The organism is Neisseria sp. P0019.S002, assembly GCF_051957155.1.
Classification (GTDB): domain Bacteria; phylum Pseudomonadota; class Gammaproteobacteria; order Burkholderiales; family Neisseriaceae; genus Neisseria; species Neisseria perflava.
In genome coordinates, this window is record NZ_JBQCWS010000002.1 from 286,697 (window position 1) to 342,892 (window position 56,196).

Genomic DNA, 56,196 nt, shown 5'->3' on the forward strand with positions numbered 1-56,196 from the left:
GGTTTTCGTACAATGTTTTCAGACGGCCTGATGCAGTCGGAATGGGTTTGTTGTTTTGGAAATCAGCGGGCTTCTTTGGCCGCTTCCTGCTCGGCTTTGTAGCGGCGCAGAAATTCGATGGCGGCGGCTTTTTCAGCCTCGTTGCCGTATTTGGCATCACGTTGGGCGCGGCGCAGTTCAGCGCGTTCTTTGGCTTCTTCGATTTGGCGCGCTTTGAAGTCTTCTCGGTTGTCGGAGGAGATGAGTTTGTCCTGCTGCGATTGCGCTTTGGCCATGGCTTTGGCAATCAAATCCATGGGGTTGAATGCGGCGCTTGGCGCGGCTGTTTGGGTTTGTGCCTGTGCGGCCTGTTTGACTTTGACGGCGGCTTCGCGTTGCGCCAGCAGGGCTTTGCGTTCGGCATCGTCGCGCTGTTTGCGTGCGGTATGGCGTTCAAAACGGCTTTGAGCATGTTCGGCGGCAGCAAAGCGCGGTTCGGTAGAGGTGCTGAAACGGCGTGCGGACGGCAGGAAGGGCTGCGATACGGGAACCATGTCGATGCAGTCGACGGGACAGGGGGTAACGCACAAGCCGCAGCCGGTGCATTCGTCGCTGATGACGGTGTGCATCAGTTTGGATGCGCCCATAATGGCATCGACAGGGCAGGCGCGGATGCATGCGGTACAGCCGATGCAGACGGCTTCGTCAATCAGGGCTACGGCTTTGATTTGTGTTTTTGCAGGCGCGAGGTATGGCTTGCCCAATAGGTCGGCAATGTCTTTCATGACGGTTTCCCCACCCGGCGCGCACAGGTTTACCGGCGCTTCTCCTGCCGACAGGGCGCGCGCATAGGGTAAGCAGCCTTCATAGCCGCACTCACGGCATTGGGTTTGCGGCAACAGGCGGCTGATGCTTTGGATGGGAATGGTCATCATGGATAGTCAAAATCGAAAAGGCGCATTATATCAGATTGTTGCGTTTATTTTGGCGAAACCCGCTTTGCTTATTTTAGTGAAACTCTTTACGCACGTTTTAGCGAAACCCGCTACACTCGTTTTCAGACGGCCTGAGTCGGGTTTGCGTTATAATTTTGAAATGGATTTATCGGATGATTAGAAATGACGGCTATACTTTGCCCCTGTCAGTCGGGGCGTGTTTATGCGGAATGTTGCGCACCGTTTCATGCGCGTGAGGCGGCGGCTTCGACGGCGGAAGAGTTGATGCGTTCGCGTTACAGTGCGTATGTTTTGCAGGAAATCGACTATATCGTGGACACGACTGTCCCTGCGCAGCAGAATTTGTTGGATAAACAGGATTTGGCGTCATGGAGTAGGCAGACGCAGTGGTCGGGATTGAAGGTTATCCGTCATGTGCCGTTTGGCAAGCTGCATGCTTTGGTCGAGTTTGAGGCATATTTTGAAGAGAACGGGCAAACTGAGTGCCATCATGAATTGTCGGCGTTTGTGAAAATAGACGGGCGTTGGTACTTTATTGATCCGACCGTTGCTTTGCCGACGATGAAACAGCCTTGTTTGTGCGGTTCTGGCAAAAAGTTTAAGGTGTGTTGCGGACAGTTTTTCAAATAGTAATGTAAACAGGCCGTCTGAACGTTCAGACGGCCTGAGTTGTTTTTGCAGATAAAAAAAACCATTCATACTAAGGGAGAAGTATGAATGGCCAATACATTGCGGGAAAACGTCTTACTTGCTGCACCGCCCAAAAGGGATGAAAGAGCGGTGTTGTGTCAGCGATTAATATTCTACCGTTTTTAGTATTAAATGCTGTTAAGAAGTGAAATAATTTCAATAAGTTGCAAGATAATCGTGATATTTTGAAGATAAACGGTATTTTTACTGATTTTCTCGAATCCATTTCACCCATTGTTGAAACAGCTCGGGTTGCAATGCGGCGATGACGGAACGCTTGAATACATGTTCGCCGCTCCAAAAATCGTCGCCTTCCAAAGTGGTCAGGCAGCCGCCGGCTTCTTCAAAAATCAATGCGCCGGCAGCGTAGTCCCACAGCTTTTGTCCGCCGTGGATGTAAATATCGTAGCGGCCGCTGGCAAGGTAGCACCAATCGAGCGTGCTGCTGCCCATGCTGCGGATTGTGCCGAATGGGGCAAGGGTATTCATGCGACTGGCGAGTTTGCCCGAACGCAGGTATTTGATTTCCACGCCGGCAATGGATTCGTTGAGTTTTTTGTTTTCGGAACGCAGCGGCAGCGGCGTACCGTTGAGAAATGCGCCTTTGCCGCGTTCGGCGTAGAAACATTCGCCGCTGACCGGATTGTAAATCACGCCCAATTCGGCGTGGCCGTTTTTAACCAGCGCGACGGATACGGCAAAATGCGGCAAACCGTTGACGAAGTTGTTTGTGCCATCGATAGGGTCGACAATCCACAGGCCGTCTGAATGTTCGTTCCACAAACGGGTTTGCTCCTGAACGCTCATCTCCTCGCCTAACATCGGACAATCCTCCAATAAGGGCAGGGCGGCGGCAAAAGCGGTTTGTGCGGCCAAATCTGCTTCACTCAAAACCGAACCGTCTTCCTTGCGTCGTGACGGCGTGTTCAGAAAACGCGGCATGACTTCGGTTTGGGCGATGTGGCGGACGACTTTCTGTAAACGGTATAGCACGGCGTATCCTTGTTTTTTGCAGTTTTGCGTGACAGTGGATTAAAATTCAGGAAGTTTTAAATTATAGTGGATGAAATCGAAATCAGGCGAGTATGTCGCCGTGTTTCAACTTCATTCATGAAATTTTAAATTTAAATTATATACATGAATAAAGCAGGAAACCATGCCCCGATTTTATGTTGATTTTGCCTTAAGCCCCGACAGCGTGGTCGAATTGCCCGATAATGTGGTGCGCCATCTAAATGTATTGCGCGTGAAAAACACGGAAGAAATCGTGTTGTTTAACGGCAATGGCAAGTCATATCCGGCTTTGTCCGAAGTTTTGGAAAAACGCCGCGCCAGCGTGCGGATTTTGCGGGAAGAGGCAACGGACAACGAATCGCCGCTGAAGATTACGTTGGTGCAGGCGGTATCCGCCGCCGAGCGCATGGATTTCACTTTGCAGAAAAGCGTGGAATTGGGCGTGGCAGAAATTCGCCCGGTCATCAGCGAACGCTGTGTCGTCCGCTTGAGCGGCGAACGTGCTGAAAAGCGGGTAGCGCGTTGGCAGGAAATTGTTGTTTCGGCGTGTGAACAAAGCGGCCGCAATATTGTGCCGAAGGTTTTGCCGCTGACGACTTATGTACAGGCTCTGCAACAGTTGCCGCAGGAAACGACCAAACTGTTAATGAGCTTGAATCGCGCACAAAACCTGAGCGATGTTCAGCCTCAATCCGGCAAAGTCGTGTTTATGGTCGGCCCGGAAGGCGGCTGGACGGAGAAGGAAGAGCAGCAGGCATTTGATGCCGGTTTTCAATCCGTTACGCTCGGCAAACGGGTGTTGCGTACCGAAACCGCCTCACTTGCGGCCATCGCCGCCATGCAGACGCTTTGGGGCGATTTTGCATAAAGTTCGGGCCGTCCGAAAGCAAGCGTAGCGAGTTTCGCTAAAACGAGCTGTTGCTTCATGATATAAAAATGGGAGGTTAAAAAATGTCTTACACCTTTACACTGGCCGAGCACGAGCTGGAAGCGGAATTGAAAAAGTTAATCGTGCAAGAGGCCGATAAGGCCGACGATGTGGATATGGATGATTTCACCGACGATGCACTTTTGTTTGGCGATGACAGTCCGGTTGGTTTGGATTCGCTTGATGCGCTGCAGATCAGCGTTGCCTTGCAACAGTATTTCCAAGTGCGCCTGCAGGGCGACCGGATGGTGCGCAAACATATGATGTGTGTACGCGATTTGGCGGCGTTTATCCGTGCGGAGCATGGCGCGTGAGTTGGGTTTGCGGTACGGCGGCCATTTCTGCCTTGAATCCGCAAACGGATTTCAGACGGCCTGATGCGGTGTCTTATACATTTTTAAACCAACCGCAGCAGGCTGCTTATTTTCGTGCATTTGCTAGCGACAGTTTGGGGCGGAAGGAATTTGCGGATATCGCCGAACAACATTTGTGCCGAGCCGCCGAAAATGCAGGCTGGCCGTCTGAAAGTTGGCATGATGCGCCGGTGTTTATCGGGTCTAGTTCCTATTCCATCTCCGAATATGAAAACTGCCATTTTGCAGGCAATAGGGCGGCAGAGGAACACAATCTGCTTTATCTCGCCGAAGATTTGCGCCGGCGCAGCGGCAATCGACAAATTTTCAGTTTCGCTACTGCCTGCACTTCATCTGCCCATGCGCTGATTCAGGCGGATAATTGTTTGCGCGGTGGGATAGAGCGCGCCTTTGTACTTGGTATTGAAAACCTCAACCGGCTGACTTTGCTGCATTTTCACAGCTTGGGTTTGCTGACTGAACAGTATCAGCCTTTTGGCGGAAACGGTTTGATTTTAGGCGAAGGTGTTGCCGCGCTTGCCTTATCTTCCGCTGCTCCTGAATCTTCAGGCCGTCTGAAACTTATAGGACACGCTGCCAATACAGGCAATGACCTGATTCAAAGCGATGGCCAAGCGCAAGAGCAAGTGATGCGACGTGCGTTAGATATTGCAGGCATCGTTCCTGAAAGCATTGCGGCCGTTAAAACACACGGCATTGGCACGGCTGACAGCGATGCCGCCGAATTGGCCGCACTGGAAAATATATTCGGTACACTGCCGCCCTTGATGGCGTTCAAACCGCAAATCGGACACACGCTTGGCGCAACGGCAGCCCTTGAAACAGCCTTGCTTTTATCCGCTCTAAAACAAGGCGGAAGCAACGATTATCAGGGGTGGAAAATTCGTTTTTCCGAGTGCGCGGCTTCACAAAAAGGCGGCTTTTTCTGTTTGGCCAATCAGTTTGGTTTTGGCGGCAGCAACACATCTTTGGTATGGCAATGGCAACCGTAAATCCTAATATCCGTATTACCGCCGCCGTGCGTTTTGATACTGACGCCGGCACCGGCGGTAAAATCCTCAAACAAACCTTAAAGCAGCAAAGCGGTATAGATACCCGCCGCCTCAGCCGTTTGAGTTTGATTGCCGCGCTTGGTGCAGGGCAACTGAAGGAACAAAGCGAAATCTGCTCTGATTGCGCTGTTTTTCTCGGTACGCCGTTTTCTTCGCCATCCGTATTTGAAAAAATGGCAGACAATGTGCTGAACCATCACGCCGCGATGCCGTTTGACTTTATTGCCAACCTGCACAACTCCCCAGTTTTTCATGCCGCGCAAGCGTTAGGCACGCATGGTGCAACTTTGGTCATGGCTGCTGACAACAATGTAGATACCTGCTTTCATCCATTGTTACTGGCGATGCAATCTTTGCAAAATGGCGGACAGGCTGCGGTTGGCTGGGCATATGAACATCAAGCAGCTCATGCCGATACTCATGAAGGCAGTATTTGGATTTTGCTTGAGGCCGGTACAGAACAGGGCGTTCCTGTTATGTTGAATAATGAAGGGATGCAGGCTGATAGGTCGTCTGAAAAGCCGCAATATTATTGGCAAAATATCGCAGATTGGATAGAAGCAGTAATGGCGCACGAGGGGAGGGATGTGAAAAAATATACTTTGGTGTGATCGACAAATGATTTTAGAGAAAGTATTTGTCTTTTGAATAAATAAGGCTTGCACCATTAAAAAGGCCGTCTGAAAATATTTTCAGACGGCCTTTTTGTATCAAAAACCAATCAACGAGACATCTCGCCTTGAATAGCGCGGATATTTGCTTTACGGGCGTTGATGGTACGGGTCAGTTGTTGGATTTTAATTTGATCGCCTTTTTGTTTGGCCGCATTCAGCTGGGTTTGAAGGCGGGTAATAGCGGCCTGTTCGTTGCGTACTTCGGTCTGTAATATTTGTTTGCGGGTTTCCTTAGGACTTGGCTTAGGTGCTGGCGTAACCACAGGGGCAGTGCGGATCACAGGGGCTTTGTATTTGCTGTATGAAGAACTGCGTGATTTGTTCTGCCGGTTGCGCAGGGTAATATTGATGCGCGGATTGGCAGCTTCGGCTGTGTTGGTTACGCTTGTAATCGGTACATTTGGCAGGATTTTGATATCGCTGTCGCTATTTCCTTTATCCAACAAAATGTCGGCTGCCGGTTTGTATGCTTGAGGGAAAGGTGTTGGGAGAGTGGTTTTGTCATGTTCTACCGGAGTGGCAGTTGCCGGCGTGCTTGGTTCGGCTGAAGCGCTGGCAATAGGTTTGGCTGCTTGTTCTTCGGATGCGCGGACAACGGCTGTTTTGGTACGGCTGACCTTGGCTTTGCGTCGAGAGGAGGTTTTGGCATAAGTTTTGCCTTTGCGCTTAGTCTCAACTTTGGCAGGTGTTTTATCGAGCACTTCATCCTGAGCTGTTACTGCTTGGTTATTTTGGGTAGTTGAAGTTTGCGGCTGAGCAGTCGAATTCTGAATAATCTCTTGTGGAATTTGGATTGCAGGTACAACAGCTTGAACAGCTGGTGTTTCATTAATAATAGCAATGCCGTCTGAAACTGTTTTCTCGGTAGAAGCAGTAGGTTGGGCTTGTGCGGCAAGCATTACAGGAACAACACTGTTTTCTTTTTGTGTTGCACTAGACTGAGTTTGTACGACAGGAGTTGTATTGCGGACAGTAGTGTCGGCAACATAGTCTTCAGCTTTTATTGTGGGTGGCGCTTCAAAAGTAGGCGTATTGTTGGGAACGATTACGCTGTCTGCAATGGCTTTGTCGTCCGCAACGGTAGGTTGGGTTTGCTCGGCGAGCATTGGAGGAACAATAGTGTTGTCCTCTTGAACGGCAGTCGTCTGCGTTTGTACGACAGGAGTTGTGTTGTGGGCAGCAGTATCGACAACATAGTTTTCAGGTTTTGCAACGGCTGGTGTTTCCAAAACAGGCGTATTGTTGGGAACGATTACGCTGTTTGCAATGGTTTTATTTGCTGGCACAGCTTGTCGAGTTTGTGCCATCGGAATGGAAATAGGTGCCGGAATACCGTATTCATTTCGAGCAACAACGACTGGGGTTTGTACCGCGGGCGTTGCTTGAGAAGCATGAACGTAGTCAGCGGCAGATGCTTTAAATTCTGTTGTTTGTACCGTTTTTAAAACCGGAGTGTCGCCCGGAATCGCAACGACGCTGGTTTCTGTTACATTGTTTGTTTCAACTATGCGACAGGCGTCATTGATCTGGTATGAAGCATAAACAGTGATGCCTTCAACATTGCAGACATACTCGGCAGCGTTGGCGGCGGCGGGGAGGGTCAGGCTGAGGGCAATGGCGGTTTTGCAGAAAAACGGTTTCATAAAGGCAATAGAATCAGGTTGTTTGTTCAAAGTGTAATTATACTATGTACACTGTCAGCATCCGCCAACTTATTTTTAGGCGGTGTAAAACTGTGGCTGAAAGGTTGAAAATTGGAATAAAAGGTCTTAGGCCGTCTGAAACTTGTCATACTAAAGTTTCAGACGGCCTTTGTTGTCATAGCGGATTAAGCGTTTAACAGGCTTTCGTCCAATGTCAGTTCTTCGTTTTTATTGACGGCTACTTTGCGTGCCAAAACGTTTTGGGCGATTTCGTGTGCTTCGGCAAGTGAGTGCATCAGGTAAGTACCGCATTGGTATTCATTCAGCTCGGGGATTTTGCTTTGGTCTTGAACGGTCAAAACATCCTGCATTGAAGCGAGCCATGCGTCGGCCACTTTTTGCTCGTCGGGCGTACCGATGAGGCTCATGTAGAAACCGGTACGGCAGCCCATCGGGGAAATGTCGATGATTTCAACGCCGTTGCCGTTTAAGTGGTCGCGCATAAAGCCTGCGAACAGGTGTTCCAGCGTGTGAATGCCTTTTTCAGGCAGGATTTCTTTGTTGGGAATGCAGAAACGCAGGTCAAACACGGTAATGGTGTCGCCTTTGGGCGTGGTCATGGTTTTTGCCACGCGTACGGCAGGGGCGTGCATACGGGTGTGGTCGACTTTGAAACTGTCTAGTAGGGGCATTTGGGTGTCCTTTGAGGTAAATAGATTTTTAGCTAGGGATATTTGAAGACTGAATCACAATTCTGCAATCTCAACTGCTTCGCCCGAAGCCGCGCTCAGTGCTTCGTTTAAAACATCGTAGAAATCACGGCTGTCGCGTGTTGCTAGCCATTTGCCGTTTTGCTCGGCGAAATGGTAGCCGCCGCTTTTTGCGGCAATCCACAATTCTTGGTTGGGCGTGTGGCGGTTGACGATGATTTGCGTGCCGTCTTCGGCTTCGATGGTTAGCACGTTTCCGGCAAACTGGCAGTCGAAATCCCAGCCGTTTTCGTCGATTTGGTCTTCAATGTGTTCAAACAATTCTTCGCTCATGCGGATGAATTCGCTTTCGGTCATCATGGCTTTTTGTGTGGTTTTTGTTTAAGATACCGAATCTTGCCACATTCGTAATGATGAAGAAAGTTTTACTGATGAAATACGGCGTATTTTTTGCAGCGGCAACGGCTCTGCTGCTCTCTGCCTGCGGCTACAAAGGCGACCTCTACCTGCCCAAAGAAGGCGACAAGGCGCGCTTCGGCGTGATTCAGACCGGCTTGAAATTCGATACGGCCAAAGAACCAACCACTCAAACCAACGATTAAAAAAGATTTCACAAACATGACCTTATCCTGCGAACAACTCCCTTATACACACCTTGCCGAGGAATTCGGCACGCCGCTTTATGTGTACAGCAAATCTGCGCTGACCGAGGCATTTGAAAACTACCAAACCGCGTTTGTTGCTTTAAATCCGCTTGTCTGCTATGCGGTTAAAGCGAATGGTAACCTGAGCATCATCAAACACTTTGCTTCTTTGGGGAGCGGTTTTGACATTGTGTCCGGCGGCGAGTTGGCGCGTGTTTTGGCGGCCGGCGGCGATGCGGCGAAAACGATTTTTTCCGGTGTGGGCAAGAGTGAGGCAGAAATTGAATTTGCGCTGAATGCAGGCGTGAAATGCTTCAATATGGAAAGCATTCCCGAAATCGACCGTATTCAAAAGGTTGCCGCGCGTTTGGGTAAAGTCGCTCCGGTTTCCCTGCGCGTCAATCCTGATGTCGATGCCAAAACCCACCCTTATATCTCCACCGGCCTGAAAGCCAACAAATTCGGTATTGCCTATGCTGATGCGATTGAGGCCTATCGTCATGCCTCCCGACAAAGCCATTTGAAAATCGTCGGTATCGACTGCCATATCGGCTCGCAACTGACCGACCTCAGCCCGCTGGTCGAAGCCTGCGAACGAATCTTGGCCTTGGTCGACCAACTGGCAGCCGAAGGCATTGTGTTGGAACACTTGGACTTGGGCGGCGGTGTCGGTATTGTTTACCAAGACGAAAATGTGCCTGATTTGGGCGCGTATGCCAAAGAAGTTCAAAAACTGATCGGTACACGCCGTCTGAAACTGGTTCTCGAGCCAGGCCGCAGTTTGGTTGGCAATGCAGGTGCGTTGTTGACGCGCGTTGAGTTTGTCAAACATGGTGAAGAGAAAAACTTTGTGATGGTCGATGCGGCGATGAACGATTTGATGCGTCCGGCACTTTATGATGCCTATCATCACATCGAAGCGGTCGAAACCAAAGACATTGAGCCTCTGACGGCCAATATCGTCGGCCCGATTTGCGAAACCGGCGACTTCCTCGGCAAAGACCGCACCATCGCCTGCGAAGAAGGGGATTTGCTGCTTATCCGCAGCGCCGGTGCGTATGGCTCAAGCATGGCGAGCAACTACAACACGCGCAACCGTGCAGCGGAAGTATTGGTTGACGGCAGCGAATGTAAACTTATCCGCCAACGTGAAACCGTCGAGCAGCAAATGGCCAACGAATTGGCTTGTTTGTAAGGTTTGATTGTTTAAAAGGCCGTCTGAAAGCTTGATTGACTTTCAGACGGCCTTTGCTATGAAAGAAAAGGGCATGTATCAAACACGCCCTTTTTCAGTTGATCAATAATGCGGCGGAATTTCATCGCGCAGGCTGTACGGTTCGCGTTCGCCGTTTGCGCCTTTGTCCTGCATCCGTTGATACAGAAGCCGCAACTGGCCTTGCTGCAAATCCAAAGCCTGCTGCATCTTGGCGATGGTGTCGTTCAGGCTGCCGATCAAATCTTCCTGCAAGGCCGTCTGAATTTCCAGCTCGGTGATGCGGTGTTCCAATTCCTGAATATCGCTCATATTACAGCACCATCGCAGCAATCCAGCCGGCAGCCATCAGCGGGATATTGTAGTGGATAAAAGTTGGGATAACCGAATCGCGGATGTGGTCGTGTTGACCGTCGGCGTTCAAACCCATGGTCGGGCCGAGCGTTGAGTCGGAAGCGGGGGAGCCTGCATCGCCCAGTGCACCGGCGGTGCCGACGATGGCGACGGTCGCCATAGGCGAGAAGCCCAAGCTAATGCACAAAGGCACATAAATCGCGGAAATAATCGGCAAAGTCGAGAAGGACGAACCGATGCCCATGGTTACCAGCAGGCCGACAAACAACATGGTCAATGCGGCCATGCCTTTATTGCCGCCGAACAAAGCCATGCTGCGTTCGACCAAAGGCTGAATGTCGCCGGTCGCGTTCATTACAGCGGCGAAACCTTGTGCCGCAATCATAATAAAGCCGACCATCGCCATCATTTTGATGCCTTCGCCGAAGACATCGCTGGCAGCGGAACGGTTCATCACGCCCAACATCATAAACACGGCAAAGCCCAACATAGCGCCCAATACCAGCGAGTCATCATACAAAAGCTGAATGGCAAAACACACGGCAATTGCCACGGCCGCTACCAAGCTGCGATAGGTTGAAGGCTCTTGTTGTTGCACTGCCGCACGGTTGTCTTCCGTGTCAGTGGTATTGTTTTGATAAATGCGTGGTTTGCGGTAGTGCAAAAAGGCCAGCAGCAAGCCGGACACCATGCCCAAAGCCGGAATCGCCATTGCGTGCATTACATTGATGCCGTTGGTGTCCATGCCTGCCGAGCGGATATTGCCCAACATGATGTCGTTCAAGAAGATGGCGCCGAAACCGTAAGGCAGGAACATATAAGTCGTTACCAAGCCAAACGTAATCACGCAGGCCACCAAGCGGCGGTCGAGTTTCAAACGGTTGAACACCAACAGCAGCGGCGGAATAATCATCGGGATAAACGCGATATGAATCGGCACAACGTTTTGGCTCATCACGCCCATGCACAAAATAATCGCCAGCAGCAGCCATTTGACCGCGCCTTCGCCTTTCGCATTGCCTTCACCGCCGTTGAGTTTGCGGATAATCATGCCGGCGAGCTGTTGCGGCAGGCCGGAATGCGTGATGGCCATGGCAAACGCGCCGAGCATGGCATAAGACAGCGCGATTTGCGCCCCGCCTTTCAGACCTTCGTTAAAAACAGGAATAATCCCTTGCTGCACCACATCACCGGCCGCGTTGGTTACATTCTCCAAAGGCATACCGGCCACCAAGCCGCCGACAAACGCGCCGACAGCCAAGCTGAGCACCACATGCACGCGCGATAAAGACAGCACAAGCATGATGATGACCGCAATTACAACCGCATTCATATCGTTCTCCGTTGTTTCAGACGGCCTGTTATGTAAAAACAGGCAATCATCTGTTTACATATTACAAATAAACATCATAACCCAAGCATGAAGCCTTTGCAAAAAACGGCAGGCCGTCTGAAAAACAGACCATCGGTTTCAGACGGCCTGCCGTGAACCCTTATTCAGAGTTTTAATAGGGCGTGCGGTTCTAGCGATAAAAATATCTAAAAAACACGCGCTTCCTATTCTTTGCATATGGTACCAATGTTAAAATCGACACAATGTCTCGGTTTCAGGTTTGTCACTGAAATTAAAGCATTTATTGCTAAAACCCAATTCAATCATACACAAACAAAGGAAAGAAGTTATGGATATTCTGACACGGCTGCACAATCTGCCGCCCTCCCGCTTCCATTACAAACTTTTAGTGTTGGTCGGCATAGGCTGGCTGTTTGATGCTATGGATACAGGTTTGGTGTCGTTTGTATTGCCGGCTTTGGGAAAAGATTGGGCGCTGGCTCCGGCGCAGTTGGGTTGGATTGTCAGCATTGCCTTTGTCGGCATGGCTTTGGGCGCGGTATTCAGCGGCTGGCTGGCGGATAGGTTCGGACGGAAAACCGTTTTTGCCGGTACGATGGTGGTGTACAGCATTGCCACAGGTTTGTGCGCGCTTGCGCCTGATTTGGCGGTTTTGCTGGTGTGTCGCTTTTTTGTCGGCGTCGGCTTGGGCGGCCAACTGCCCGTTGCCGTGTCGCTGGTCAGCGAATATGCGCCTCCGAAAGTACGCGGCCGTTTTATTGTGTTGCTGGAAAGCTTTTGGGGCTTGGGCTGGCTCTCGGCCGCGCTGGTGTCTTATTTCTTTATTCCGCAAACCGGCTGGCACAGCGCGTTTTTATTCGGCGCCTTGCCCCTGTTTTATGTGCCGTTGGTGTTGAAATTCGTTCCCGAATCCGTGCCTTACCTGCTTTCCCGCGGCAAAACCAACGAAGCGCACCGTTTGGTATCCGCGCTGGAAATACAATCGGGCATCACGCCGCCGACAGAAGCCGTTGCCGCCCCGGCCGCCCCGCGCGAACGCATCCGCTTCGTCCAACTTTGGCAACATCCGTTTGCACGGCGCACGCTGATGCTGTGGCTGGTTTGGTTCGGCATTGTGTTTTCGTATTACGGCATTTTTACTTGGTTGCCCAAACTGCTGGTCGAGCAGGGCAATACCGTGGTTAAAACCTTTGAATATGTGCTGGTGATGATTGTTGCGCAACTGCCCGGCTATATAGCCGCCGCGGCTTTGGTGGAAAGAATCGGCCGCAAAGCAACGCTGGCAGGCTTTCTGGCCGCTTGCGCTGTGTGCGCATGGTTTTTCGGGCAAAGCACAACTGCCGCCGAAGTCATGGTTTGGGGCAGCCTGATGTCCTTCTTCAACTTAGGCGCATGGGGCGTTTTGTACACCTACACCCCCGAACTCTACCCCTTGCGCTTCCGTGCTTTCGCATCTGGCTGGGCAGGCGCCATCGGCCGCGTAGGCGGCATACTCGCCCCCATGGTGGTGGCGGCGATGGTGGGCAATAGCGGCGGTTTCGGCAATATCTTTATGATGTTTGCGCTGGTTATGCTGCTGATTGTGGCAGTAATCTTGGTATTGGGTGAAGAAACCAAAGGCCGTACGCTGGAAGACATCAGCCAATAAAAGGCATATATAAACAAAGGCCGTCTGAAAAAATATTTTCAGACGGCCTTTGTTTATTTGAGCTTGTAATTTTAATACATCTTTTTTCTGTTTTTATCTTAATTATTGAGGAAAGCGACCAAAAAAGACCATCTTTGGCTACATAAGGATAAAATCATTATACTTCAATAAATTAAAATGAATAAGTGGTAGAGAGGCCGTCTGAAAAGTTCAATCATGGTTTGTGATGTAGGTCAAAGCAAAATGTAACTAAATTACCTATAGTTATCGTAGTGAAAATTTATTGACCTTATTGCCACCTTTTATTAAGGAGATACACCATGAACGCATCAGCCGACAACGTCGTCAGCCCAGCCGTAGCCGAGGTAAACAGCCTGGTTGAAAAGGGTTTACGGGCGTTGGATGAGTTTCTTAAGTTGGATCAGGAGCAGATTGATTTTATTGTGGCCAAAGCCTCTATCGCCGCGTTGGACAAACATGGTGTACTCGCCATGCATGCGGTGGAAGAAACGGGACGCGGCGTGTTTGAGGATAAGGCAACCAAAAACCTGTTTGCCTGTGAAAACGTCGTGCGTCGTCTGCGCGATTTGAAAACCGTGGGCGTCATCAGCGAAAACGATGTAACCGGTATTACTGAAATTGCCGATCCGGTCGGCGTGGTTTGCGGTATTGTGCCGACAACCAATCCGACTTCCACTACCATTTTCAAATCTTTGATTGCGCTGAAAACCCGCAATCCGATTATTTTCTCCTTCCATCCGTCCGCCCAGCAGTGCTCCGCCCATGCAGCGCGTATCGTGCGCGATGCGGCGATTGCGGCCGGTGCGCCGGAAAACTGTATCCAGTGGATTGAAAAGCCGTCTATGGAAGGCACTTCCGCGCTGATGAAGCATCCGGGCGTGGCAACGATTTTGGCGACCGGCGGCAATGCGATGGTGGAAGCCGCGTATTCCTGCGGCAAACCTGCGCTCGGCGTCGGGGCGGGCAACGTACCTGCTTATGTTGAAAAAACGGCGGACATCAAACAGGTGGCACACGATATTGTGATGTCGAAATCTTTCGACAACGGCATGGTGTGCGCCAGCGAGCAAGCGGTGATTGCCGATAAAGAGATTTACAAAGAGTTGGCCGAAGAATTCAAATCTTACGGCGTGTACTTTGCCAACAAAAAAGAAAAAGCCATGCTCGAAGAGTTTATCTTCGGCGTAACGGCGAATTGCGCCAGCTGCGGCGGAGCGAAACTCAATTCTGCGGTAGTGGGCAAACCGGCGGCATGGATTGCCGAGCAGGCCGGGTTTAAAGTACCTGAAAAAACCAACATCATCATCGCCGAATGCCGCGAAGTCGGTCCGAACGAGCCACTGACCCGCGAAAAACTTTCGCCTGTTTTGGCCATGATTAAGGTGGATTCGACCGAACAAGGTTTGAAGTTCGCCGAAGAAATGGTCGCCTTTGACGGTTTGGGACACTCCGCCGCCATCCATACTGCCGATGAAGAATTGGTCAAAACGTTCGGCTCCCGCGTCAAAGCGCTGCGTGTGATTTGGAATTCGCCTTCCACCTTCGGCGGCATTGGCGACGTGTACAACGCCTTCCTGCCTTCTCTGACCCTCGGTTGCGGCTCTTACGGTAAAAACGCCGTCGGCGGCAACGTCAGCGCAGTCAATCTGTTAAACATCAAAAAAGTAGGCCGTCGGAGAAACAACATGCAATGGTTCAAAGTGCCCGCCAAAATCTATTTTGAACGCGATTCCATTCAATATCTGCAAGACATGAAAGACTGCGAAAAAGTCATGATTGTGACCGACCGTTCGATGGTTGATCTGGGCTTTGTCGATAAAATCACCCACCAACTGCATCAACGCAAAAACAAAGTGACCATCCAGCTGTTTACCGATGTCGAAGCCGATCCGAGCGTCCAAACCGTCTATAAAGGCACGGATTTGATGCGCAGCTTCCAACCGGACACCATTATCGCACTGGGCGGCGGCTCGCCAATGGACGCGGCCAAAGCCATGTGGCTCTTCTACGAGCAGCCGCAAGTCGATTTTGAAGACTTGGTACAAAAATTCATGGACATCCGTAAACGCGCCTTCCGCTTCCCTGAATTGGGCCGCAAAGCCAAATTTATCGGTATTCCTACCACGTCGGGCACAGGCTCCGAAGTAACACCGTTTACCGTCATCAGCGACGGCGACAAAAAATATCCGATTGCCGACTACTCGTTGACACCGACCATTTCGATTGTCGACCCTGCGTTTACCATGACCGTACCGGCAGGCGTAACCGCCGATACCGGTTTGGACGTACTGACCCATGCCGTAGAAGCATACGTTTCCGTACTGGCGAACGACTTTACAGACGGCCTTGCCCTGCAAGCCATCAAGCTCGTGTTCCAATACCTCGAACGCTCCTACAAACACGGTGCGGCTGATCCCGAAGCGCGCGAGCATATGCACAATGCCTCTACCATCGCAGGCATGGCGTTTGCCAATGCGTTCTTGGGTATCAACCACTCGATGGCACACAAAATCGGCGGCAAATATCACGTTCCGCACGGCCGTGCCAACGCCATCCTGCTGCCGCACGTCATCCGCTACAACGGCACGCGTCCGCAGAAAACCGCCACTTGGCCGAAGTACAACTACTACAAAGCCGATCTGAAATATCAGGAAATCGCCCGTACCTTAGGCCTGCCATGCAGCACACCGGCAGAAGGCGTAGAATCCTTCGCCCGCGCCTGCCATGAGCTGGCGGTCAACGTCGGCATCAAAATGTCGTTGAAAGAGCAGGGCATCGATGAGAAAACCTTCCTCGACGGCAGAAAAGAGCTGGCCATGATGTCTTTTGAAGACCAATGCACCCCGGCCAACCCGCGCCTCGCCATGGTGGCCGATATGGAAGAAATCCTGACCAAAGCCTACTACGGCGAATAAAATCGGGCAGATAAAAAGGCCGTCTGAAACCTGAATATAGGGTTTCAGACGGCCTTTCTTTATTCGGCTAAACCTTAGTTTTTATCAAAGCTAAGGTTTTCATTGGAATACGATGGTTTAAAAAATATCGGTATGCTTTGATTTAATTGCGAACTTTTCACTTAAAGGAAATAACGGTTTGACTTGAAAGCCAAAATAAAAGGCCGTCTGAAAACTTGTTTCCAAGTTTCAGACGGCCTTTATCCGTATGGCTAAACCTTAAAAGCGGTTTAGACGACGATATTCACCAAGCGTCCGGGAACGACGATGATTTTCTTCGCAGGTTTGCCTTCCATGAATTTCACTGCGCCTTCGTTGGCAAGGGCGGCGGCTTCGAGGTCGGCTTTGGATGCGTCGGCGGCGACGGTGATTTTGCCGCGCAGTTTGCCGTTGACTTGAACCATTACTTCGATTTCGGATTTGACCAAAGCGGCTTCATCGACTGTCGGCCAGCCTGCTTCCCACAGTTTCGCGCCGTTCAATTCGCTCCACAGGGTTTCGCAGATGTGCGGCACGATGGGCCACAACAGGCGTACGGCGGCTTCCAATACTTCTTGGGCGACGGCGCGGCCTTGTTCGCTGCCGGTGTCAGTTTTGTCGTATTGGTTGAGCAATTCCATTACGGCGGCGATGGCGGTGTTGAACTGCTGACGGCGGCCGTAGTCGTCGCTGACTTTGGCGATGGTGGAATGCAGTTTGTGGCGCAGGTCTTTGAGTTCTTTAGACAAACCGTCTTGGTTACCTGCAAACGCTTTGACTGCTTCGCCTTGCTTCAGGTATTCGTAAACGGTACGCCACAGACGACGCAGGAAGCGGTTTGCGCCTTCGACGCCGCTGTCGCTCCATTCGAGGGACTGTTCGGGCGGTGCGGCAAACATCATGAACAGGCGGGCGGTGTCCGCGCCGTAGGCATTAATCAGCTCTTGCGGATCGACGCCGTTGTTTTTGGACTTGGACATTTTTTCTGTGCCGCTGATGACGACTGGCAGTCCGTCTGCTTTCAGAACGGCGGAAACAGGGCGGCCTTTGTCGTCAAAAGTCAGCTCGACATCGGCAGGGTTGATCCAGTCTTTGCCGCCTTTGTCGTTTTCGCGGTAGTAGGTTTCGCAGACGACCATGCCTTGAGTCAGTAGGCGTTCAAACGGTTCGTCAACATTGACCAAGCCTTCGTCGCGCATCAGTTTGGTGAAGAAACGCGCGTACAAGAGGTGCAAAATGGCGTGTTCGATACCGCCGATGTATTGGTCGACCGCGCTCCAGTATTTCGCGGCTTCAGTCGATACCATGCCTTCTGCGAACTTGGGCGACATATAGCGGAAGAAATACCAGCTCGATTCCATGAAGGTGTCCATGGTGTCGGTTTCGCGTTTCGCCGCGCCGCCGCAGCATGGGCAGGTGGTTTCGTAAAACTCTGGCATTTTTGCCAGCGGCGAACCCATGCCGTCGGGTACGACGTTTTCGGGTAAAACGACGGGCAGTTGGTCGGCGGGGACGGGTACGTCGCCGCATTTTTCGCAATGGACGATGGGAATCGGGCAGCCCCAGTAGCGTTGGCGCGAAATACCCCAGTCGCGCAGGCGGTATTGGGTTTTCGGTTCGCCTGCGTCTTGGCTTTGCAGCTTGGCGGCAATGGCGTCGAAGGCCGTCTGAAAATTCATGCCGTCCAAGTCGCCGCTATTGACCAATACGCCGTTTTCTTTGTCGCCGTACCATTCTTGCCATTGGTTCGCATCGAATGCGTTATCGTCGACGGCAATGACTTGTTTTTTCGGCAGATTGTATTTGGTGGCGAACTCGAAATCGCGTTCGTCGTGCGCCGGAACAGCCATCACTGCGCCGTCGCCGTAGCCCCACAATACATAGTTGGCAATCCACACTTCCAGCTTGTCGCCGTTGAGCGGATTGACGACGTAGCGGCCGGTCGGCACGCCTTTTTTCTCCATCGTCGCCATATCGGCTTCGGCAACGGAGCCGGCTTTGCACTCGGCGATAAATGCTTGCAATTCAGGTTTGTCGGCGGCTGCGGCGGTTGCCAGCGGATGCTCGGCGGCAACGGCAACATAAGTCGCGCCCATCAGCGTGTCGGGACGGGTGGTATAAACTTGCAGGAATTTCGAGTAATCGCCTTCCAAACCTTGTTTGCTGTCGTCTGAAACGGCGAAGCGCACGGTCATGCCGCGAGATTTGCCGATCCAGTTGCGCTGCATGGTTTTGACTTGTTCCGGCCAGTGTTCCAGCTTGTCCAAGTCGTTGAGCAGCTCTTCGGCGTAATCCGTGATTTTGAAGTAATACATCGGGATTTCGCGTTTTTCGATCAACGCGCCTGAACGCCAGCCGCGTCCGTCGATGACTTGTTCGTTGGCAAGGACGGTTTGGTCGACCGGGTCCCAGTTTACCGTGCCGTTTTTGCGATAGACGATGCCTTTTTCAAACAGCTTGGTAAACAGCCATTGTTCCCAGCGGTAGTATTCGGGTTTGCAGGTGGCGACTTCGCGCTCCCAGTCAATCGCAAAACCCAGGCTTTTGAGCTGGGTTTTCATGTATTCGATGTTGTCGTACGTCCAAGCAGCGGGGGCAACGTTGTTTTTCATCGCCGCGTTTTCCGCAGGCATGCCGAACGCGTCCCAACCCATAGGCTGCATGACGTTGAAGCCGTTTAAGAGTTTGAAGCGGCTCAATACGTCGCCGATGGTGTAGTTGCGCACATGCCCCATGTGCAGCTTGCCGCTGGGGTAGGGGAACATGGAGAGGCAGTAGTATTTGGGTTTGGAAGCGTCTTCGGAGACGTTGAAAATACGCTCGTCGTCCCATTTTTTCTGCGCCGCAGGCTCAATGGCGGCGGGTTGGTAATGTTCTTGCATGGTCATTCTGTTTTTCGCTTGAAAACGTTGGAAAAAATAAAGATGGGATTATAGCAGGTTGTCGGGCCTGTCGGTTTGACAAAGGCCGTCTGAATGTTTGGATGTCGGAAAAGCACAATTTCAGACGGCCTTGAAAATACTGACTTGAGTTTTTGATACTCGCCCACATATCCCACCCAGTTTGAATTCATTCTTAACACTATCAAAATTATGAGCAATAAAGATTTTTACGAAACCCTTGGTGTTGCCCGCAGTGCTAGCGACGATGAAATCAAAAAAGCCTACCGCAAGCTGGCAATGAAATACCATCCAGACCGCAACCCTGACAACAAAGAAGCGGAAGAAAAATTTAAAGAAGTCCAAAAAGCTTACGACACCTTGTCTGACAAGGAAAAACGTACCATGTACGACCAATACGGCCATGCCGCGTTTGAACAGGGCGCAGGTGCGGGCGGATTCGGTGGCTTTGGCGGTTTCGGTGGCCAAGGCGGATTCGGTGGTGCGCAAGGCTTCGATTTTTCCGATATTTTCAGCCAAATGTTCGGCGGTGGCGGCAGCGCAGGTGGCCGTCAGCCGGATTACAGCGGCGCGGACTTGCAGGTCGGCATAGAGATTTCGCTTGAAGAAGCCGCCAAAGGCGTGAAAAAACGCATCAACATTCCAACTTACGAAGAATGTGATGTCTGCCACGGCTCAGGTGCCAAACCGGGCACATCTGCATCGACTTGTTCGACCTGTCACGGCTCAGGTACGGTACACGTCCGCCAAGCCATTTTCCAAATGCAGCAGACTTGTCCGACTTGTCACGGCACAGGCAAAGAAATCAAAGATCCTTGCGTCAAATGCCGTGGTGAAGGCCGCACCAAGACCAGCAAAACGGTTGAAGTCAACATTCCGGCAGGCATCGACGACGGTCAACGCATCCGCTTGAGCGGCGAGGGCGAGCCGGGTCAACACGGCGCACCGGCAGGCGATTTGTACGTCAATGTCCGCGTAAGACAGCACAAAATCTTTGAGCGCAACGGCTTAGACCTGCATTGCGAACTGCCGATCAGCTTTGCCATTGCCGCATTGGGCGGCGAAGTCGAAGTGCCGACTTTGGACGGCAAAGTCAAACTGCACATTCCGAAAGAAACGCAAACCGGCCGCCGTATGCGCGTGAAAGGTAAAGGCATCAAGTCTTTGCGTTCCAGCTCGACCGGCGATTTGTACTGCCACATTTTGGTTGAAACTCCGGTCAACCTGACCGACCGTCAGAAAGAGTTGTTGGAAGAATTTGAAAAAATCTCCTCCGGCCTCAATCTCAGCCAAACCCCGCGCAAAAAATCGTTTTGGGAAAAAGTAGGCGAAAAAGTAGGCGATTTGTTCTCCGATAATTAATCGCTGTGAAAAAGGCCGTCTGAAACCTGTTTACATTGGGTTTCAGACGGTCTTTTTTATATTTTTCAGACTTTTATCATCTTTTGTTGCTTCAATATAATCTTCTGTGCCATTTCCAAAAACAGCTTCTGCTCGTCTGCCGACAGATCCGCCAAGGATTCTTGATTGATGGCTTTGGCAATTTCGGTGGAGCTTGATTGTAAAGTACGCGCGTGTTCTGTCAGCATAATCAAACGGCTGCGTGCATCTTCAGGATTAGGCTCCCGTGTAATCAATCCGTCTCGCTCCATCCGTGCCAGAGTGTTGGCAATCGTTGCCTGCTTCAAATCGGCACGCTCAACTAATTCCTGTTGGCTCAAGCCGTCTTTATTCCATAGCTCGATCAAAATTGGAAATTGTGCAGGCGCAATCCCCAGTGGTTTTAAGCCTTCGCTCAATAAAATGGCAAATTGGCGGGCAATATGGTTCATCAAATAGCCGGCTGATTGGTCTTTGAATGAGTCGTTCACTTTGTTTCCTTTAAAATCAGATTGTTGCGGATTATATCACAAATATAGCTTGCTATCTTAATCCATAGCACGCTATACTTATTTCAACTAGATAGCTTGCTATTTAAATGCTTTCAGACGACCTCTCTTAAATGTTCAAGGAAACCATAATGAACCGCAATACTTTACGCAAAATCCACGCCGCCGCAGGGGTGGGCGCATTTTTATTCATCGCTTCGTTTTGGAGCAGCACCGTGTTCAGCGAACTCTTCGGCTCGCACGAAACCGTCGCCACCGTGAAGCAAATCATTGTTTATGCGCTGTTCGGGTTGATTGCCTGCATGGCAACCGCAGGCGCAACAGGCATGAAAATGGGCGGCAAAAGCAAACACGCCGCGATTGCCGCGAAACGCCGACGCATGCCGTTTATCGCTGCCAACGGAATGCTGATTTTGCTGCCTTGTGCCTTTTTCTTGAATAACCGCGCTTCTGCCGGACAGTTTGACAGCGTGTTTTATATCGTTCAAATCGTAGAACTGATTGCCGGTGTGACTAATCTGACGCTGTTGGGACTGAGCATGAAAGACGGATTTTCTATCCGTAAACACAAATTGAAATCCATTTAATTGTTAATTTAAGAGAAAACATCATGAAACCTGATATTCCGCAACGTTACGGCACTACAACCCGCTTTCTGCATTGGACTATGGCGGCCTGCTATCTGTTTATGTTTGCAACCGCCATTGCTTGGAATATGGATGAAAGTCTGAAGTTTTTGACTAATCCTCATAAGGCGGTTGGCTTTCTTCTGCTGATATTGTCTGCTTGGCGTGTGATGCGGGCAATCCGCCAGTCCAGCAATCGACCGGTTGGCAGTATGGCTGCCAAATTTGGACATTGGGCAATGTATCTTCTGATGCTTGCCGTTCCAGTCACAGGTGTTATGAGACAAATTACTCAGGAAGGACAGATTCACGGAGCACTGGCATTTTCATTGCTGTTCTTGTCTCTGGGACATATCGGCATGGTCGTTTACCACTACATCAAAGGCGAATCCGTAATGCCCCGAATGTTCGGAAGAACTTAAATATCTCACATCAATTCAAACCTATAAGGAACTATCCATATGAATATCCGTAAAAAAACAGCTCTGATTGCCGCTGCCGCCACTGCCTTTGTCGCTGTCGGTTGTACTGCAAATGCCAAACAGTGGCAGGAAAAATGTGAAGCCTTTCAAAACAGTGTCGTCCTCATTAATACTTTTGAAGTGCCGCAGGGTAAAGAAGCCGCAGCTTTGGCTTCTTGGCAAAAAGCGCGTGATTTTTTGAAAACCCAGCCGGGCTATATAGCTACGCGCCTGCACCAAAATATAGATCCAAACGGTAAATATCATTTGGTCAACGTAGCCCGTTGGCGCAATATGGAAGATTTTAAAGCCGCTACTGCCAAGATGCGTCAGGCCCTGCCGGATAATATGCCTGAAGGGGTTACAGCCAGCCCGGGTTTGTTTAAAGTGATTGAAAACGATATGCCGCATGGTTTTGGCAGATATAATGGCAAAGGATTCGGCCGTAAATTTGAAGTATGCGGCAAGTAATCGCAGGCCGTCTGAAACCTGCTTGAATGAGGTTTCAGATGGCCTTTTGTTTTTCTTTTTGTTGCTTCAGGCTATGGTTTGCCTTACAATTCGCGCTTCACTCTTACGGGAGTAGCCATTCGGCGCAATGCCGAAACCGTTGTCAACATAATCGGCTTGTGCGGCCGTGGCAGCGGTATCTTCTCTGCTTTATCGGAAGACAGGCAAGACGTAAGCGTTGTCCATACCCTTGCGGGCGGTATGCACAGCGCTTTTTGTTTGCCCGCTTTTCGGTTGAGTATCTTAAATCATGGAAGCTTTTTTCTCCTCGACGCTGGGCGTTGCCATTGCCGAAATCGGCGATAAAACGCAATTGCTCGCGCTCTTTTTGGCAGCACGTTTTGCCCACAAGAACGCGATTGTTGCCGGTATCTTTATTGCAACCCTGTTGAACCATCTTGTTTCAGCCGCACTCGGTGTCTGGCTGGCATCCGCTATTTCGCCCGAAGTCATGAAATGGGTGGTCGGCGGCAGTTTTATTGCGGTCGGATTATGGCTGCTGTTGCCGGACAAAGACGAAGACCCTGATGGCAAGTGGCTGAAATACGGCGCATTTACGGCGACGGTTGTCCTGTTTTTCTTGGCTGAAATCGGCGATAAAACGCAGATTGCGACGGTTCTTTTGGCAGCAAAATACCAATCTATCCTGCTGGTCGTGGTCGGCAGTATTGCCGGTTTGATGATTGCTTCTGTGCCTGCCGTGTATTTGGGCGAAATGCTGATGCGCAAGATTCCGGCCAAAGCAGTGCGCATTGTTGCGTGTATCTTGTTCTGCCTGCTGGGTATTTTGACCCTGCTTGGCGACGGTATTGTGTTGAAGGCCGTCTGAAATGTGGGACATTGTTTTTGAACACAAAGACTTTGTGGTCATCAATAAGCCTTGCGGCGTATCGGTGCACAGCGAATCGGAAGGGGATGTTTGCCTGACCGCTTCGCTGGCGCAGCAGCTCGGCGTTGAACGCGTGTGGCTGGTTCACCGTTTGGACAAAGCTACCAGCGGCCTGTTGCTGTTTGCGCTCAACCGCGACAGCGCGGCCGCTTTGTCGGCACAGTTTGCCGAGAAAACCATGCGTAAAACTTATTTGGCACTCGGTACGCACAAGCCGGCGAAAAAACAGGGCTGGGTGAAAGGCGGTATGGCGCGTTCGCGGCGCGGTACATGGAAGCTGACGCGTGACGAGGATAATTTTGCCGTTACCCGTTTCAGCAGCCAAAGCCTGAAGCCCGGTTTGCGCCTGTTTGTGTTGCAGCCGTTTACCGGCAAAACCCATCAGCTGCGCGTAGCCATGAAAAGCATAGGCAGTCCGATTTTGGGTGATACACCGTATGGCGGCGATGAGGCGGAACATCTGTTTTTGCACGCTTGGCGTTTGGTTTTCGACTATCGCGGCGAGCATTTCGATATTCGGGTTGCGCCCGATAAAACATGGCCGTCTGAAATCGATTTGTTGGCGTGTTTGGGTTCGGATGAATCCGAATAGAAACAGTGAGATTTTTGTGTATATTAAAAAAGGCCGTCTGAAAATTGTTCAGACGGCCTTTTGATTGTTTCAAGTTTACATTTCCAATTCGCTCAAACCCGGCAAGTCGGCGAAACAGCGGTCATGCGTGATTTGGCAGAAGTTGTCCAGATATCCTTTGTTGGCGTCTTCCGTACGAATGGCGGCATAAAGTTTGCTCTGCAGGCCGTCTGAAGTGATTTTGCGGTGGACGACGTAGCCTTTTTCCAAATACGGCATGACCGTCCAATAGGGCAGGGCGGCGATGCCGCGTTTGCTAGCAACCAATTGAATAATGGCAATGGTCAGCTCGCTGTGGCGGCGTGGCGGATTAATGCCTTTGGGCAGCAGCACTTTTTTGGGCAAATCCAGCATTTCGTCGGGGACGGGATAAGTAATCAGGGTTTCGTCGATAAAGTCTTCGGCTTCCCAAACGTCTTTGTCGGCAAGCGGGTGGTCTTCTGCGCAGATGCCGACCATTTCATAGGCAAACAGGGGGCGGTAGCTGATGCCGTTGAGCGGCTCGGCTTCGGAAACGATGGCAAGGTCGGCGCGGTGTTGCAGCAGCAGCCCGACCGGATCGGCTTGGAAACCGGAGACGATGTCCAATTCAACTTGCGGCCATAACGGGCGGAACTCGCCCATGGCAGGCATCAGCCAGTCAAAGCAGGTGTGGCATTCGACGGCAAGTCTGAGTTCGCCGGCTTCGCCTTCGATAATCCGCACCAAATCACGTTCGGCGGCGGCAACCTGCGGCAACAGCTCACGCGCCAGTTGCAATAGGCGCATACCGGCCGGAGTGAAGCGCAAAGGTGTGGATTTACGTTCAAACAACGGCGTTTCGTAATAATTTTCCAAGGCGCGGATTTGGTGCGACAGGGCGGATTGGGTCAGGAAAACCCGTTTGGCGGCAAGGGAAACGCTGCCGGTTTCTTCTAAAGCCAGCAAGGTTTTGAGATGACGCAATTCGATAATAGAGTCCATGTGTTTTCAGACGGCCTGTAGGTAAGGTGGGGTATATTAAAATAATTCATGATGATGTGCAAATGATTAATGTTGGGAATGATTGCTGAAATCGGAATGTAAGAATTTGAGGCATAAACAGATTTTGCGGTTAGAATGCGAAGCTGTTTTTGAAGATAGATATAAGGAGCGGAATATGGCTTTACGCCGCGAAATTCTGGCTTGGTGCGATGAGACATTGCAGATCGGGCTGTTTAAGGACTATGCGCCCAACGGTTTGCAGGTCGAAGGCAAAGAAGAAATTGCCAAAATCGCCACTTCGGTTACCGCCAGCAAAGCTGCAATCGATTTTGCCGTAGAGCAGGGGGCGGATCTGCTTTTGGTTCACCACGGCATGTTTTGGAAAAGCGAGCCTGTCACGATTACCGGTTGGAAAAAAGCACGCATTGAAACCTTGCTGCAACACCAAATCAATATGGCGGGCTACCATCTGCCGCTGGATGCGCACCCGCAATTAGGCAATAACGCACAGTTGGCCGAGAAACTCGATTGGACGCTCGAAAAACAATTCGGCGAGCAAAACCTGTTGAATACAGGCCGTCTGAAAACCACGCAAACGTTGGCGCAGTTGTCTGAACGCATTGAGGCGGTATTCGGCCGCAAGCCGACCGTTATCGGCGATCTTGAACGCGAAATCAAACGTATTGCCTGGTGTAGCGGTGGTGCGCAGGGATTTTTTCAGATAGCCGTAGACGAAGGTGTCGATGCGTATCTGACCGGTGAAATTTCGGAAGCGCAATATCATCTTGCCAATGAAACGGGTGTGGCATTTATCAGTGCCGGCCATCATGCGACAGAACGCTACGGCGTACGTGCCTTAGGCGATGCCGTGGCAGAAAAATTCGGTATCGAAGTGGTTCACTTTGATGAAAACAACCCTGCCTGAGTATTGAGCAATATCATAAAAACTTTACCTTATTTTAAATAATGCTTTGAGTATTACAACAAACTAGGTAGAATTACGCTGTTTAATGGCTCGGTATTCCCAAAATTTTAGGACGACTGAATAATGGATAATCAAGAAATCAACAACGGTCGCCGCCGTTTCCTGACACTGGCTACTTGCGGTGCAGGCGGTGTGGCGGCTCTAGGCGTAGCTACGCCTTTCGTGGCCAGCTTCTTCCCATCGGAGAAAGCTAAGGCTGCTGGTGCTGCTGTCGAAGTAGATGTCAGCAAAATCGAAGCAGGCCAAATGCTGACTGCCGAATGGCAGGGTAAACCGATTTGGCTGGTCAACCGCACAGATCAACAGCTCAAAGACTTGAAAAGTTTGGATGGTGCAGTTACAGACCCTAATTCCGAAGTGGATCATCAGCCCGAAAATTGTAAAAACGAGACCCGTTCGATCAAGCCGAACCTTCTCGTCGCTATCGGTATCTGTACCCACCTGGGTTGCTCTCCGACTTACCGTCCCGACATTGCTCCCGCCGACTTGGGTGCAGACTGGAAAGGCGGTTTCTTCTGCCCTTGCCACGGTTCGAAATTCGACATTGCAGGCCGAGTATACAAAGGTGTTCCTGCACCGACCAACTTGGTTGTACCGCCTTACAAATATCTGAGCGATACAACTGTTTTGGTGGGCGAAGACTAAAAATAAGGAACGATAATTATGGCAAACCAAACCAATAGCAAAGCAAAAGCATTGTTAGGCTGGATGGACGCTCGCTTCCCTCTGTCTAAAATGTGGAATGAGCATTTGGCTCAATACTATGCGCCGAAGAACTTCAACTTCTGGTATTACTTCGGCTCTTTGGCCCTGCTTGTCCTTGTAATTCAAATCGTCAGCGGTATTTTCCTGACCATGAACTACAAACCGGACGGCAACCTTAACGCCTACCATCTGCCTGCTGCCTTTACCGCAGTAGAGTACATCATGCGCGACGTGTCCGGCGGCTGGATTATCCGCTACATGCACTCCACCGGCGCATCTTTCTTCTTCATCGTCGTTTATCTACACATGTTCCGTGGTCTGATTTACGGTTCATACAAAAAACCTCGTGAATTGGTGTGGATTTTCGGTTCCCTGATTTTCTTGGCATTGATGGCAGAAGCCTTTATGGGTTACCTGTTGCCTTGGGGTCAAATGTCCTTCTGGGGTGCGCAGGTAATTATTAACCTGTTCTCCGCCATCCCTGTTATCGGTCCTGATTTGTCCACTTGGATTCGTGGTGACTTCAACGTTTCCGACGTTACTTTGAACCGCTTCTTCGCCCTGCACGTTATCGCAGTACCTCTGGTATTGCTCGGCTTGGTTGTGGCTCACATCATCGCCCTGCACGAAGTGGGTTCTAACAACCCTGATGGTGTTGAAATCAAGAAAAACAAAGACGAAAACGGTATTCCACGCGATGGTATCCCATTCCATCCTTACTACACCGTTAAAGACATCTTGGGCGTCGTTGTATTCCTGATTGTCTTCTGTTCTGTGTTGTTCTTTGCACCTGAAGGCGGCGGCTACTTCTTGGAAGCGCCAAACTTCGATGCAGCTAATGCGCTGAAAACACCTCCTCACATTGCGCCGGTATGGTACTTCACTCCGTTCTACGCAATTTTGCGTGCGATTCCTTCCTTTGCCGGTACTCAGGTATGGGGTGTAATCGGTATGGGGGCAGCAGTTGTACTGATTGCCTTGTTGCCTTGGTTGGATAAAGGCGAGGTTAAATCTGTCCGTTATCGCGGCCCAATCTTCAAAACTGCGTTGGTTCTGTTCATCATTGCCTTCATCGGTTTGGGTATTTTGGGTGCAATGGTAGCAACTGATACTCGTACTTTGGTGGCACGTATCCTGTCTTTCGTCTACTTTGCATTCTTCCTGGGTATGCCGTTCTATACCAAACTGGATACCAACAAACCAGTTCCTGAACGCGTAACCATGAGCACTACTAAACAAAAAATTATGTTCTTTGTTTACGTCGGTATTACCGTTGTTGGTGCTTATTTGTTTGCAACCAATATCTGATGAGGGCAGCGAAAATGAAACAAACTCTGAAAAACTGGTTTGCTGCCTTATTGCTGGCAGTGCCTATGAGTGCAGCCGTCGCCAGCGGCGGCCATGCAAACTACGAAAAAGTCGATATCGACCTGCGTGATCAAGTCAGTCTGCAGCACGGTGCGCAAATCTTTACAAACTACTGTTTGTCTTGCCACTCTGCAAGCGGTATGCGCTTCAACCGTCTGAAAGATATTGGTTTGACTGAAGATGAAATCAAGAAAAACCTGATGTTCACAACAGACAACGTTGGTGACGTAATGGTAGCGGCAATGGATCCGAAAGATGCCTCCAAATGGTTGGGTGCGCCTCCGCCGGATTTGACCCTGATTGCTCGTTCTAAAGGTGCAGACTACCTGTACGCCTATATGCGCGGTTTCTATAAAGACCCAACTCGTCCGAACGGTTGGAACAATACTGTTTTGGCCGGCGCGAGTATGCCTCACCCATTGTGGGAGCAACAAGGTATTCAAGCCGTTGAGTTGGATGCTAAAGGTCAGCCTGTTATGATTAAAGACGAGCATGGCAACCTGACTCCTAAGCTGTATTGGGAATCTACCGGTCTGCACAGCCGTCGCCTGCCTAACGGTAAAGTGATCCAAAAAGAGTACGATGCGTATGTGCGCGATTTGGTAAACTACCTGGTATACATGGGTGAGCCTGCTCAATTGCAACGCCACCGTATCGGTTACATGGTTTTGACATTCCTGTTTGCCGTAATGTTGCCGTTGGCGTACTTCCTGAAAAAAGAATTCTGGAAAGACGTTCATTAATTCTTTTGAATCAAAAAGGCAAACCTGTTTCAGGTTTGCCTTTTTTGTTTGCTTAATCAATTTATGTCGGATTAATGCAAATCTAAAAATTGCTTAATGTAAACAGTGTGTTATTTTAAATTTCTGGATTAAGTATTTGAAATTATGTATAATTCTTTCTGAATTTTTATAAGGCTTAAGGCCGTCTGAAAAGATTGATCAGGAGTAGAAGATTATGATGACTTTGTATTCGGGTATTACTTGTCCATTCAGCCAACGCTGCCGTTTTGTGCTGTACGAAAAAGGCATGGATTTTGAAATCAAAGATGTGGACGTGTTCAATAAACCTGAAGACTTGGCTTTGATGAATCCGTATAACCAAGTACCGGTTCTAGTTGAGCGTGATTTGATTTTGCACGAATCAAACATCATCAACGAATACATTGATGAGCGTTTCCCTCATCCTCAGTTGATGCCGGGTGATCCTGTTATGCGCGGTCGCGGCCGTTTGGTGCTGTACCGTATGGAAAAAGAATTGTTCAGCTTGGTACAAGTGTTGGAAAACCCTGAATCTACCAATAAAGAACAAGCTAAAGCGCGTGAAGCCATTGGCAATGGTTTGACATTGTTGGCACCATCTTTTACTAAAAACAAATACATCTTGGGCGATGACTTTTCTATGATTGATGTTGCCTTGTCTCCGCTGCTGTGGCGTTTGGACTATTACGACATCAAACTGGGTAAATCTGCTGCGCCTTTGCTGAAGTACGCCGAGCGTATTTTCCAACGCGAAGCCTTTATTGAGGCATTGACGCCGGCTGAAAAAGCCATGCGCCGCTAAAGGATGGATATATGGCAACTTCAACCAAACCGTATTTGTTGCGTGCTTTGTATGAATGGTGTTTGGACAATAACCAAACACCGCACATCGTTGTTTGGGTAAATGAACATACCCGTGTGCCGATGCAGTATGTGCGTGACAATGAAATTGTTTTAAATATTGGCCCTACTGCCAGCCATAACTTGAATATCGACAACGAGTGGGTCAATTTTTCTGCACGCTTTTCCGGCGTAGCGCACGAGATTTGGATTCCGGTCGGTCATATTGTCAGTATATTTGGCCGCGAAAGTGGAGAGGGTATGGGGTTTGAGGTAGAACCATATCAGCCTGCTTCTATCGAAGCTGCAGTGGTCGAAGATAAAAAAGCTGAATCTGCGGAAGAAAAACCGAAAAAAGTATTGAAGCTTGTGAAGTAATTAAAAGACAAGAGGCCGTCTGAAATGTTTCAGACGGCCTTTATTGATTGGGTATTGAGGTGGCAAAATTAATGAGCAATCAGTTATTAATTAAGATTAAGCCAAACAAAAAAGCTCTTGTGTTTAACAAGAGCTTTTTTGTTTAGTGGTGGAGGTAAGCGGGATCGAACCGCTGACCTCTTGCATGCCATGCAAGCGCTCTACCAACTGAGCTATACCCCCGAAATTTGGTGGCGAATCAGGGACTCGAACCCCGGACACAAGGATTATGATTCCTCTGCTCTAACCGACTGAGCTAATTCGCCGTTTCGTGAAGTCGCTATTATAGTTTTTTTTGAATATTTGGCAAGCGCTAATTTTGCTTTTTTTTATTTCTTATTGTTTTTAAAAAATAAAAAGTAGGTTGTCAGGCTATAACTTATGGCAAATATCGCCGTGGCTGAAGCCTGTCCAATCGATATCAATGTCTTTGCCAAAAGCGATCACTTTAAAAAGTTCGCCCATTTCGTGCTGATGTATCAGTTTCTGTACTGCGGCGGCGGCTTGGATATATTCAACCGAATCCGGGCTGCCGATTTGTGAAAGTAGATCAGTGATGCCGAGATTGAGCAGGAAATAGGATTGGGGCAGGTAGCCGATTAAGTCCAAACCTGCTTCCGTGCCGGCGCGTGCAATATCGGTGAAATTGACGTGCGCAGTCAAATCGGTTAGGCCGATATTGAAAAATGGGTCGTGGATGGTGTGGTGGCGATAGTGGCCGATAAATGTGCCTTCTTTGCGTTGCGGATGGTAATACTGGGCGGCGTCGAAGCCGTAATCGATAAATATCATGCCGCCGCGCTGTAATTTAGCGGCCAGGGTTTGGATAAAGGCATATTGTGCCGGATGCAGCTCGCTTGTGTATGAAGGGAGGGGAGGAAAATATAAGGCGGCTGTTTGTATCAGTTCGGATTGGGTCAATGGTCTGATGGCTTCGATTAGCTCGTCATTCTCTAGGCTCACGCCGATTTGTTGAAATCCTCCATCTTGATAAATTAAGCGTTCAACCGGCATGGCATCCAATACTTCGTTGCCGATGATGATGCCGTCAAAGTGTTCGGGTAATGCGGTGAGGTGGATGATTTTGGCGGCTGCTTCGGGAGATGTGTGCTCAAGAATATGTTGACGTTGTCTCTCTGCAAGCTCTGCTGATAGCTCAATAATGTAGTAATGACTCAGGTCGTCTGAAAGATTTTGTAACAAAGTAGCGGCAAGATGGCCTGTACCTGCACCAAATTCATAGATATTGCCTGCTGTTTGCGGCAGTAATTCGGCAAGTTGTTTGGCAAGGGTTTGTCCGAATAGGGGGGAGAGGGTTGGGGCAGTAATGAAGTCGCCGTCTGTGCCGATTTTATGGCTGCCTCCACTGTAATAGCCGTATTGAGGTGTGTAAAGGGCAAGCTCCATAAAACGGGAAAAGGGTATCCAGTTTTGATGTTGTTCAATTTCGTTTTTTATGAGCTTCGTCAGGTGTGCTGAAGAGGCTTGTGCATCAGTGGAAGGGAGGGGGAGTTGTGGCTTCATGACTGTTAGATAATGTAAAAAATTTGAATTTGTTTGTATATTATAGCCCCTTGTGAGAGGGGTGATAATCGGGTGTAAAAATACTATATGTAGTATTTTAAAAACATAAACAATACTAGATATGGTGTTTTATGCCATATAAAATGGCTGGCATATTAATTTGTCATGCATTTTTGTATATATAAGCTATTGAATTTTAAGTGTTTAGTGTTTCATTTCAGATAAAGGGTTGATTTGACCTGATTGCCAAAATTTCTTATAGTGTCGGTTAGTGGGGCATAGTGGGTGAAAGTGGTTACTTTTCCCAAAAAGTGTTCCGTAGAAGTGAAAACGAAATATTTTAGGAAGGTGGGATTTTTAATCCCACTCTAGTTTTATTTTAATCGAATTTGGGGTGTGATGTGTTTGGCGGTGCTCATGAATTGAGTATGGACAGTAAAGGGCGGTTGGCGATTCCTGCCAAATTCCGCGATATTTTGCTGCGCCGTTATACGCCTGCAATTGTGGTCACACTGGATTCCCGAAAAAAATTATTGATGTACCCCGAGCCCGTTTGGGAAGAAAAAGCCGAGCAGATTTTGAAGTTGAAAGTTGCCGGCAATGAAGCTTTGCAACGGTATCAAAATCTGCTGCTGCACAATGCGGAGATTTTGGAGTGGGACAGCGCCGGACGTGTTTTGATTCCGGCCAATCTGCGCAAACGTGTGGATTTTGAAAAAGAAGTTACTTTGGTTGGCCGTGCAAACCGTATGGAGTTGTGGGGTCGCGAACATTGGGAAGAGGAAATGAATCAGGCTTTGGATATCGATCCTGATGAATTGGCTTTCCAATTAAGTCAAACGGATTTGCAATTGTGAGTAAAGTTGAAAATTATCAGCATGTTACTGTCTTGTTGCATGAGGCGGTGGATGCGTTAGCAATCCGTGAAGACGGGATTTATGTGGACGGTACGTTCGGTAGGGGAGGGCATTCCCGGCTGATTTTGTCACGTTTGGGTGAGCAGGGTCGTTTGGTTGTTTTTGATAAAGACCCGGAGGCGATTGCGGTAGCTAATGAGCTGGCGGCCCAAGATAAACGTGTCAGTGTCGTACACAATGGTTTTGAAACATTTCAGACGGCCTTGGATGAATTAGGCATCGATAAGATTGACGGTGCGCTTTTTGATTTGGGGATTTCGTCGCCGCAAATTGACGATGGCAGCCGCGGATTCAGTTTCCGCTTTGATGCGCCGTTGGATATGCGGATGGATCCGACTCGCGGGATGTCTGCGGCAGAATGGATTGCAACCGCATCCGAACAGGATTTACACGAGGTCATTAAGAATTATGGTGAAGAGCGGTTTAGTCGCCAGATTGCGCGCGCCATTGTTGCGCAACGCGAGGAGAGTCCCATCGATACAACCCGCAAGCTGGCGCAGCTTGTGGCGCAAAACGTCCGTACTCGTGAGCGCGGACAAGACCCTGCAACGCGCACCTTCCAAGCAATTCGCATCTTTATTAACCGCGAGCTCGAAGAGGTAGAGGCAGTTTTGCCGCAGGTTGCAGGCCGTCTGAAAGAGGGTGGACGCTTGGCTGTCATTGCGTTCCATTCGCTGGAAGACAGAATTGTGAAGCAGTTTATTAAAAAATATTCGCAACATGCGCCATTACCCCGTTGGGCAGTGGTCAAAGAGGCGGATTTGCCTCAGCCGCCTTTGAAGGCTGTGGGCAAAGCAATCAAACCGGGTTCGACAGAGACTGAAGCTAATCCGCGTGCACGCAGTGCAGTTTTGCGTGTGGCGGAGCGCAGCAGCGACGAATTTTCGGTTGTTGACTAGGGAAGCGTTTCGGCATTGTCGCAAGGGATGTTTCTGTTGACAGGCCGTCTGAAAGTTTGAAATGGGTAAGTTGAATATTTTATTACTGGTTTTGGTGACGGTTTCGGCCTTTGCCGTAGTGTTTAAGCAAAACCAGTCGCGCTTGCACTTTATCGAGTTGGATAAGGCGCAAAAACGGGAAATTCAGTTGGAACAGGATTACGCGCGCTTGAAATTGGAGCAGGCAAGATTGGCCAACCACAAACTGATTAAAGTGGCGGCCGAAAAGCAACATCTGCTTCCGCCGGGTGCGCATAATACGGCTATGCTGGAACGCAAAAAATAAGAATATAGCCTTGCTTTCAAGGTGTTTACGGGAATTAATAGCTCACTGAGCAGCTAAGTCATGAGAAGTCCAACATGTTAATTAAGAACGAATATAAACCTCAAATGCTGTCTGGAACCACAAAAACAAAAAAACCGTTGACAAGTAACGGGCGTATCGGTTTGGTGCTGGGTGCTGTTGCGCTGGCATTTACCGGTCTGTTGGTACGCGGGGTTTATCTGCAAACCAGTCAGCATGAATTTTTGAAAAATCAGGGCGACCAACGTTTTGTGCGTACGCTTCCTCTGCCGGCATCACGCGGTATGATTACCGACCGCAATGGTGCCACATTGGCTTTGAGTGCGCCTACTGAATCATTGTATGCCATGCCTTCTGGTATGGAGGAAATGCCGACTGACGAGCAGTTGGAAAAATTGTCGGCCATTGCCGATGTGCCTGTTGAAGTTTTGAAAAATAAATTGTCTAAAAAAGACAAAGGCTTTATCTATCTGAAACGTCAACTCAGCTACGAGAAAGCAGAAGAAATCAAGGCGTTGGGCATTAAAGGCATTGCATTCCAAAAAGAATTGAAACGCCATTACCCGATGGGCAATCTGTTTGCGCACGTTATCGGTTTTACCAATATCGACGGCAAAGGTCAGGAGGGCTTGGAACTTTCCCGTGAAGACAGCCTGCGTGGTGAAGATGGTGCGAAAGTCGTATTGCGCGACAACAAAGGCAATATCGTTGACAGCCTCGACTCTCCACGCAACAGCGTGCCTAAAAACGGCCAAGACATGATTTTGTCTTTGGATCAGCGTATTCAAACGCTGGCGTATGACGAGTTAAACAAAGCTGTGGCTTATCACAAAGCCAAAGCGGGTACAGTTGTGGTATTGGATGCACAAACTGGCGAGATTTTGGCTTTGGTCAACAGCCCGGCTTACGATCCGAATCAACCGGGTCAGGCCAATAGCGAACAACGCCGCAACCGCGCCGTAACCGACATGATTGAACCAGGTTCTGCCATGAAGCCGTTTACCATTGCCAAAGCATTGGATTCAGGCAAAGTGGATGCAACCGATACGTTCAATACCCTGCCTTACAAAATCGGTCCGGCTACCGTGCAGGATACCCACGTTTATCCTACTTTGGATGTGCGCGGCATTATGCAAAAATCTTCCAACGTCGGTACCAGTAAACTTTCTGCCATGTTTACGCCTAAAGAAATGTACGATTTCTATCACGATTTAGGTGTGGGCGTGCGTATGCATTCAGGCTTTCCTGGCGAGACTGCAGGTTTGTTGAGAAGCTGGCGCAGATGGCAAAAAATCGAACAGGCAACCATGTCTTTCGGTTATGGCCTGCAATTGAGCCTGTTGCAATTGGCGCGTGCCTATACTGTCTTGACCCATGACGGCGAATTGTTGCCGGTCAGCTTTGAAAAGCAAGCGGTTGCCCCTAAAGGCAAGCGCGTCATCAAAGCCTCTACTGCAAAAAAAGTGCGCGAGTTGATGGTTTCCGTTACTGAAGCCGGCGGTACCGGTACTGCCGGTGCTGTGGATGGTTTCGACGTAGGTGCGAAAACCGGTACGGCGCGTAAACTGGTCAATGGTCGCTATGTAGACAACAAACACGTCGGTACGTTCATCGGTTTTGCCCCGGCTAAAAATCCACGCGTGATTGTGGCCGTTACCATCGACGAACCGACTGCCAACGGCTATTACGGCGGCGTGGTTGCCGGTCCCGTATTCAAAGAAGTCATGAGCGGAAGCTTGAACATCTTGGGCGTTTCCCCGACTAAGCCTTTAAGTAATACCGCTACTGTCAAAGTACCGTCATAATCCAAACAATCAAAGAGATATTGTTTATGTTCAGCAAGTTAACCCCCTTGGCTGAAACCAACTTTCCGCCTCTGCTGTGTGAAAACGCAGCAGGGCGTTTGTTGCATTCAGACAGCCGACAAATTAAACAGGGTGACATTTTCGTTGCCTGCCAGGGCGAATATACAGACGGCCGTAGCTATATTCCTGCCGCCATCGCCAACGGAGCAACCTTTGTTTTTTGGGATGATGACGGCAAATTCACATGGAATCCTGAATGGAACGTTCCCAATCAAGGCATTAAAGATCTGAAACATCGCGCCGGTATGTTGGCGGCGCAGGTTTACGGCAATGTTTCAGACGGCCTTAAAGTTTGGGGCGTAACCGGTACCAACGGCAAAACTTCTATCACACAATGGCTGGCGCAAGCTGCCGATCTTCTGGGCGAAAAAACCACCATTATCGGCACAGTCGGCAACGGCTTTTGGGGCGCATTGGAAGAGACCACGCATACCACGCCAGCTCCCGTTGATGTTCAAACCCTGCTCTACCGCTTCCGCCAGCAAGGCGCAACAGCCGCCGCGATGGAAGTTTCCAGCCACGGCCTTGACCAATCGCGCGTCAACGGCGTGCCGTTTCGCAGTGCAATCTTCACCAATCTCACTCGCGACCACCTTGATTATCATGGCACCATGGAAGCCTACGGTGCCATCAAATCGCGCCTGTTCTACTGGCATGGTCTGCAACACGCTATCATCAATGTCGATGATGAATACGGCGCAGAACTGGTAGGCCGTCTGAAAAAAGACTGTCCCGATTTAGCCGTTTACGGCTATGGTTTCAGCGAACAAGCCAATATCCGCATTACCGATTTCACCGCTTCTTCAGACGGCATGGAAGCCGTATTCCAAACCCCGTGGGGCGAAGGAAAATGCCGTACCCGTCTGCTCGGACGATTCAACGCGCAAAACCTCGCCGCCTGCGTTGCTTTGCTGTGTGCCAACGGTTATCCACTCAATAACGTTTTGGATGTATTGGCAAAAATCCGTCCTGCTTCAGGCCGCATGGATTGCATTATGAACAGCGGCAAGCCCCTAGTCGTCGTCGATTACGCCCACACACCTGACGCATTGGAAAAAGCACTCTCCACCTTGCAGGAAATCAAACCGCAGGGTGCGGCTTTATGGTGCGTATTCGGCTGCGGCGGCAACCGCGACCGTGGTAAACGTCCATTGATGGGCGCAGCAGCCGTACAGGGCGCGGATAAAGTTGTTGTAACCAGCGATAACCCACGCTTGGAAAATCCACAAGACATCATCAACGATATTTTGCCTGCCGTCCCTAATCCTGAACGCGTCGAAGTTGATCGCGCCGTTGCCATTCGTTATGCGGTTGAGCAGGCTGCTACGAACGACATCATTCTAATTGCCGGTAAAGGGCATGAAAACTATCAGGATGTACAAGGCGTGAAGCACCATTTCTCCGATTTTGAAATTGCAGAAAAAGCATTGGCAGAGCGTGGATAAGCCATATCGCAAATGTTCAGACGGCCCGAAACCTTAAGGCCGTCTGAAAAAGATTTAAACATATACAATAAAAGCAATACGACACACGCATTACGGCACGTCAGCCATTAAACCCATCACAGTTGTTTGTTTCAGAAGACTTTTGAGAAAGGCCGTCTGAACAACAAGGAGACCGATTTGATGCTGAAAATGCCGATAAAAACCTTATTAATCAGTGCAGCCGTAGTTTTATTTGCAGGCTGTACAACCAAACAACTTCCGCGTCCTACTGCCGAAATCGAGCAGTTGAGGGCACAACAGCCTCCTGCCGAGCAAAGCCTGCCCAATCCTGTTAAAGGCAAACGTTTTGACGACACTTGGGGCGCGGCGCGCAGTCAGGGGCGCAGGCATGAAGGTGTGGATATTTTTGCTAAGAAAAATACGCCAATACGCAGTACGACGCCCGGTATCGTGACCAAAATTGGGCGCAACCGATTGGGTGGTAAAGTTATCGGTATTCAAGGGCCGGGTGCGTGGCATTACTATGCCCATCTGAATAAATTTGCCCGTATCCGCCTGTATGAGCGAGTCAAAGAAGGGCAGGTCATCGGCTATGTCGGTAAAACCGGCAACGCTAGAACCACACCGGCCCACCTGCATTACGGCGTATATCTGCCCAGCGGCGCGGTGAATCCGTATCCGCTGATTAATCAGAGCAGATAGGCCTTCTGAACAAGATTTGAGAGTATGAACGCAAAGAAATTGGTTAAGGCAACGAATATCGTCGGTATGGTGGCAGTCGTGCTGCTGGTGTATTGGGTATTTGTTCTGATTTTATCCAATGTTTTCGGGCTTAAGGTATTCCGCGAATACATTACGGAAATTTTCCTGATGAGTATTTTTGGGATTTTTGCCGTGATGGCGGGTGCCTTGATACTGAACATCATGCTGAATTTGACCCGTATTGCTGAGCGAGGACAAGAGGAAGAAAGCAAAGGTGGCCGGAAAACCTTATATTTGTTGTTGGCAGTATTTCCTGTTTTAGCAGCCTTGTTATTTGGCGGAAATTATCTGACTGTTCAGAAAAAACGTCAGATTTTGACTCAATCGCTAGAGCGCATCGTCAAGGACAATCCGTCGCAAATCAACGCGTTGGCAGATTATCGTTTTGATTTTGCGTATATCAAAAAAGCAGCGTTAATCCTTGAGCTGATGTCGAAGGAGGATTCTGCCTTTAAAGCAGCTACGGTGATTGTGCCGGATACGATCGGTAATAAACAGGTTTATTTGGCTTTCTCAGCCGATTCTCATTTAAGTGGGATTGATGAGCAGGCGCCCAATGTTCAGGGGGTAGGCGACAATAATGATTTTGTCGTTACTCGGAATGGCAATAAAGAAACAATCAGTAAAACGCAATATCTTCATGCGCCAAATCTGAGCGAGCGCGAATACTTGCAAAGAATATTTGCCGGACAAACAAATGAAATACGGTATGAGGCAAAAGATGGCAATTACAGTCTTTGCCACCCCTACCGCCAAAACGGTAAAACCATTGTATTGTGTTTTTCCGATTACCAGCAGTACGGGAAAATCGGCAGTTGATAAGAGAAAGTGATTTGTAGTATGAAAAGTTGGTTTTCCAATACATTTCCTGAATATAAAAAATTGCCCAAAAGCGGCAAATTTATGGCATGGCTGACTTTTGTGCAGGGCGTGGTTTGGTTGATTCTGGCATCAATTCAGAGTGTGCAAGGACTGATTAACAACATGGCATGGGCTGTGTTTTTTGGGATTTTACTTTTCATCTTGGGTGTGTTGGCGTTGTCTGCAGCATGGAATGCGTTTAAATTCCGTGAAGTAGGTTTTAAGAGAATGACATATGTGTACACGCCATGCTTATTGCAGATTGCTTTTGCAAGCGATGTATTTTCTTTTACATATTATATAGAAAGTGTACTGCAATTATCATTTAGCCTTATAGTACATAAACTTACTGTCGGTATAAATTTTGCCGCTATTCTTTTTATTGTACTGGCAGGACGCAATTGTCGTCATTTAAAAATGGTTTCCCAAAATACGGATAAAAATGTGGAACCGTTAGAACAAGTAGAACAAGGACAAGAAACACAATCATGAAACCACTAGACCTAAATTTCATCTGTCAAACTCTCGGCCTTCCGATGCCGTCTGAAAATCAACCCGTTTCGCGTATTGTTACAGACAGCCGCGATATTCAGGATGGCGATGTTTTTTTCGCGCTTGCCGGCGAGCGCTTTGACGCGCATGACTTTGTTGAAGATGTGTTGGCAGCGGGGGCAACGGCAGTTGTGGTTTCGCGCGAAGATTGTGCGGCTTTGAAAGGTGCATTGAAGGTTGACGATACGCTTGTGGCTTTGCAAAAACTGGCGAAGGCGTGGCGTGAAAATGTGAATCCGTTTGTCTTTGGCATTACCGGCTCTTCCGGTAAAACGACGGTTAAAGAGATGTTGGCCGGCGTATTGCGTCATCGATTCGGTGATGAAGCTGTTTTGGCGACTGCCGGTAATTTCAACAACCATATCGGCCTGCCGCTGACTTTGTTGAAACTGAATGAAAAACACCGCTATGCCGTCATTGAAATGGGCATGAACCATTTTGGCGAATTGTCTTTGTTGACCCGAATCGCCGGTCCGAATGTTGCTTTGGTTAATAACGCTTTGCGCGCGCATGTCGGTTGCGGTTTTGATGGCGTCGGCGATATTGCTAAAGCAAAAAGTGAAATCTACGAAGGTTTGCTTTCAGACGGCATTGCGCTGATTCCGTGCGAAGATGCCAATATCGCTACATTTGAAGCTGCTACTGCGCAATTGAATGCTCAGACTTTCGGCGTTGCCAGTGGCGATGTCCATGCAGAAAATATTGAGTTGAAACCGTTGTCCTGCGAATTTGATTTGGTGCGTGGCAATGAACGGGTTGCCGTGGTGTTGCCAGTCCCCGGCCGTCACAATGTGCATAATGCCGTAGCGGCGGCTGCTCTGGCTTTGGCGGCAGGTTTGAGCCTTGCCGAAGTTTCAGACGGCCTGAAAAATTTCAGTAATATCAAAGGCCGTCTGAATATCAAGCAAGGCATTAAAGGCGCGACTTTGATTGACGATACTTATAATGCCAACCCCGACAGTATGAAAGCCGCCATTGATGTGCTCGCTGCTATGCCTGCGCCGCGTATTTTTGTGATGGGCGACATGGGCGAATTGGGTGAGGACGAAGCCGCCGCCATGCACGCCGAAGTTGGCGCGTATGCACGGGATAAAGACATCGAGGCCGCGTATTTTGTCGGCGACAACAGCGTTGAAGCGGCAGAGACGTTTGGTGCGGAAGGTTTGTGGTTTGCTGATAAAGATCCGCTGATTCAAGTGTTGAGCCACGATTTGCCTGAACACGCTACTGTGCTGGTCAAAGGCTCGCGCTTTATGAAGATGGAAGAAGTGGTCGAGGCACTGACGGATAAAGAGGTTGTCTGAAAATGGAACAGAAAAGGAAACGGCCTATACTGTTGCAGGTTATCGTTTTAATGATAATAGTGTCAGCAGTTTTATGGCCTGTGGCGGTGTGGCAGTACATCAAAGATGTAGGGTTTGAGGTAATAAGTGAGGCGATTGAAATCACAGGTGGAGATTGGTTGTGGTTTTGGTTAGGAAATTTTCATTTACTTATTCAAGTGATATTGATGCTGGTTAGTGCTGTTGGGCTATGGAGAGGTAAGGATTGGGCGCGTAGATTGTGGCTGTATGGCTGTATACTGTATATCGTCTACAATATGGTCGGTTATTTGGTTTCCCCTAGGAACGGTTTTCCATTGTTGGATGTCATCATTCGTGTTGCAATTTGTTACAGCTTGTTTTGCTTACATCCCAAGGATTATTTTCAGACTCAAGAAAATAAAACTTAAGAAGGCCGTCTGAAATATGAAAAAGATTTTACTATTGACTGGTTTGCTGATTGCCGCGTTTTATGCCGGAATGAAAGTACAGGCATTTATCTATGAAGATACTTGCTTGGATTTGGGCGGCGGAAAAAATCCTGGAAACTATCCGATTTGCGTGGTAGAGAAATAATCTTACTCAACAAGGCCGTCTGTAATTTCAGACGGCATACCGATTTATTTTTAATTGGGCAATAAGCCCGCTGTAACAACAAAAACAAAAAAGGAAGCCCCATGTTTTTATGGCTCGCACATTTCAGTAACTGGTTAACCGGTCTGAATATTTTTCAATACACCACATTCCGCGCCGTCATGGCGGCTTTGACTGCTTTGGCGTTTTCCCTATTGCTTGGTCCGTGGACCATCCGCAAACTGACTGCGCTTAAAGTCGGCCAAGCCGTCCGTACCGACGGCCCTCAAACCCACCTGATCAAAAACGGTACGCCAACCATGGGCGGCTCGCTGATTTTGACCGCCATTACCGTGTCCACAATCTTGTGGGGCAACTGGGCAAATCCTTATATCTGGATTCTCTTAGGCGTCTTGCTTGCTACCGGTGCACTCGGTTTTTACGACGACTGGCGCAAAGTGGTTTATAAAGACCCTAACGGCGTGTCTGCCAAATTCAAAATGGTGTGGCAGTCCAGCGTTGCCATCATCGCCGGTTTGGCATTGTTCTACCTTGCGACAAATTCCGCCAACAATATCCTGATTGTTCCCTTCTTCAAACAAGTTGCCTTGCCGCTTGGTGTCGTCGGCTTCTTGGTATTATCCTATCTGACCATCGTCGGCACATCCAATGCCGTTAACCTGACCGACGGTTTGGACGGCTTGGCCGCATTCCCCGTTGTACTTGTTGCAGCCGGTCTTGCTATCTTTGCTTATGCCAGCGGACACTCCCAATTTGCCCAGTACCTGCAATTACCTTACGTTGCTGGCGCAAACGAAGTGGTGATTTTCTGTACCGCCATGTGTGGCGCGTGTCTCGGCTTTTTGTGGTTTAACGCCTATCCGGCACAAGTCTTTATGGGCGATGTCGGCGCACTCGCGCTCGGTGCAGCACTCGGTACCGTTGCCGTCATCATCCGCCAAGAATTTGTCCTCGTCATCATGGGTGGCCTGTTTGTTGTTGAAGCCATTTCCGTTATGTTGCAAGTCGGTTGGTACAAACGCACCAAAAAACGCATCTTCCTGATGGCGCCGATTCATCACCACTACGAACAAAAAGGCTGGAAAGAAACCCAAGTCGTCGTCCGTTTCTGGATTATCACCATCGTCTTGGTGCTGATTGGTTTGAGTACCCTCAAAATCCGCTAAATCTCTAAAGGCCGTCTGAAAGTTTCAGACGGCCATTATGTAAGGTAAGCATGCTTGCCTGAATCCTCTATTTCAAAAATAAATTCCGCAATAATCCACACAGAAAGTCTCCAAACATGTACCAATCTTTCGGCGGCGCAACCGGCATCCGCACCCTGACCGACCGTTTCTACGATTTGATGGAACTTGAGCTGCAATACCAAGCCTTGCGCCAAATGCACGGCGAAGACATGACCCTGATACGCGAAAAGCTCTACGAATTTTTCAGCGGCTGGCTCGGCGGCCCGCAACTCTTTGTCGAAAAATACGGCCATCCCCAACTGCGAGCCCGCCATATGCCTTTTGCCGTCAACGTACAAGTCCGCAACGAATGGATCGCCTGCTTTGCCCAAGCCATGAGCGAACTGGACATCGACAAAGCACTTGCCGAGCCGGTTTTAATCCAAGTTTTTGCCATGGCAGATTGGTGTCGTAACCAAAACGAAGACGGTATCGAACCGCCTATGCCGCCGATGGCGGTTGACCCATGGGTACGTGCACCGGAATTGCAGCAGATTTTGAGTAGCTACGGTGTGAATAGCTTTTTTAAGGAATTTGCTGGCTAAAGGCCGTCTGAAACTTCTTGGATAAAACAGGAACAATAATTTAAAAGTAAAAAGTAATAGGTTTTAAAATGAATAAGTGCTTTAAAAGAATAATGTTGGGCATGATTGCCTTGAGTTTCAGCCAACTAGTGTGGGCGGATAATGTCCCTAATTTTCAGGAAACCTTGCGGGCGGCAGAACAAGGAGTTGTTGCTGCCCAATACAATCTTGGTCAGATGTATCGTAACGGACAAGGTGTCCGTAAAGACTATGCTGAAGCGGTTAAATGGTATCGCAAGGCAGCAGAACAGAAGCATGGCGCTGCACAACACAATTTGGGCGGAATGTATGCCTATGGACTGGGTGTCCGTCAAGACTATGTTGAGGCTGTAAAATGGTATCGCAAAGCAGCAGAACAGGGTTATGTAGAAGCCCAAAACAATTTGGGTGTGAAGTATAAGGAAGGACAAGGAGTCCGCCAAAACTATGCAGAAGCAGTCAAATGGTTTCGTAAGGCGGCAGAACAGGGAAATGCTTCATCACAAAACAATTTAGGTTCGATGTATGAAAAAGGGCAAGGTGTTCGGGAAGACCATGTTGAAGCGGTCAAATGGTTTCGTAAGGCGGCGGAACAGGGGGGTGCCGAAGCTCAAAATAATTTAGGTACGAAGTATGCTAATGGGCAAGGTGTTCACCAAGATTATGCACAGGCATTTAAATGGTATCGCAAAGCGGCAGCTCAGGGAAATATCATTGCACAATACAATTTAGGTGTAATGTATCTAAAAGGGCAAGGTGTACGTCAAAGTAAAATAGTTGCTAAAGAATGGTTTAAGAAGGCTTGTGCTAATGGAGACAAGCAAAGTTGTGATGCTTATCAAAAATTGGATTAGGCAGGATATTAAATTTTGCTAAGGGCCGTCTGAAAAACTAGGATAAAACAGAAATAATAATTTGAATGTAATGGATTTTAAAATGAAGATTTCGGTGAAAAAAATAATAATGGGTGTGATGGCTTGCTTTGGGTTAGGGCAGGCAGCTTTAGCTGAAAGTATTCCGGATTTTAAGAATATGCTGAGAGCTGCGGAGCAAGGAGATCCAGAAGCTCAATTAAGTATTGGAGCAATGTATGCGAATGGACAGGGTATTAGTCAAGACAACAGGCTAGCAGTGCAGTGGTTTCATAAGGCAGCAGAGCAAGAGAATGCTAAAGCTCAATTTAACTTGGGTGTAATGTATCAGCTAGGGCAAGGTGTTGGTCAAGATTATGTACAGGCGGCAGAATGGTATCGTAAGGCTGCCGCACAGGGTGATACTGGAGCCCAAAATAATTTGGGTATGCTGTATCAAAATGGGCAAGGTGTTAGTCAAGACTATGCTCAGGCTGCAGAATGGTTTTATAGGGCTGCGAATCAGGAAAATACAGATGCTCAGTTAAATTTGGGTATGCTGTATGCTAAAGGGCAAGGTGTTTGCAAAGACTATGAGCAGGCGTTGAAATGGTTTCGTAGAGCTGCAGAACATGGGGATGCGGCAGGTCAATATAATTTGGGTTTAGCATATGCAAATGGTAAAGGGGGACGTCAGGATTACACGCAGGCTATAGAATGGTATCGCAAGGCAGCAGAGCAAGGGAATGTAGATGCACAATATAATTTAGGTGGTATGTACGCTAGCGGAAAAGGTGTAAGACAAGATTATGTACAGGCGATTGAGTGGTACAGAAAGGCAGCAGAGCAAGGTGATATGGTTGCGCAATTAAATGTGGGTGTAATGTATGCTAATGGCCAAGGAGTTGAGCAAGACTACGTACAAGCTGTGAAGTGGTATCGCAAGGCGGCAGAACAAGGAAATGCCAAAGCTCAATTTAATTTGGGTGTAGTGTATGCCACTGGGCAAGGAGACCGTCAAGACTACGTACAAGCAGCACAGTGGTACCATAAGGCAGCAGAACAAGGCTTAGCTGATGCTCAATATAATTTGGGCGAGATGTATTATTACGGACGAGGCATTCGTCAAAATCATACTCTTGCCAAGGAGTGGTTTGGTAAGGCATGTCAGAATGGATTGCAACAAGGCTGCGAGGCGTATCGTCACTTGGATGGCGCAGAATTTTGAATCAAAGGCCGTCTGAAAAACTAGGATAAAACAGAAATAATAATTTGAATGTAATGGATTTTAAAATGAATAAATTATTAAAAAAAATAATGAGAATCCTATTATCTTTGTGCTTAGTGCAGGAGGTTTGTGCGGATAATGTGCCGGATTTTCAGGAAACGCTTCAAGCTGCAAAACAAGGGTATGCTCCTGCTCAATATAATTTGGGTCTGATGTACACTCAAGGACAAGGAGTCCGTCAAGACTATGTCGAAGCAGTCAAATGGTATCGCAAGGCAGCAGAGCAAGGGCATGTCGATGCCCAAGTGAATTTGGGTGGGCTGTATGCTGATGGGAGAGGAGTCCGTCAAGACTATGTCGAAGCAGTCAAATGGTATCGTAAGGCAGCAGAACAAGGGGATGCCGTTGCCCAATATAATTTAGGTTTAAAATATGCTGATGGGCAAGGAGTCCGTCAAGACGATGCACAAGCGGTACAGTGGTATCACAAGGCGGCAAAACAAGGCTTAGCTGGTGCCCAATATAATTTGGGTGTGGCTTATGAAGAAGGACAAGGAGTCCGCCAAGATGATGCGCAAGCAGTGCAGTGGTTTTACAAGGCAGCAGAGCAAGGGGATGCTTATGCACAATATAATTTGGGCGTGATGTATGACAATGGGCGAGGCGTCCGTCAAGATGATGCACAGGCAGTGCATTGGTATCGCAAGGCGGCAGAACAAGGCTTAGTTGGTGCCCAATATAATTTGGGTGTGATGTATGCCCAAGGTCAAGGAGTCCGTCAAGATGATAAGCAGGCAGTGCATTGGTATCGTAAGGCGGCAGAACAAGGAGATGTACAAGCTCAATATAATTTGGGTTGGATGTATGCCCAAGGACAAGGAGTTCGTCAAGATGATAGGCAGGCAGTGCAGTGGTATCGCAAGGCAGCGGAACAAGGGGATGCAAAGGCTCAATTAAATTTGGGTGTGATGTATGTTCAAGGGCAAGGAGTCCGTCAAGATGATAAGCAGGCAGTACATTGGTATCGCAAGGCGGCAGAACAAGGGGTTGCCGAAGCTCAATATAATTTGGGTTTAATGTACGCCAAGGGGCAAGGAGTCCGTCAAGATGATACACAGGTAGTGCAGTGGTATCGCAAGGCGGCAGAACAAGGGCTTGCTGAAGCTCAATATAATTTGGGGTTAATGTATTATCACGGACGAGGCATTCGTCAAAATCATAATCTTGCCAAGGAGTGGTTTGGTAAGGCATGTCAGAATGGATTGCAGCAAGGCTGCGAGGGGTATCGCCACTTGGATGATGCAGAATTTTGAATCAAAGGCCGTCTGAAACCCAAGGATAAAACAGAAACAATAATTTGAAAGAAATGAATTTTAGAATGAATAAATTATTAAAAAAATGATGGTAGTTCTACTGTCTTTGGACTTGGCGCAAGCGGTTTTAGCGGATGATGTGCCGGATTTTCAGGAAACGCTTCAAGCTGCAGGGCAAGGGTATGCTAAAGCCCAATTTAATTTGGGTTTGATGTACTACAATGGGCAAGGAGTTCGTCAGGACTATACACAGGCGGTGCAGTGGTATCGCAAGGCGGCAGAACAAGGATTGGCCGATGCCCAATATAATTTGGGTGTGGCGTATGAAAAAGGTAAAGGAGTTCGTCAAGACTATGCAAAGGCAGTGCAATGGTATCGCAAGGCGGCAGAACAAGGGGATGCAGAAGCCCAATATAATTTGGGTGTAATGTATGCCAACGGGCAAGGAGTCCGTCAGGACTATACACAGGCAGTGCAGTGGTATCGCAAGGCGGCAGAACAAGGATATGCTAAAGCCCAATATAATTTGGGTGTCATGTATTATGATGGACAAGGGGTCCGTCAAGATGATGCACAGGCAGTGCAGTGGTATCGTAAGGCGGCAGAACAAGGGGATGCCGAGGCACAATATAATTTGGGTGTGATGTATACCCAAGGACAAGGAGTTCGGCAAAATCTTGTGATTGCTAAGGAATGGTATGGCAAGGCTTGTGATAATGGATCTCAACAAGGTTGTGATAATTATCGAGAATTGAATCAGACAGGATATTGAATTTTTCTAAAGGCCGTCTGAGAAAACTTAGGATAAAACCAAAATGACTTTCCAAGATAAAAAAATCCTCGTCGCCGGACTCGGCGGCACGGGTATTTCCATGATTGCCTACCTGCGCAAAAACGGCGCGGAGGTTGCCGCGTATGATGCGGAGCTGAAACCGGAGCGCGTGTCGCAAATCGGTAAGATGTTTGAAGGGCTGGTGTTTTACACGGGTCGTCTGAAAGATGTGCTGGACAACGGTTTCGATATTTTGGCGCTCAGTCCCGGCATCAGCGAGCGTCAGCCGGATATTGAGGCGTTCAAGCAAAACGGCGGGCGCGTGTTGGGCGACATTGAATTGCTGGCGGATGTTGTGAACCGCCGCGGCGACAAGGTGATTGCAATTACCGGCAGCAACGGCAAAACCACGGTAACGAGCCTGGTCGGCTATCTCTGCATCAAGTGCGGGCTGGATACCGTTATCGCAGGTAATATCGGCACGCCGGTTTTGGAGGCGGAATTGCAGCGCGAAGGCAAAAAGGCGGACGTGTGGGTGTTGGAGCTTTCCAGCTTCCAACTGGAAAACACCGAAAGCCTGCGCCCGACTGCGGCGACAGTGCTGAACATTTCCGAAGACCATCTCGACCGCTACGACGACTTGCTTGACTATGCGCATACCAAGGATAAGATTTTCCGTGGCGATGGCGTGCAGGTTTTGAATTCAGACGACGTGTTCTGCCGCGCCATGAAGCGTGCCGGGTGCGAGGTGAAATGGTTTTCGTTGGAACACGAAGCCAATTTTTGGTTGGAACGCGAGACAGGCCATTTGAAACAAGGCAATGAAGATTTGATTGCCACGCAAGACATTCCGCTGCAAGGCTTGCATAACGCCGCCAACGTCATGGCTGCCGTGGCTTTGTGTGAGGCCATCGGTTTGCCGCGCGAAGCATTGCTCGAACACGTCAAAACCTTCCAAGGCCTGCCGCACCGCGTGGAAAAAATCGGCGAGAAAAACGGCGTGGTGTTTATCGACGACAGCAAAGGCACGAATGTCGGCGCAACTGCCGCCGCGATTGCCGGTTTGCAAAATCCGCTCTTCGTGATTTTGGGCGGCATGGGCAAAGGACAGAACTTCACGCCCCTGCGCGACGCACTTGTCGGCAAGGCAAAAGGTGTGTTCTTGATTGGTGTCGATGCGCCGCAAATCCGCCGCGATTTGGACGGCTGCGGTTTGAATATGACCGACTGCGCCACTTTGGAAGAAGCGGTTCAGACGGCATACGCCCAAGCCGAAGCGGGCGATATTGTGTTGCTCAGCCCTGCTTGTGCGAGCTTTGATATGTTCAAAGGCTATGCGCACCGTTCGGAAGTGTTTGTCGAGGCGTTCAAAGCTTTGTAAGGCCGTCTGAAAGATGAAAAGAGGGTTGAAAATCGGCTCGGCGGCAGTCTTGCTTCTGGCTGTCGCCGCTTCGGTGTTTTGGTTTGTCGCACCGATTCGTTCCACGACAACCGGTACTATGCCAAGCGAAGCGCCGTTGCCTGAAGATGCGGTTATCGACAGATTGGTAGTGCATAAAAGTAAGCGCACCATGTCGGCCTACTCGCAAGGCAGGCTGCTGAAAATCTATCCCATTTCGTTGGGCAAGCAACCGGTCGGGCATAAACAGTTTGAAGGCGACGGCAAAACGCCCGAAGGAAAATACCGCATCAATGAGCGCAATCCCAACAGCGGATACCACAAAAACCTCGGCGTTTCCTATCCCAACGAAGCCGATAAAACCTACGCAGCGGCACAAGGCAAAAGCCCGGGCGGGTTGATTAAAATCCACGGCATGAAAAATGGCTGGGGTTTTATTGGCAAAAAACATCTGCAAAAAGACTGGACCAACGGCTGCATCGCGGTAACGGACGAAGAAGTCGACGAACTCTACCGCAGCGTGAAACACAATGCGGAAATTGAGATTCTGCCGTAGGTTTTATGCCTGTTGAAGTGATGGGGCAGGTTGGAACGGGTAGTCGATTGCTTGTCAGGCCGTCTGAAAAGCTTGGTAGGGCAGGGGACTTGATACTGGGATTTTTATCTAAAATAAGCCGCCAATCCTTCCTAAGGACAGGTCAACACGCTTTCTCTTTTTTGAACCGTAGATTCTGAATTGTTGGTTTGGAAATAAACCTTTAAAATAACGTTAATTCATTTTTTCAGACGGCCTCTTGCCCATTAGCAGGCCGTCTGAATATTTTATTCAAGCCGTTACGGATGTTTTCATGATTAGTCTTTCCAAAATGCTTGACCGGTCGATTGCGCGCGATGGTCGGAAGTTTGATGTTTCTCTCTTGTGGATGGTCGTCTTAATGACGGTCTTCAGCCTGATTATGATTTATTCGGCTTCTATTGCGTATGCGGCATCGGAAGGGGGTAGCCAGTTTTCTTTTGTGTCTAAGCAGGCAATCTTTATCCTGTTTACGGTGGTCATATGCTTGCCGCTTTCCCTTCTGAAAATGAGCTTCTGGCGGCGGATTATTCCGTTTTATTTTGCTGTTTCGGGTTTGCTGTTGTTGCTGGTTTTGTTTGTCGGCCGCGAGATTAACGGCGCGACGCGCTGGATTCATATCGGACCGCTCAACTTGCAACCGACTGAATTTTTCAAATTGGCGACGGTCTTGTATTTGTCCAGCCTGTTTACGCGCCGTGAAGAAATGTTGCGCGATTTGGATTCTTTGGGTTGGTCGTCTTTGTTTACCGGTATTGGCGATTTGGTGTGCAGCCCTTTTAAAAGTGAAGCTTGGGTAAGGGTAAAGGAACGCTTCCGCAAGTTTAAGACCTTGATTCTGCCGATTATGTTGGTGGCGGTCGGTTTGGTTTTGATTATGGGTCAGCCGGACTTTGGCTCGTTTGTCGTGATTGTCGTGATTACCATGGGTATGCTGTTTTTGGCAGGTTTTCCGTGGAAGTATTTTGCCGTATTGGTAGCGACTGTTGTGAGTGGAATGGGTTTGCTGATTTTGGCCGCGCCTTACCGTATGGCGCGTGTGGCGGCGTTTTTGGACCCTTGGAGCGATCCTTTGGGTAAAGGCTATCAGCTGACGCATTCCTTGATGGCGATTGCGCGCGGGGGCTGGTTTGGTGAGGGCTTGGGTGCAAGTTTGGAAAAACGTTTCTATCTGCCTGAAGCGCATACGGACTTTATTTTTGCCGTCATCGGCGAGGAATTTGGCTTTTTTGGGATGCTGGTTTTGGTGTTCTGCTACGGCTGGCTGGTGTGGCGTGCGTTTTCCATCGGCAAGCAGGCGCGTGATTCGGGCTTGATGTTCAGTGCGTATATTGCCAACGGTATCGGCATTTGGATTGGTATTCAAAGTTTCTTCAATATCGGTGTAAACATCGGTATCCTGCCCACTAAAGGCCTGACTTTGCCGTTTATGTCTTACGGCGGTTCGGCTGTCTTTATCATGCTGGTGTGCATTACTTTGTTATTGCGCATTGATTATGAAAACCGCCAAAAAATGCGCGGTTATTCGGTGGAGTAAAACCATGAGCGGTAAAACTTTTATGCTGATGGCCGGCGGTACGGGCGGCCATATTTTCCCTGCATTGGCGGTTGCCGAGTCGCTGCAAAAGCGCGGCCATCATGTGATTTGGCTGGGCAGTCAGGATTCGATGGAAGAGCGCATTGTGCCGCAATACGGCATACGCTTGGAAACGCTGGCCATTAAAGGCATTCGTGGCAATGGCATCAAGCGCAAGCTGATGTTGCCGTTTACGCTGTATAAAACCGTCCGCGCGGCGCAGCAGATTATTAAGAAACACCGTGTCGAGTGCGTTATCGGTTTTGGCGGTTTCGTTACTTTCCCCGGCGGCTTGGCGGCAAAAATTTCCGGTGTGCCGATTGTGATTCACGAGCAAAACGCCGTAGCTGGTTTGTCCAACCGCCAACTGTCGCGTTGGGCAAAACGTGTTCTGTACGCTTTCCCCAAAGCCTTTCAACATGAAGGCGGATTGGTGGGTAACCCTGTCCGTGCCGATATTGCGGCATTGCCTGTTCCCGAGGAACGCTTTAAAAACCGTCAAGGCCGTCTGAAAGTTTTGGTGGTGGGCGGCAGTTTGGGTGCGGATGTGTTGAACAAAACCGTCCCGCAAGCTTTGGCATTATTGCCTGAGGAGGCCCGTCCGCAAATGTATCATCAGTCCGGCCGCAATAAATTGGGCAACCTGCAGGCGGATTATGATGCGTTGGGTGTACAAGCCGAGTGCGTCGAATTTATTACCGATATGGTGTCCGCCTACCGCGATGCCGATTTGGTGATTTGCCGTGCCGGCGCACTGACGATTGCCGAGCTGACGGCTGCCGGTTTGGGCGCATTGCTGGTACCGTATCCGCACGCAGTAGACGACCATCAAACAGCCAATGCACGCTTTATGGTGCAGGCCGAAGCCGGTTTGTTGTTGCCGCAAACTCAACTGACGGCAGAAAAACTGGCCGAAATCCTCGGCGGATTAAACCGTGAAAAATGCCTGAAATGGGCGAAAAATGCCCGTACCTTGGCGTTGCCGCACAGTGCGGACGATGTGGCGGAAGTTGCCATCTCTTGTACCGAATAAGCAGGCAGACTTCGATTCAAGGCCGTCTGAAAAGTTGATTAAAGGCGTTTCAGACGGCCTTTATTGCTTTTGTTAAAATTCCTTTACAATAAAAGCATGGCGCAGAAGCGGATAGCCCTTTAAAATAACGCCTTTACGCACTAAAAACCAACCGGAACGCAACGTTATGATGAAAAATCGAGTGACCAACATCCATTTTGTCGGAATCGGCGGCGTCGGCATGAGCGGTATTGCCGAAGTTTTACACAATTTGGGCTTTAAAGTTTCCGGTTCGGATCAGGCGCGTAATGCCGTTACTGAGCATTTGAGCGCTCTCGGCATCCAAGTTTACCCCGGCCATACTGCCGAACACGTCAATGGTGCCGACGTGGTTGTTACCTCTACTGCCGTCAAAAAAGACAATCCTGAAGTTGTTGCCGCGTTGGAACAGCAGATTCCCGTGATTCCGCGCGCGTTGATGTTGGCAGAATTGATGCGCTTCCGCGATGGTATCGCCATTGCCGGTACGCACGGCAAAACCACAACTACCAGCCTGACCGCTTCTATTCTCGGCGCGGCAGGTCTTGACCCGACTTTCGTTATCGGCGGCAAACTCAACGCCGCAGGGACCAACGCCCGTTTGGGTAAAGGCGAATACATTGTTGCCGAAGCCGACGAATCCGATGCTTCTTTTCTGTATCTGACGCCGATTATGTCCGTCGTGACCAATATCGACGAAGATCACATGGATACTTACGGTCACAGCGTTGATAAACTGCATCAGGCGTTTGTAGATTTTATCCACCGTATGCCGTTTTACGGTAAGGCATTTTTGTGTATCGACAGCGAACACGTCCGCGCGATTTTACCGAAAATCAGCAAACCTTACGCCACTTACGGCTTGGACGATACCGCTGATATCTACGCAACCGACATCGAAAACATCGGTGCGCAAATGAAATTTACCGTTCATGTTCAAATGAAAGGACATGAGCAAGAGCCGTTTGAAGTTGTTTTGAATATGCCCGGCCGCCACAACGTCCTCAATGCGTTGGCGGCTATCGGCGTTGCGCTGGAAGTTGGCGCATCGGTTGAAGCGATCCAAAAAGGTTTGCTCGGCTTTGAGGGTGTCGGCCGCCGCTTCCAAAAATATGGCGACATTAAGTTGCCAAACGGCGGAACTGCTTTGCTGGTGGACGATTATGGCCATCATCCTGTTGAAATGGCAGCAACCCTTTCCGCTGCGCGCGGTGCATACCCTGAAAAACGTTTGGTCTTGGCTTTCCAACCACACCGCTATACCCGCACACGTGATTTGTTCGAAGATTTCACCAAAGTCCTCAATACCGTCGATGCGCTGGTGTTGACCGAAGTTTATGCCGCAGGTGAAGAGCCGATTGCCGCAGCCGATTCTCGCGCTCTGGCACGCGCCATCCGCGTATTGGGCAAACTTGAGCCGATTTACTGCGAAAACGTTGCCGACCTGCCGCAAATGCTGCTGAACGTTTTGCAAGACGGCGATGTTGTGTTGAATATGGGTGCCGGCAGCATCAACCGCGTTCCGTCTGCATTGGTGGAATTGTCGAAACAATCATAATAAACAGGCATATTTGCCTTTGAGGACACATAGGTCGTCTGAACAATATTTCAGACGGCCTGTATCAGTATTTAAGAAAGTAGAAATTATGCAGAATTTTGGCAAAGTGGCCGTGTTGATGGGTGGCTTCTCCAGCGAGCGTGAAGTTTCGCTGGACAGCGGTGCTGCTATTTTGGCTGCCTTGAAAAGCAAAGGTATCGATGCTCATGCGTTCGACCCCAAAGAAACCCCGTTGTCTGAATTGAAAACACAAGGTTTTCAGACGGCATTCAATATTCTGCACGGCACTTTTGGCGAAGATGGCGCGATTCAAGGCGCGTTGGAACTGATGGGTATTCCTTATACCGGCAGCGGTGTGGCCGCTTCCGCGCTGGGTATGGACAAATACCGCTGCAAACTGATTTGGCAGGCCGTAGGTTTGCCTGTTCCTGAGTTTGCTGTATTGCATGACGACAGCGACTTTGATGCTGTTGAAGAAAAATTGGGCCTGCCGATGTTTGTGAAACCCGCCGCGGAAGGCAGTAGCGTTGGTGTGGTAAAAGTCAAAGAAAAAGGCCGTCTGAAAAGCGTTTACGAAGAATTGAAACATTTGCAGGGCGAAATTATTGCCGAACGCTTCATCGGCGGCGGCGAGTATTCTTGCCCGGTATTGAACGGCAAAGGCCTGCCGAGCATTCATATTATTCCAGCTACTGAGTTTTACGACTATGAGGCTAAATACAACCGCGACGATACGGTTTATCAATGCCCGTCGGAAGATTTAAGCGAGGCGGAGGAAAGCCTGATGCGCGAACTGGCCGTGCGTGGCGCGCAGGCAATTGGTGCGGACGGCTGTTCGCGCGTGGACTTCCTAAAAGATACGGATGGTAAGCTGTATCTTTTGGAAATCAATACCTTGCCTGGCATGACCAGCCACAGTTTGGTGCCAAAATCTGCAGCCCATACCGGCGTAGATTTTGCTGATTTATGTATTGAGATTTTGAAGACCGCTCATGTGGGATGATGCAGGCGCACTGGGTCGGCTGACCCGCCGGCTATTGTTGCTGATGGCCTTTCTGTTGATAGGTTCGGGCATAGCTTGGCTTTACAATTCCAAATATTTCCCTGTGAAACAGATTGCCATTCAGGGTAAGCTGAAATATGCTTCCAGCAAAGAATTGCAAACCATTGCACGAGAGCATATCAGGGGTAATATGTTCCGCGCCGATATTGATTCGGCGCAGGCCGCTTTTCAGGAATTGCCTTGGATTGACTCGGCAATGGTACGCCGACGTTTTCCGGAAACCGTGGAAATTATCCTGACCGAGCGCGTGCCGGTTGCACACTGGCGTGCTGGCGGCTTGGTAGACAGTAAGGGCAATGTGTTTGCCGCAAGCCTGAAACAGGACCTGCCTATATTTGAAGGGCAGCAGGGGACAGGCAAAGACATGGTCAAACATTATGCGGACTTTTCCGGTATTTTGAGCCCGTTGAAACTGACCATCAAAGAATTGATCTACACGCCGCGTTCGGCATGGCTGCTTGTATTGAACAACGGTATTACCGTGCGCTTGGGGCGTGAAAACGAAATCAAACGTTTGCAGCAGTTTGCCCAGATTTGGCCATCGCTGCTGCGTAAAAAACAAAGTCGTATCGAGTATGTCGATATGCGTTATAAGGATGGTTTTTCAGTCCGTTACAGGCCGTCTGAAAACCCTTCCGACAGTGAATAGCCGATTAGACGTGAAGCAATCTTGTTTCAAAAATAATCAAACCGTCAGTCAGACAACATAGCGAACGAGCAATTATGGAACAACAACAAAATAAATATATCAGTGCCTTAGACATTGGTACGTCCAAGGTCATCGCCTTAATCGGTGAGATTCGGGAAGATAACGAAATCCACATTGTTGGCTTGGGTCAAAGCCCTTCACGCGGTCTGCGTGCAGGTATGGTGACCAATATTGATGCCACTGCGCAAGCCATTCGTCAGGCGGTAGAAGATGCCGAGCTGATGGCAGATACCAAAATTTCCCACGTCGTCACCGGCATTGCCGGTAACCATATCCGCAGCCTGAATTCACAAGGCGTGGTAAAAATTAAAGATGGCGAAGTATCGCAAGCCGACATCGATCGTGCCATCGAAACTGCCAAAGCCATCAATATTCCGCCTGATCACAACATCTTGCATACCGTGGTTCAAGAGTACATCATCGACAACCAACCCGGTGTGAAAGAGCCTATCGGCATGAGCGGCGTGCGTTTGGATACCCGTGTACACATCATTACCGGTGCGAACACTGCTTTGCAAAATATCCAAAAATGTATCCAACGTTGTGGCCTGCAAATGGATCAAATCATGCTTCAGCCTTTGGCAAGCGGTCACGCCGTTTTGACTGAAGACGAAAAAGATTTGGGTGTGTGCGTTATCGATATTGGTGGCGGTACAACCGACATCGCGGTTTATACCAATGGCGCCATCCGCCATACTGCGGTTATTCCCGTTGCCGGTGATTTGATTACCAAAGACTTGGCACAGGCCTTGCGTACGCCGCATAGTGCAGCCGAGTACATCAAAATCCATTACGGTGCTGCGATTCCGACTATGGACGGCTTGGATGAAATGATTGAAGTTCCTAGCGTTGGCGACCGTCAATCACGTCAAATTTCACGCCGTGTATTGGCTGAAATCATCGGCCCGCGCGTAGAAGAGATTTTGGAATTGACGCTGAACGAATTGCGCCGTTCTGGCTTCCCTGAAGAAGTGCTGACTTCCGGTATCGTTTTGACCGGCGGTGCTTCTATGTTGACCGGTATTGTTGAGTTGGCGGAAGAAGTCTTCAACCTGCCGGCGCGTATTGGTGTGCCACAGGAAATGGGCGGCGTATCC

General features: G+C 49.3%; 57 protein-coding genes and 2 tRNA genes (1 of these 59 running past the window's edge). 46 read left to right on the top strand and 13 right to left on the bottom strand.

Going from position 1 to position 56,196, the window contains the following annotated elements; genetic code table 11:
* Positions 1 to 62 precede the first annotated feature (62 nt).
* Positions 63 to 911: an RnfABCDGE type electron transport complex subunit B gene (locus ACTHTY_RS04735; protein ID WP_440366686.1), complete on the bottom strand. Its 849-nt coding sequence runs from the start codon at positions 909 to 911 to the stop codon at positions 63 to 65.
* A gap of 186 nt (positions 912 to 1,097) precedes the next feature.
* On the opposite strand from ACTHTY_RS04735, the gene ACTHTY_RS04740 reads away from it, so the two are divergent.
* Positions 1,098 to 1,565, top strand: a complete 468-nt coding sequence (locus ACTHTY_RS04740) for a YchJ family protein (protein ID WP_440366612.1) — start codon at positions 1,098 to 1,100, stop codon at positions 1,563 to 1,565.
* A gap of 264 nt (positions 1,566 to 1,829) precedes the next feature.
* Here ACTHTY_RS04740 and ACTHTY_RS04745 read toward each other — a convergent pair whose 3' ends face one another.
* Positions 1,830 to 2,618 carry an inositol monophosphatase family protein gene (locus ACTHTY_RS04745; RefSeq protein WP_003684681.1) on the bottom strand — a complete coding sequence of 263 codons (789 nt, stop codon included), beginning with the start codon at positions 2,616 to 2,618 and terminating at the stop codon, positions 1,830 to 1,832.
* Positions 2,619 to 2,781: 163 nt separating this feature from the next.
* Here ACTHTY_RS04745 and ACTHTY_RS04750 point away from each other — a divergent pair, with 163 nt between their 5' ends.
* The 4 genes from ACTHTY_RS04750 to ACTHTY_RS04765 all read left to right on the top strand — a co-directional run bounded on the left by ACTHTY_RS04750 (position 2,782) and on the right by ACTHTY_RS04765 (position 5,604).
* On the top strand, positions 2,782 to 3,507 hold the full coding sequence (locus tag ACTHTY_RS04750) for a 16S rRNA (uracil(1498)-N(3))-methyltransferase (protein WP_440366613.1): 726 nt from the start codon (positions 2,782 to 2,784) through the stop codon (positions 3,505 to 3,507).
* Positions 3,508 to 3,590: 83 nt separating this feature from the next.
* Positions 3,591 to 3,881 carry an acyl carrier protein gene (locus ACTHTY_RS04755; protein WP_003748215.1) on the top strand — a complete coding sequence of 97 codons (291 nt, stop codon included), beginning with the start codon at positions 3,591 to 3,593 and terminating at the stop codon, positions 3,879 to 3,881.
* Positions 3,878 to 4,933 carry a beta-ketoacyl synthase N-terminal-like domain-containing protein gene (locus ACTHTY_RS04760; RefSeq protein WP_440366614.1) on the top strand — a complete coding sequence of 352 codons (1,056 nt, stop codon included), beginning with the start codon at positions 3,878 to 3,880 and terminating at the stop codon, positions 4,931 to 4,933. The genes ACTHTY_RS04755 and ACTHTY_RS04760 overlap by 4 nt, the downstream gene beginning before the upstream one ends.
* Positions 4,915 to 5,604, top strand: coding sequence for a hypothetical protein (locus tag ACTHTY_RS04765; protein WP_440366615.1), 690 nt, complete (start codon positions 4,915 to 4,917; stop codon positions 5,602 to 5,604). Before ACTHTY_RS04760 ends, ACTHTY_RS04765 begins: the two co-directional genes overlap by 19 nt.
* A 110-nt stretch (positions 5,605 to 5,714) precedes the next feature.
* On the opposite strand, the gene ACTHTY_RS04770 is transcribed toward ACTHTY_RS04765, so the two are convergent.
* From ACTHTY_RS04770 to cyaY, 3 genes are all read right to left on the bottom strand, one after another.
* Positions 5,715 to 7,310, bottom strand: coding sequence for a hypothetical protein (locus tag ACTHTY_RS04770; protein WP_440366616.1), 1,596 nt, complete (start codon positions 7,308 to 7,310; stop codon positions 5,715 to 5,717).
* Between the two features lie 185 nt (positions 7,311 to 7,495).
* A complete protein-coding gene (gene luxS, locus ACTHTY_RS04775; protein ID WP_004518928.1) occupies positions 7,496 to 8,002 on the bottom strand; it encodes an S-ribosylhomocysteine lyase in 507 nt (168 codons plus the stop codon).
* 54 nt (positions 8,003 to 8,056) lie between these two features.
* Positions 8,057 to 8,380 carry an iron donor protein CyaY gene (cyaY, locus tag ACTHTY_RS04780; protein WP_070585221.1) on the bottom strand — a complete coding sequence of 108 codons (324 nt, stop codon included), beginning with the start codon at positions 8,378 to 8,380 and terminating at the stop codon, positions 8,057 to 8,059.
* Positions 8,381 to 8,430: 50 nt separating this feature from the next.
* Between cyaY and lptM the strand changes: the two genes are divergently transcribed.
* Together lptM and lysA are read left to right on the top strand one after the other, a co-directional pair.
* Positions 8,431 to 8,622 (top strand): LPS translocon maturation chaperone LptM, encoded by a 192-nt coding sequence (gene lptM, locus ACTHTY_RS04785; protein WP_003684659.1) that lies wholly within the window; start codon positions 8,431 to 8,433, stop codon positions 8,620 to 8,622.
* Positions 8,623 to 8,638: 16 nt separating this feature from the next.
* Positions 8,639 to 9,859: a diaminopimelate decarboxylase gene (gene lysA / locus ACTHTY_RS04790; RefSeq protein WP_440366617.1), complete on the top strand. Its 1,221-nt coding sequence runs from the start codon at positions 8,639 to 8,641 to the stop codon at positions 9,857 to 9,859.
* A gap of 102 nt (positions 9,860 to 9,961) precedes the next feature.
* Here the strand turns inward: lysA and ACTHTY_RS04795 are convergent, their stop codons facing one another.
* The gene (locus ACTHTY_RS04795) at positions 9,962 to 10,189 is read right to left on the bottom strand and encodes a SlyX family protein (protein WP_049348560.1); all 228 of its coding nucleotides are present in this window, start codon (positions 10,187 to 10,189) and stop codon (positions 9,962 to 9,964) included.
* 1 nt (position 10,190) lies between these two features.
* Entirely contained in the window at positions 10,191 to 11,564 is a 1,374-nt protein-coding gene (locus ACTHTY_RS04800) for a Na+/H+ antiporter family protein (protein WP_440366618.1), read from the bottom strand.
* 349 nt (positions 11,565 to 11,913) lie between these two features.
* Between ACTHTY_RS04800 and ACTHTY_RS04805 the strand changes: the two genes are divergently transcribed.
* Together ACTHTY_RS04805 and adhE are read left to right on the top strand one after the other, a co-directional pair.
* Positions 11,914 to 13,233: an MFS transporter gene (locus ACTHTY_RS04805; protein WP_308111997.1), complete on the top strand. Its 1,320-nt coding sequence runs from the start codon at positions 11,914 to 11,916 to the stop codon at positions 13,231 to 13,233.
* A gap of 320 nt (positions 13,234 to 13,553) precedes the next feature.
* Positions 13,554 to 16,169 carry a bifunctional acetaldehyde-CoA/alcohol dehydrogenase gene (adhE, locus tag ACTHTY_RS04810; RefSeq protein WP_440366619.1) on the top strand — a complete coding sequence of 872 codons (2,616 nt, stop codon included), beginning with the start codon at positions 13,554 to 13,556 and terminating at the stop codon, positions 16,167 to 16,169.
* A 269-nt stretch (positions 16,170 to 16,438) separates the two neighbouring features.
* On the opposite strand, the gene leuS is transcribed toward adhE, so the two are convergent.
* Positions 16,439 to 19,069, bottom strand: a complete 2,631-nt coding sequence (gene leuS / locus ACTHTY_RS04815) for a leucine--tRNA ligase (protein ID WP_440366620.1) — start codon at positions 19,067 to 19,069, stop codon at positions 16,439 to 16,441.
* A 210-nt stretch (positions 19,070 to 19,279) separates the two neighbouring features.
* Here leuS and dnaJ point away from each other — a divergent pair, with 210 nt between their 5' ends.
* Positions 19,280 to 20,449, top strand: coding sequence for a molecular chaperone DnaJ (gene dnaJ, locus ACTHTY_RS04820; RefSeq protein ID WP_308538533.1), 1,170 nt, complete (start codon positions 19,280 to 19,282; stop codon positions 20,447 to 20,449).
* A 65-nt stretch (positions 20,450 to 20,514) separates the two neighbouring features.
* On the opposite strand, the gene ACTHTY_RS04825 is transcribed toward dnaJ, so the two are convergent.
* Positions 20,515 to 20,919 carry a MarR family winged helix-turn-helix transcriptional regulator gene (locus ACTHTY_RS04825; RefSeq protein ID WP_263341883.1) on the bottom strand — a complete coding sequence of 135 codons (405 nt, stop codon included), beginning with the start codon at positions 20,917 to 20,919 and terminating at the stop codon, positions 20,515 to 20,517.
* 188 nt (positions 20,920 to 21,107) lie between these two features.
* Between ACTHTY_RS04825 and ACTHTY_RS04830 the strand changes: the two genes are divergently transcribed.
* The 5 genes from ACTHTY_RS04830 (at position 21,108) to ACTHTY_RS04850 (ending at position 24,054) form a co-directional block, all read left to right on the top strand.
* Positions 21,108 to 21,563, top strand: a complete 456-nt coding sequence (locus tag ACTHTY_RS04830) for a hypothetical protein (RefSeq protein WP_440366621.1) — start codon at positions 21,108 to 21,110, stop codon at positions 21,561 to 21,563.
* Between the two features lie 23 nt (positions 21,564 to 21,586).
* Positions 21,587 to 22,024 carry a cytochrome b gene (locus ACTHTY_RS04835; protein WP_440366622.1) on the top strand — a complete coding sequence of 146 codons (438 nt, stop codon included), beginning with the start codon at positions 21,587 to 21,589 and terminating at the stop codon, positions 22,022 to 22,024.
* A gap of 39 nt (positions 22,025 to 22,063) precedes the next feature.
* The gene (locus ACTHTY_RS04840; RefSeq protein WP_440366623.1) at positions 22,064 to 22,534 is read left to right on the top strand and encodes an antibiotic biosynthesis monooxygenase family protein; all 471 of its coding nucleotides are present in this window, start codon (positions 22,064 to 22,066) and stop codon (positions 22,532 to 22,534) included.
* 289 nt (positions 22,535 to 22,823) lie between these two features.
* Positions 22,824 to 23,402 carry a TMEM165/GDT1 family protein gene (locus ACTHTY_RS04845; RefSeq protein ID WP_070645607.1) on the top strand — a complete coding sequence of 193 codons (579 nt, stop codon included), beginning with the start codon at positions 22,824 to 22,826 and terminating at the stop codon, positions 23,400 to 23,402.
* 1 nt (position 23,403) lies between these two features.
* On the top strand, positions 23,404 to 24,054 hold the full coding sequence (locus tag ACTHTY_RS04850) for a TIGR01621 family pseudouridine synthase (protein ID WP_440366624.1): 651 nt from the start codon (positions 23,404 to 23,406) through the stop codon (positions 24,052 to 24,054).
* Positions 24,055 to 24,129: 75 nt separating this feature from the next.
* Here the strand turns inward: ACTHTY_RS04850 and ACTHTY_RS04855 are convergent, their stop codons facing one another.
* A complete protein-coding gene (locus ACTHTY_RS04855) occupies positions 24,130 to 25,056 on the bottom strand; it encodes a LysR family transcriptional regulator (protein ID WP_003748251.1) in 927 nt (308 codons plus the stop codon).
* A 175-nt stretch (positions 25,057 to 25,231) separates the two neighbouring features.
* On the opposite strand from ACTHTY_RS04855, the gene ACTHTY_RS04860 reads away from it, so the two are divergent.
* The 6 genes from ACTHTY_RS04860 to ACTHTY_RS04885 all read left to right on the top strand — a co-directional run bounded on the left by ACTHTY_RS04860 (position 25,232) and on the right by ACTHTY_RS04885 (position 30,093).
* On the top strand, positions 25,232 to 25,981 hold the full coding sequence (locus tag ACTHTY_RS04860; RefSeq protein WP_440366625.1) for a Nif3-like dinuclear metal center hexameric protein: 750 nt from the start codon (positions 25,232 to 25,234) through the stop codon (positions 25,979 to 25,981).
* A 123-nt stretch (positions 25,982 to 26,104) separates the two neighbouring features.
* A complete protein-coding gene (petA, locus tag ACTHTY_RS04865) occupies positions 26,105 to 26,686 on the top strand; it encodes a ubiquinol-cytochrome c reductase iron-sulfur subunit (protein ID WP_070504243.1) in 582 nt (193 codons plus the stop codon).
* 18 nt (positions 26,687 to 26,704) lie between these two features.
* A complete protein-coding gene (locus ACTHTY_RS04870; protein ID WP_003681866.1) occupies positions 26,705 to 28,054 on the top strand; it encodes a cytochrome b in 1,350 nt (449 codons plus the stop codon).
* Positions 28,055 to 28,068: 14 nt separating this feature from the next.
* Entirely contained in the window at positions 28,069 to 28,857 is a 789-nt protein-coding gene (locus tag ACTHTY_RS04875; RefSeq protein WP_198341499.1) for a cytochrome c1, read from the top strand.
* 214 nt (positions 28,858 to 29,071) lie between these two features.
* Positions 29,072 to 29,677 carry a glutathione S-transferase N-terminal domain-containing protein gene (locus ACTHTY_RS04880; RefSeq protein ID WP_039861850.1) on the top strand — a complete coding sequence of 202 codons (606 nt, stop codon included), beginning with the start codon at positions 29,072 to 29,074 and terminating at the stop codon, positions 29,675 to 29,677.
* Between the two features lie 11 nt (positions 29,678 to 29,688).
* Positions 29,689 to 30,093: a ClpXP protease specificity-enhancing factor gene (locus ACTHTY_RS04885; protein WP_107723763.1), complete on the top strand. Its 405-nt coding sequence runs from the start codon at positions 29,689 to 29,691 to the stop codon at positions 30,091 to 30,093.
* Positions 30,094 to 30,239: 146 nt separating this feature from the next.
* Here the strand turns inward: ACTHTY_RS04885 and ACTHTY_RS04890 are convergent.
* From ACTHTY_RS04890 to ACTHTY_RS04900, 3 genes are all read right to left on the bottom strand, one after another.
* A tRNA-Ala gene (locus tag ACTHTY_RS04890) sits at positions 30,240 to 30,315 on the bottom strand.
* Positions 30,316 to 30,321: 6 nt separating this feature from the next.
* A tRNA-Met gene (locus tag ACTHTY_RS04895) sits at positions 30,322 to 30,398 on the bottom strand.
* 106 nt (positions 30,399 to 30,504) lie between these two features.
* Positions 30,505 to 31,656 carry a class I SAM-dependent methyltransferase gene (locus ACTHTY_RS04900; protein WP_371459628.1) on the bottom strand — a complete coding sequence of 384 codons (1,152 nt, stop codon included), beginning with the start codon at positions 31,654 to 31,656 and terminating at the stop codon, positions 30,505 to 30,507.
* Between the two features lie 401 nt (positions 31,657 to 32,057).
* Between ACTHTY_RS04900 and mraZ the strand changes: the two genes are divergently transcribed.
* The 25 genes from mraZ to ftsA form a co-directional block, all read left to right on the top strand.
* Positions 32,058 to 32,513, top strand: coding sequence for a division/cell wall cluster transcriptional repressor MraZ (mraZ, locus tag ACTHTY_RS04905; protein ID WP_039861849.1), 456 nt, complete (start codon positions 32,058 to 32,060; stop codon positions 32,511 to 32,513).
* Positions 32,510 to 33,472, top strand: coding sequence for a 16S rRNA (cytosine(1402)-N(4))-methyltransferase RsmH (gene rsmH / locus ACTHTY_RS04910; protein ID WP_107723761.1), 963 nt, complete (start codon positions 32,510 to 32,512; stop codon positions 33,470 to 33,472). Before mraZ ends, rsmH begins: the two co-directional genes overlap by 4 nt.
* A gap of 61 nt (positions 33,473 to 33,533) precedes the next feature.
* Positions 33,534 to 33,797, top strand: a complete 264-nt coding sequence (ftsL, locus tag ACTHTY_RS04915) for a cell division protein FtsL (RefSeq protein WP_003681879.1) — start codon at positions 33,534 to 33,536, stop codon at positions 33,795 to 33,797.
* A gap of 74 nt (positions 33,798 to 33,871) precedes the next feature.
* The gene (locus tag ACTHTY_RS04920) at positions 33,872 to 35,620 is read left to right on the top strand and encodes a peptidoglycan D,D-transpeptidase FtsI family protein (protein WP_004518895.1); all 1,749 of its coding nucleotides are present in this window, start codon (positions 33,872 to 33,874) and stop codon (positions 35,618 to 35,620) included.
* Between the two features lie 26 nt (positions 35,621 to 35,646).
* The gene (locus ACTHTY_RS04925; RefSeq protein ID WP_440366626.1) at positions 35,647 to 37,125 is read left to right on the top strand and encodes a UDP-N-acetylmuramoyl-L-alanyl-D-glutamate--2,6-diaminopimelate ligase; all 1,479 of its coding nucleotides are present in this window, start codon (positions 35,647 to 35,649) and stop codon (positions 37,123 to 37,125) included.
* Positions 37,126 to 37,305: 180 nt separating this feature from the next.
* Positions 37,306 to 37,827, top strand: a complete 522-nt coding sequence (locus tag ACTHTY_RS04930) for a M23 family metallopeptidase (protein ID WP_440366687.1) — start codon at positions 37,306 to 37,308, stop codon at positions 37,825 to 37,827.
* 24 nt (positions 37,828 to 37,851) lie between these two features.
* Positions 37,852 to 38,706, top strand: a complete 855-nt coding sequence (locus ACTHTY_RS04935; protein WP_440366627.1) for a peptidase — start codon at positions 37,852 to 37,854, stop codon at positions 38,704 to 38,706.
* 21 nt (positions 38,707 to 38,727) lie between these two features.
* Entirely contained in the window at positions 38,728 to 39,240 is a 513-nt protein-coding gene (locus tag ACTHTY_RS04940) for a hypothetical protein (protein WP_070824159.1), read from the top strand.
* Entirely contained in the window at positions 39,237 to 40,604 is a 1,368-nt protein-coding gene (locus ACTHTY_RS04945) for a UDP-N-acetylmuramoyl-tripeptide--D-alanyl-D-alanine ligase (protein WP_440366628.1), read from the top strand. The genes ACTHTY_RS04940 and ACTHTY_RS04945 overlap by 4 nt, the downstream gene beginning before the upstream one ends.
* A 32-nt stretch (positions 40,605 to 40,636) precedes the next feature.
* The gene (locus ACTHTY_RS04950) at positions 40,637 to 41,032 is read left to right on the top strand and encodes a hypothetical protein (RefSeq protein ID WP_440366629.1); all 396 of its coding nucleotides are present in this window, start codon (positions 40,637 to 40,639) and stop codon (positions 41,030 to 41,032) included.
* Between the two features lie 16 nt (positions 41,033 to 41,048).
* Complete coding sequence (locus tag ACTHTY_RS04955) at positions 41,049 to 41,198, top strand: hypothetical protein (protein ID WP_049335337.1); 150 nt, start codon at positions 41,049 to 41,051, stop codon at positions 41,196 to 41,198.
* A 101-nt stretch (positions 41,199 to 41,299) separates the two neighbouring features.
* Entirely contained in the window at positions 41,300 to 42,382 is a 1,083-nt protein-coding gene (gene mraY / locus ACTHTY_RS04960) for a phospho-N-acetylmuramoyl-pentapeptide-transferase (protein ID WP_004518887.1), read from the top strand.
* Between the two features lie 116 nt (positions 42,383 to 42,498).
* Positions 42,499 to 42,987, top strand: coding sequence for a group II truncated hemoglobin (locus ACTHTY_RS04965; RefSeq protein WP_440366630.1), 489 nt, complete (start codon positions 42,499 to 42,501; stop codon positions 42,985 to 42,987).
* A gap of 68 nt (positions 42,988 to 43,055) precedes the next feature.
* On the top strand, positions 43,056 to 43,859 hold the full coding sequence (locus ACTHTY_RS04970) for an SEL1-like repeat protein (RefSeq protein ID WP_440366631.1): 804 nt from the start codon (positions 43,056 to 43,058) through the stop codon (positions 43,857 to 43,859).
* 70 nt (positions 43,860 to 43,929) lie between these two features.
* On the top strand, positions 43,930 to 45,084 hold the full coding sequence (locus tag ACTHTY_RS04975; RefSeq protein ID WP_440366688.1) for an SEL1-like repeat protein: 1,155 nt from the start codon (positions 43,930 to 43,932) through the stop codon (positions 45,082 to 45,084).
* An 89-nt stretch (positions 45,085 to 45,173) separates the two neighbouring features.
* Positions 45,174 to 46,397, top strand: a complete 1,224-nt coding sequence (locus tag ACTHTY_RS04980; protein ID WP_440366632.1) for an SEL1-like repeat protein — start codon at positions 45,174 to 45,176, stop codon at positions 46,395 to 46,397.
* Between the two features lie 85 nt (positions 46,398 to 46,482).
* A complete protein-coding gene (locus tag ACTHTY_RS04985) occupies positions 46,483 to 47,169 on the top strand; it encodes a tetratricopeptide repeat protein (protein WP_440366633.1) in 687 nt (228 codons plus the stop codon).
* 43 nt (positions 47,170 to 47,212) lie between these two features.
* Positions 47,213 to 48,550 carry a UDP-N-acetylmuramoyl-L-alanine--D-glutamate ligase gene (gene murD / locus ACTHTY_RS04990; RefSeq protein WP_440366634.1) on the top strand — a complete coding sequence of 446 codons (1,338 nt, stop codon included), beginning with the start codon at positions 47,213 to 47,215 and terminating at the stop codon, positions 48,548 to 48,550.
* A gap of 13 nt (positions 48,551 to 48,563) precedes the next feature.
* Positions 48,564 to 49,124: a L,D-transpeptidase family protein gene (locus ACTHTY_RS04995; protein ID WP_440365665.1), complete on the top strand. Its 561-nt coding sequence runs from the start codon at positions 48,564 to 48,566 to the stop codon at positions 49,122 to 49,124.
* Positions 49,125 to 49,416: 292 nt separating this feature from the next.
* The gene (locus tag ACTHTY_RS05000) at positions 49,417 to 50,679 is read left to right on the top strand and encodes an FtsW/RodA/SpoVE family cell cycle protein (protein WP_440366635.1); all 1,263 of its coding nucleotides are present in this window, start codon (positions 49,417 to 49,419) and stop codon (positions 50,677 to 50,679) included.
* Positions 50,680 to 50,683: 4 nt separating this feature from the next.
* Positions 50,684 to 51,751 (top strand): undecaprenyldiphospho-muramoylpentapeptide beta-N-acetylglucosaminyltransferase, encoded by a 1,068-nt coding sequence (gene murG, locus ACTHTY_RS05005; protein WP_440366636.1) that lies wholly within the window; start codon positions 50,684 to 50,686, stop codon positions 51,749 to 51,751.
* 166 nt (positions 51,752 to 51,917) lie between these two features.
* Positions 51,918 to 53,327: a UDP-N-acetylmuramate--L-alanine ligase gene (gene murC, locus ACTHTY_RS05010; RefSeq protein WP_440366637.1), complete on the top strand. Its 1,410-nt coding sequence runs from the start codon at positions 51,918 to 51,920 to the stop codon at positions 53,325 to 53,327.
* A gap of 88 nt (positions 53,328 to 53,415) precedes the next feature.
* Complete coding sequence (locus ACTHTY_RS05015) at positions 53,416 to 54,330, top strand: D-alanine--D-alanine ligase (protein ID WP_440366638.1); 915 nt, start codon at positions 53,416 to 53,418, stop codon at positions 54,328 to 54,330.
* The gene (locus ACTHTY_RS05020; protein WP_440366639.1) at positions 54,320 to 55,039 is read left to right on the top strand and encodes a cell division protein FtsQ/DivIB; all 720 of its coding nucleotides are present in this window, start codon (positions 54,320 to 54,322) and stop codon (positions 55,037 to 55,039) included. Before ACTHTY_RS05015 ends, ACTHTY_RS05020 begins: the two co-directional genes overlap by 11 nt.
* Before the next feature lie 74 nt (positions 55,040 to 55,113).
* Positions 55,114 to 56,196 carry the 5' portion of a cell division protein FtsA gene (ftsA, locus tag ACTHTY_RS05025; protein WP_003682483.1) on the top strand. The gene runs 171 nt beyond the window's last position, so the window shows 1,083 of its 1,254 coding nt (coding positions 1–1,083); its start codon is at positions 55,114 to 55,116; the stop codon falls past the right edge of the window.

Bases quoted from the DNA above. Each gene is read 5' to 3' on its own strand.
- ACTHTY_RS04735 (WP_440366686.1), bottom strand. From the start codon at position 911: ATGACCATTCCCATCCAAAGCATCAGCCGCCTGTTGCCGCAAACCCAA.
- ACTHTY_RS04740 (WP_440366612.1), top strand. From the start codon at position 1,098: ATGACGGCTATACTTTGCCCCTGTCAGTCGGGGCGTGTTTATGCGGAA.
- ACTHTY_RS04750 (WP_440366613.1), top strand. From the start codon at position 2,782: ATGCCCCGATTTTATGTTGATTTTGCCTTAAGCCCCGACAGCGTGGTC.
- ACTHTY_RS04755 (WP_003748215.1), top strand. From the start codon at position 3,591: ATGTCTTACACCTTTACACTGGCCGAGCACGAGCTGGAAGCGGAATTG.
- ACTHTY_RS04765 (WP_440366615.1), top strand. From the start codon at position 4,915: ATGGCAATGGCAACCGTAAATCCTAATATCCGTATTACCGCCGCCGTG.
- ACTHTY_RS04770 (WP_440366616.1), bottom strand. From the start codon at position 7,310: ATGAAACCGTTTTTCTGCAAAACCGCCATTGCCCTCAGCCTGACCCTC.
- luxS (WP_004518928.1), bottom strand. From the start codon at position 8,002: ATGCCCCTACTAGACAGTTTCAAAGTCGACCACACCCGTATGCACGCC.
- cyaY (WP_070585221.1), bottom strand. From the start codon at position 8,380: ATGATGACCGAAAGCGAATTCATCCGCATGAGCGAAGAATTGTTTGAA.
- lptM (WP_003684659.1), top strand. From the start codon at position 8,431: ATGATGAAGAAAGTTTTACTGATGAAATACGGCGTATTTTTTGCAGCG.
- lysA (WP_440366617.1), top strand. From the start codon at position 8,639: ATGACCTTATCCTGCGAACAACTCCCTTATACACACCTTGCCGAGGAA.
- ACTHTY_RS04795 (WP_049348560.1), bottom strand. From the start codon at position 10,189: ATGAGCGATATTCAGGAATTGGAACACCGCATCACCGAGCTGGAAATT.
- ACTHTY_RS04800 (WP_440366618.1), bottom strand. From the start codon at position 11,564: ATGAATGCGGTTGTAATTGCGGTCATCATCATGCTTGTGCTGTCTTTA.
- ACTHTY_RS04805 (WP_308111997.1), top strand. From the start codon at position 11,914: ATGGATATTCTGACACGGCTGCACAATCTGCCGCCCTCCCGCTTCCAT.
- adhE (WP_440366619.1), top strand. From the start codon at position 13,554: ATGAACGCATCAGCCGACAACGTCGTCAGCCCAGCCGTAGCCGAGGTA.
- leuS (WP_440366620.1), bottom strand. From the start codon at position 19,069: ATGCAAGAACATTACCAACCCGCCGCCATTGAGCCTGCGGCGCAGAAA.
- dnaJ (WP_308538533.1), top strand. From the start codon at position 19,280: ATGAGCAATAAAGATTTTTACGAAACCCTTGGTGTTGCCCGCAGTGCT.
- ACTHTY_RS04825 (WP_263341883.1), bottom strand. From the start codon at position 20,919: ATGAACCATATTGCCCGCCAATTTGCCATTTTATTGAGCGAAGGCTTA.
- ACTHTY_RS04830 (WP_440366621.1), top strand. From the start codon at position 21,108: ATGAACCGCAATACTTTACGCAAAATCCACGCCGCCGCAGGGGTGGGC.
- ACTHTY_RS04835 (WP_440366622.1), top strand. From the start codon at position 21,587: ATGAAACCTGATATTCCGCAACGTTACGGCACTACAACCCGCTTTCTG.
- ACTHTY_RS04840 (WP_440366623.1), top strand. From the start codon at position 22,064: ATGAATATCCGTAAAAAAACAGCTCTGATTGCCGCTGCCGCCACTGCC.
- ACTHTY_RS04845 (WP_070645607.1), top strand. From the start codon at position 22,824: ATGGAAGCTTTTTTCTCCTCGACGCTGGGCGTTGCCATTGCCGAAATC.
- ACTHTY_RS04850 (WP_440366624.1), top strand. From the start codon at position 23,404: ATGTGGGACATTGTTTTTGAACACAAAGACTTTGTGGTCATCAATAAG.
- ACTHTY_RS04855 (WP_003748251.1), bottom strand. From the start codon at position 25,056: ATGGACTCTATTATCGAATTGCGTCATCTCAAAACCTTGCTGGCTTTA.
- ACTHTY_RS04860 (WP_440366625.1), top strand. From the start codon at position 25,232: ATGGCTTTACGCCGCGAAATTCTGGCTTGGTGCGATGAGACATTGCAG.
- petA (WP_070504243.1), top strand. From the start codon at position 26,105: ATGGATAATCAAGAAATCAACAACGGTCGCCGCCGTTTCCTGACACTG.
- ACTHTY_RS04870 (WP_003681866.1), top strand. From the start codon at position 26,705: ATGGCAAACCAAACCAATAGCAAAGCAAAAGCATTGTTAGGCTGGATG.
- ACTHTY_RS04875 (WP_198341499.1), top strand. From the start codon at position 28,069: ATGAAACAAACTCTGAAAAACTGGTTTGCTGCCTTATTGCTGGCAGTG.
- ACTHTY_RS04880 (WP_039861850.1), top strand. From the start codon at position 29,072: ATGATGACTTTGTATTCGGGTATTACTTGTCCATTCAGCCAACGCTGC.
- ACTHTY_RS04885 (WP_107723763.1), top strand. From the start codon at position 29,689: ATGGCAACTTCAACCAAACCGTATTTGTTGCGTGCTTTGTATGAATGG.
- ACTHTY_RS04900 (WP_371459628.1), bottom strand. From the start codon at position 31,656: ATGAAGCCACAACTCCCCCTCCCTTCCACTGATGCACAAGCCTCTTCA.
- ftsL (WP_003681879.1), top strand. From the start codon at position 33,534: ATGGGTAAGTTGAATATTTTATTACTGGTTTTGGTGACGGTTTCGGCC.
- ACTHTY_RS04920 (WP_004518895.1), top strand. From the start codon at position 33,872: ATGTTAATTAAGAACGAATATAAACCTCAAATGCTGTCTGGAACCACA.
- ACTHTY_RS04925 (WP_440366626.1), top strand. From the start codon at position 35,647: ATGTTCAGCAAGTTAACCCCCTTGGCTGAAACCAACTTTCCGCCTCTG.
- ACTHTY_RS04930 (WP_440366687.1), top strand. From the start codon at position 37,306: ATGCTGAAAATGCCGATAAAAACCTTATTAATCAGTGCAGCCGTAGTT.
- ACTHTY_RS04935 (WP_440366627.1), top strand. From the start codon at position 37,852: ATGAACGCAAAGAAATTGGTTAAGGCAACGAATATCGTCGGTATGGTG.
- ACTHTY_RS04940 (WP_070824159.1), top strand. From the start codon at position 38,728: ATGAAAAGTTGGTTTTCCAATACATTTCCTGAATATAAAAAATTGCCC.
- ACTHTY_RS04945 (WP_440366628.1), top strand. From the start codon at position 39,237: ATGAAACCACTAGACCTAAATTTCATCTGTCAAACTCTCGGCCTTCCG.
- ACTHTY_RS04955 (WP_049335337.1), top strand. From the start codon at position 41,049: ATGAAAAAGATTTTACTATTGACTGGTTTGCTGATTGCCGCGTTTTAT.
- mraY (WP_004518887.1), top strand. From the start codon at position 41,300: ATGTTTTTATGGCTCGCACATTTCAGTAACTGGTTAACCGGTCTGAAT.
- ACTHTY_RS04965 (WP_440366630.1), top strand. From the start codon at position 42,499: ATGTACCAATCTTTCGGCGGCGCAACCGGCATCCGCACCCTGACCGAC.
- ACTHTY_RS04970 (WP_440366631.1), top strand. From the start codon at position 43,056: ATGAATAAGTGCTTTAAAAGAATAATGTTGGGCATGATTGCCTTGAGT.
- ACTHTY_RS04975 (WP_440366688.1), top strand. From the start codon at position 43,930: ATGGATTTTAAAATGAAGATTTCGGTGAAAAAAATAATAATGGGTGTG.
- ACTHTY_RS04980 (WP_440366632.1), top strand. From the start codon at position 45,174: ATGAGAATCCTATTATCTTTGTGCTTAGTGCAGGAGGTTTGTGCGGAT.
- ACTHTY_RS04985 (WP_440366633.1), top strand. From the start codon at position 46,483: ATGATGGTAGTTCTACTGTCTTTGGACTTGGCGCAAGCGGTTTTAGCG.
- murD (WP_440366634.1), top strand. From the start codon at position 47,213: ATGACTTTCCAAGATAAAAAAATCCTCGTCGCCGGACTCGGCGGCACG.
- ACTHTY_RS04995 (WP_440365665.1), top strand. From the start codon at position 48,564: ATGAAAAGAGGGTTGAAAATCGGCTCGGCGGCAGTCTTGCTTCTGGCT.
- ACTHTY_RS05000 (WP_440366635.1), top strand. From the start codon at position 49,417: ATGATTAGTCTTTCCAAAATGCTTGACCGGTCGATTGCGCGCGATGGT.
- murG (WP_440366636.1), top strand. From the start codon at position 50,684: ATGAGCGGTAAAACTTTTATGCTGATGGCCGGCGGTACGGGCGGCCAT.
- murC (WP_440366637.1), top strand. From the start codon at position 51,918: ATGATGAAAAATCGAGTGACCAACATCCATTTTGTCGGAATCGGCGGC.
- ACTHTY_RS05015 (WP_440366638.1), top strand. From the start codon at position 53,416: ATGCAGAATTTTGGCAAAGTGGCCGTGTTGATGGGTGGCTTCTCCAGC.
- ACTHTY_RS05020 (WP_440366639.1), top strand. From the start codon at position 54,320: ATGTGGGATGATGCAGGCGCACTGGGTCGGCTGACCCGCCGGCTATTG.